61 protein-coding genes (2 of these 61 only partly in view) are annotated in these 54,947 nt (G+C 64.0%); 16 read left to right on the top strand and 45 right to left on the bottom strand.

Annotation, left to right across the window (positions count from 1 at the left end; translation table 11 throughout):
* The 5 genes from glnE to trhO form a co-directional block, all read left to right on the top strand.
* Positions 1–340 carry the final stretch of a bifunctional [glutamate--ammonia ligase]-adenylyl-L-tyrosine phosphorylase/[glutamate--ammonia-ligase] adenylyltransferase gene (glnE, locus tag A3Q7_RS0118430; protein ID WP_018413390.1) on the top strand. It extends 2,375 nt beyond the left edge of the window, so 340 of the gene's 2,715 nt are visible here — the last part of the coding sequence; its start codon lies off the left edge, out of view; it ends in the stop codon at positions 338–340.
* Between the two features lie 48 nt (positions 341–388).
* Positions 389–766 carry a hypothetical protein gene (locus A3Q7_RS0118425; RefSeq protein ID WP_018413389.1) on the top strand — a complete coding sequence of 126 codons (378 nt, stop codon included), beginning with the start codon at positions 389–391 and terminating at the stop codon, positions 764–766.
* Between the two features lie 492 nt (positions 767–1,258).
* Positions 1,259–2,638 (top strand): esterase-like activity of phytase family protein, encoded by a 1,380-nt coding sequence (locus tag A3Q7_RS20135; protein WP_157278237.1) that lies wholly within the window; start codon positions 1,259–1,261, stop codon positions 2,636–2,638.
* A gap of 183 nt (positions 2,639–2,821) precedes the next feature.
* A complete protein-coding gene (locus A3Q7_RS0118415; RefSeq protein ID WP_018413387.1) occupies positions 2,822–3,796 on the top strand; it encodes a sulfite exporter TauE/SafE family protein in 975 nt (324 codons plus the stop codon).
* Between the two features lie 77 nt (positions 3,797–3,873).
* A complete protein-coding gene (trhO, locus tag A3Q7_RS0118410) occupies positions 3,874–4,590 on the top strand; it encodes an oxygen-dependent tRNA uridine(34) hydroxylase TrhO (protein ID WP_018413386.1) in 717 nt (238 codons plus the stop codon).
* Between the two features lie 34 nt (positions 4,591–4,624).
* Here trhO and A3Q7_RS0118405 read toward each other — a convergent pair whose 3' ends face one another.
* The 8 genes from A3Q7_RS0118405 to A3Q7_RS0118370 all read right to left on the bottom strand — a co-directional run bounded on the left by A3Q7_RS0118405 (position 4,625) and on the right by A3Q7_RS0118370 (position 16,569).
* Positions 4,625–5,824, bottom strand: a complete 1,200-nt coding sequence (locus A3Q7_RS0118405) for an acetyl-CoA C-acyltransferase (RefSeq protein ID WP_018413385.1) — start codon at positions 5,822–5,824, stop codon at positions 4,625–4,627.
* Positions 5,825–5,846: 22 nt separating this feature from the next.
* Positions 5,847–8,228: a 3-hydroxyacyl-CoA dehydrogenase/enoyl-CoA hydratase family protein gene (locus tag A3Q7_RS0118400; RefSeq protein ID WP_018413384.1), complete on the bottom strand. Its 2,382-nt coding sequence runs from the start codon at positions 8,226–8,228 to the stop codon at positions 5,847–5,849.
* Between the two features lie 141 nt (positions 8,229–8,369).
* On the bottom strand, positions 8,370–9,659 hold the full coding sequence (locus tag A3Q7_RS0118395) for an OmpP1/FadL family transporter (protein ID WP_026225007.1): 1,290 nt from the start codon (positions 9,657–9,659) through the stop codon (positions 8,370–8,372).
* A gap of 73 nt (positions 9,660–9,732) precedes the next feature.
* Positions 9,733–10,125 (bottom strand): acyl-CoA thioesterase, encoded by a 393-nt coding sequence (locus A3Q7_RS0118390; protein WP_018413382.1) that lies wholly within the window; start codon positions 10,123–10,125, stop codon positions 9,733–9,735.
* The gene (locus A3Q7_RS0118385; RefSeq protein WP_018413381.1) at positions 10,122–12,077 is read right to left on the bottom strand and encodes a 3-hydroxyacyl-CoA dehydrogenase NAD-binding domain-containing protein; all 1,956 of its coding nucleotides are present in this window, start codon (positions 12,075–12,077) and stop codon (positions 10,122–10,124) included. Before A3Q7_RS0118385 ends, A3Q7_RS0118390 begins: the two co-directional genes overlap by 4 nt.
* Positions 12,074–13,357: an acetyl-CoA C-acetyltransferase gene (locus A3Q7_RS0118380; RefSeq protein WP_018413380.1), complete on the bottom strand. Its 1,284-nt coding sequence runs from the start codon at positions 13,355–13,357 to the stop codon at positions 12,074–12,076. Before A3Q7_RS0118380 ends, A3Q7_RS0118385 begins: the two co-directional genes overlap by 4 nt.
* A 9-nt stretch (positions 13,358–13,366) precedes the next feature.
* Entirely contained in the window at positions 13,367–15,847 is a 2,481-nt protein-coding gene (locus tag A3Q7_RS0118375; protein WP_018413379.1) for an acyl-CoA dehydrogenase, read from the bottom strand.
* 47 nt (positions 15,848–15,894) lie between these two features.
* A complete protein-coding gene (locus A3Q7_RS0118370) occupies positions 15,895–16,569 on the bottom strand; it encodes a TetR/AcrR family transcriptional regulator (RefSeq protein ID WP_018413378.1) in 675 nt (224 codons plus the stop codon).
* A gap of 276 nt (positions 16,570–16,845) precedes the next feature.
* Here A3Q7_RS0118370 and A3Q7_RS0118360 point away from each other — a divergent pair, with 276 nt between their 5' ends.
* Genes A3Q7_RS0118360 through A3Q7_RS0118345 form a run of 4 tightly spaced genes read left to right on the top strand, consistent with a single transcriptional unit; the run spans position 16,846 to position 23,163 of the window.
* Complete coding sequence (locus A3Q7_RS0118360) at positions 16,846–17,496, top strand: CerR family C-terminal domain-containing protein (RefSeq protein WP_018413376.1); 651 nt, start codon at positions 16,846–16,848, stop codon at positions 17,494–17,496.
* Positions 17,493–18,962, top strand: a complete 1,470-nt coding sequence (locus A3Q7_RS0118355) for an efflux transporter outer membrane subunit (protein ID WP_040571047.1) — start codon at positions 17,493–17,495, stop codon at positions 18,960–18,962. Before A3Q7_RS0118360 ends, A3Q7_RS0118355 begins: the two co-directional genes overlap by 4 nt.
* Positions 18,959–20,071: an efflux RND transporter periplasmic adaptor subunit gene (locus A3Q7_RS0118350; RefSeq protein ID WP_018413374.1), complete on the top strand. Its 1,113-nt coding sequence runs from the start codon at positions 18,959–18,961 to the stop codon at positions 20,069–20,071. The genes A3Q7_RS0118355 and A3Q7_RS0118350 overlap by 4 nt, the downstream gene beginning before the upstream one ends.
* On the top strand, positions 20,068–23,163 hold the full coding sequence (locus tag A3Q7_RS0118345; RefSeq protein ID WP_018413373.1) for an efflux RND transporter permease subunit: 3,096 nt from the start codon (positions 20,068–20,070) through the stop codon (positions 23,161–23,163). The genes A3Q7_RS0118350 and A3Q7_RS0118345 overlap by 4 nt, the downstream gene beginning before the upstream one ends.
* A 65-nt stretch (positions 23,164–23,228) precedes the next feature.
* Here A3Q7_RS0118345 and A3Q7_RS0118340 read toward each other — a convergent pair whose 3' ends face one another.
* Entirely contained in the window at positions 23,229–23,432 is a 204-nt protein-coding gene (locus A3Q7_RS0118340) for a heavy-metal-associated domain-containing protein (RefSeq protein WP_018413372.1), read from the bottom strand.
* A 125-nt stretch (positions 23,433–23,557) separates the two neighbouring features.
* Here A3Q7_RS0118340 and A3Q7_RS0118335 point away from each other — a divergent pair, with 125 nt between their 5' ends.
* Positions 23,558–24,805: an MgtC/SapB family protein gene (locus tag A3Q7_RS0118335; RefSeq protein WP_018413371.1), complete on the top strand. Its 1,248-nt coding sequence runs from the start codon at positions 23,558–23,560 to the stop codon at positions 24,803–24,805.
* 69 nt (positions 24,806–24,874) lie between these two features.
* The gene (locus A3Q7_RS0118330; protein WP_026225006.1) at positions 24,875–26,713 is read left to right on the top strand and encodes an ABCB family ABC transporter ATP-binding protein/permease; all 1,839 of its coding nucleotides are present in this window, start codon (positions 24,875–24,877) and stop codon (positions 26,711–26,713) included.
* Positions 26,714–26,801: 88 nt separating this feature from the next.
* On the opposite strand, the gene xdp1 is transcribed toward A3Q7_RS0118330, so the two are convergent.
* The 4 genes from xdp1 to A3Q7_RS0118310 all read right to left on the bottom strand — a co-directional run bounded on the left by xdp1 (position 26,802) and on the right by A3Q7_RS0118310 (position 32,217).
* Positions 26,802–27,581: an exosortase-dependent surface protein XDP1 gene (xdp1, locus tag A3Q7_RS0118325; protein ID WP_026225005.1), complete on the bottom strand. Its 780-nt coding sequence runs from the start codon at positions 27,579–27,581 to the stop codon at positions 26,802–26,804.
* 162 nt (positions 27,582–27,743) lie between these two features.
* Complete coding sequence (gene prsT, locus A3Q7_RS0118320; protein ID WP_018413368.1) at positions 27,744–30,542, bottom strand: XrtA/PEP-CTERM system TPR-repeat protein PrsT; 2,799 nt, start codon at positions 30,540–30,542, stop codon at positions 27,744–27,746.
* 114 nt (positions 30,543–30,656) lie between these two features.
* Positions 30,657–31,229, bottom strand: coding sequence for an alkaline phosphatase PhoX (locus tag A3Q7_RS0118315; RefSeq protein ID WP_018413367.1), 573 nt, complete (start codon positions 31,227–31,229; stop codon positions 30,657–30,659).
* 64 nt (positions 31,230–31,293) lie between these two features.
* Positions 31,294–32,217: a CysB family HTH-type transcriptional regulator gene (locus A3Q7_RS0118310; RefSeq protein WP_018413366.1), complete on the bottom strand. Its 924-nt coding sequence runs from the start codon at positions 32,215–32,217 to the stop codon at positions 31,294–31,296.
* A 160-nt stretch (positions 32,218–32,377) separates the two neighbouring features.
* Here A3Q7_RS0118310 and A3Q7_RS0118305 point away from each other — a divergent pair, with 160 nt between their 5' ends.
* From A3Q7_RS0118305 to cobA, 5 genes are read left to right on the top strand one after another with little or no spacing between them, the layout of a single operon-like run.
* Positions 32,378–33,163: a sulfite exporter TauE/SafE family protein gene (locus A3Q7_RS0118305; protein WP_018413365.1), complete on the top strand. Its 786-nt coding sequence runs from the start codon at positions 32,378–32,380 to the stop codon at positions 33,161–33,163.
* Between the two features lie 53 nt (positions 33,164–33,216).
* Positions 33,217–34,899, top strand: coding sequence for a nitrite/sulfite reductase (locus tag A3Q7_RS0118300; protein ID WP_018413364.1), 1,683 nt, complete (start codon positions 33,217–33,219; stop codon positions 34,897–34,899).
* Complete coding sequence (locus tag A3Q7_RS0118295) at positions 34,892–35,509, top strand: DUF934 domain-containing protein (protein WP_018413363.1); 618 nt, start codon at positions 34,892–34,894, stop codon at positions 35,507–35,509. Before A3Q7_RS0118300 ends, A3Q7_RS0118295 begins: the two co-directional genes overlap by 8 nt.
* Positions 35,506–36,231: a phosphoadenylyl-sulfate reductase gene (locus A3Q7_RS0118290; protein WP_018413362.1), complete on the top strand. Its 726-nt coding sequence runs from the start codon at positions 35,506–35,508 to the stop codon at positions 36,229–36,231. The genes A3Q7_RS0118295 and A3Q7_RS0118290 overlap by 4 nt, the downstream gene beginning before the upstream one ends.
* On the top strand, positions 36,218–37,036 hold the full coding sequence (gene cobA / locus A3Q7_RS0118285; RefSeq protein ID WP_026225003.1) for a uroporphyrinogen-III C-methyltransferase: 819 nt from the start codon (positions 36,218–36,220) through the stop codon (positions 37,034–37,036). Before A3Q7_RS0118290 ends, cobA begins: the two co-directional genes overlap by 14 nt.
* Before the next feature lie 163 nt (positions 37,037–37,199).
* Here the strand turns inward: cobA and rplQ are convergent, their stop codons facing one another.
* From rplQ to rpsG, 32 genes are all read right to left on the bottom strand, one after another.
* Positions 37,200–37,592: a 50S ribosomal protein L17 gene (gene rplQ, locus A3Q7_RS0118280; protein WP_018413360.1), complete on the bottom strand. Its 393-nt coding sequence runs from the start codon at positions 37,590–37,592 to the stop codon at positions 37,200–37,202.
* A gap of 84 nt (positions 37,593–37,676) precedes the next feature.
* Entirely contained in the window at positions 37,677–38,654 is a 978-nt protein-coding gene (locus A3Q7_RS0118275; RefSeq protein ID WP_026225002.1) for a DNA-directed RNA polymerase subunit alpha, read from the bottom strand.
* Positions 38,655–38,696: 42 nt separating this feature from the next.
* Positions 38,697–39,326: a 30S ribosomal protein S4 gene (rpsD, locus tag A3Q7_RS0118270; RefSeq protein WP_018413358.1), complete on the bottom strand. Its 630-nt coding sequence runs from the start codon at positions 39,324–39,326 to the stop codon at positions 38,697–38,699.
* Positions 39,327–39,339: 13 nt separating this feature from the next.
* A complete protein-coding gene (rpsK, locus tag A3Q7_RS0118265; RefSeq protein WP_008061749.1) occupies positions 39,340–39,729 on the bottom strand; it encodes a 30S ribosomal protein S11 in 390 nt (129 codons plus the stop codon).
* A gap of 17 nt (positions 39,730–39,746) precedes the next feature.
* The gene (gene rpsM, locus A3Q7_RS0118260) at positions 39,747–40,112 is read right to left on the bottom strand and encodes a 30S ribosomal protein S13 (protein ID WP_018413357.1); all 366 of its coding nucleotides are present in this window, start codon (positions 40,110–40,112) and stop codon (positions 39,747–39,749) included.
* Positions 40,113–40,166: 54 nt separating this feature from the next.
* Positions 40,167–40,280, bottom strand: coding sequence for a 50S ribosomal protein L36 (rpmJ, locus tag A3Q7_RS20625; protein WP_077231381.1), 114 nt, complete (start codon positions 40,278–40,280; stop codon positions 40,167–40,169).
* A 32-nt stretch (positions 40,281–40,312) separates the two neighbouring features.
* Positions 40,313–40,531: a translation initiation factor IF-1 gene (gene infA, locus A3Q7_RS0118255; RefSeq protein ID WP_018413356.1), complete on the bottom strand. Its 219-nt coding sequence runs from the start codon at positions 40,529–40,531 to the stop codon at positions 40,313–40,315.
* A 6-nt stretch (positions 40,532–40,537) separates the two neighbouring features.
* On the bottom strand, positions 40,538–41,863 hold the full coding sequence (gene secY / locus A3Q7_RS0118250) for a preprotein translocase subunit SecY (protein WP_026225001.1): 1,326 nt from the start codon (positions 41,861–41,863) through the stop codon (positions 40,538–40,540).
* A gap of 5 nt (positions 41,864–41,868) precedes the next feature.
* Positions 41,869–42,300, bottom strand: a complete 432-nt coding sequence (gene rplO, locus A3Q7_RS0118245; RefSeq protein WP_018413354.1) for a 50S ribosomal protein L15 — start codon at positions 42,298–42,300, stop codon at positions 41,869–41,871.
* Positions 42,301–42,486: a 50S ribosomal protein L30 gene (rpmD, locus tag A3Q7_RS0118240; protein ID WP_018413353.1), complete on the bottom strand. Its 186-nt coding sequence runs from the start codon at positions 42,484–42,486 to the stop codon at positions 42,301–42,303. It abuts the gene before it with no gap.
* An 8-nt stretch (positions 42,487–42,494) separates the two neighbouring features.
* Positions 42,495–43,019 (bottom strand): 30S ribosomal protein S5, encoded by a 525-nt coding sequence (gene rpsE, locus A3Q7_RS0118235; RefSeq protein ID WP_018413352.1) that lies wholly within the window; start codon positions 43,017–43,019, stop codon positions 42,495–42,497.
* 20 nt (positions 43,020–43,039) lie between these two features.
* Complete coding sequence (gene rplR / locus A3Q7_RS0118230; RefSeq protein ID WP_018413351.1) at positions 43,040–43,393, bottom strand: 50S ribosomal protein L18; 354 nt, start codon at positions 43,391–43,393, stop codon at positions 43,040–43,042.
* 11 nt (positions 43,394–43,404) lie between these two features.
* A complete protein-coding gene (rplF, locus tag A3Q7_RS0118225; protein ID WP_018413350.1) occupies positions 43,405–43,938 on the bottom strand; it encodes a 50S ribosomal protein L6 in 534 nt (177 codons plus the stop codon).
* 10 nt (positions 43,939–43,948) lie between these two features.
* Entirely contained in the window at positions 43,949–44,344 is a 396-nt protein-coding gene (gene rpsH / locus A3Q7_RS0118220) for a 30S ribosomal protein S8 (RefSeq protein WP_018413349.1), read from the bottom strand.
* 12 nt (positions 44,345–44,356) lie between these two features.
* Positions 44,357–44,662, bottom strand: coding sequence for a 30S ribosomal protein S14 (gene rpsN / locus A3Q7_RS0118215; protein ID WP_018413348.1), 306 nt, complete (start codon positions 44,660–44,662; stop codon positions 44,357–44,359).
* Between the two features lie 7 nt (positions 44,663–44,669).
* On the bottom strand, positions 44,670–45,209 hold the full coding sequence (gene rplE / locus A3Q7_RS0118210; protein WP_026225000.1) for a 50S ribosomal protein L5: 540 nt from the start codon (positions 45,207–45,209) through the stop codon (positions 44,670–44,672).
* A 9-nt stretch (positions 45,210–45,218) separates the two neighbouring features.
* Complete coding sequence (rplX, locus tag A3Q7_RS0118205; protein ID WP_018413346.1) at positions 45,219–45,536, bottom strand: 50S ribosomal protein L24; 318 nt, start codon at positions 45,534–45,536, stop codon at positions 45,219–45,221.
* Positions 45,537–45,554: 18 nt separating this feature from the next.
* A complete protein-coding gene (rplN, locus tag A3Q7_RS0118200) occupies positions 45,555–45,923 on the bottom strand; it encodes a 50S ribosomal protein L14 (RefSeq protein ID WP_018413345.1) in 369 nt (122 codons plus the stop codon).
* Positions 45,924–46,080: 157 nt separating this feature from the next.
* Positions 46,081–46,350: a 30S ribosomal protein S17 gene (gene rpsQ, locus A3Q7_RS0118195; RefSeq protein ID WP_018413344.1), complete on the bottom strand. Its 270-nt coding sequence runs from the start codon at positions 46,348–46,350 to the stop codon at positions 46,081–46,083.
* Positions 46,347–46,541, bottom strand: coding sequence for a 50S ribosomal protein L29 (rpmC, locus tag A3Q7_RS0118190; RefSeq protein ID WP_018413343.1), 195 nt, complete (start codon positions 46,539–46,541; stop codon positions 46,347–46,349). The genes rpsQ and rpmC overlap by 4 nt, the downstream gene beginning before the upstream one ends.
* 3 nt (positions 46,542–46,544) lie before the next feature.
* Complete coding sequence (gene rplP, locus A3Q7_RS0118185; protein ID WP_018413342.1) at positions 46,545–46,958, bottom strand: 50S ribosomal protein L16; 414 nt, start codon at positions 46,956–46,958, stop codon at positions 46,545–46,547.
* Positions 46,927–47,781: a 30S ribosomal protein S3 gene (gene rpsC, locus A3Q7_RS0118180; protein WP_018413341.1), complete on the bottom strand. Its 855-nt coding sequence runs from the start codon at positions 47,779–47,781 to the stop codon at positions 46,927–46,929. The genes rplP and rpsC overlap by 32 nt, the downstream gene beginning before the upstream one ends.
* A gap of 5 nt (positions 47,782–47,786) precedes the next feature.
* On the bottom strand, positions 47,787–48,116 hold the full coding sequence (gene rplV, locus A3Q7_RS0118175) for a 50S ribosomal protein L22 (RefSeq protein ID WP_018413340.1): 330 nt from the start codon (positions 48,114–48,116) through the stop codon (positions 47,787–47,789).
* 12 nt (positions 48,117–48,128) lie between these two features.
* Positions 48,129–48,404: a 30S ribosomal protein S19 gene (rpsS, locus tag A3Q7_RS0118170; RefSeq protein WP_018413339.1), complete on the bottom strand. Its 276-nt coding sequence runs from the start codon at positions 48,402–48,404 to the stop codon at positions 48,129–48,131.
* Between the two features lie 10 nt (positions 48,405–48,414).
* Positions 48,415–49,242, bottom strand: coding sequence for a 50S ribosomal protein L2 (gene rplB, locus A3Q7_RS0118165; RefSeq protein ID WP_018413338.1), 828 nt, complete (start codon positions 49,240–49,242; stop codon positions 48,415–48,417).
* Positions 49,242–49,568, bottom strand: a complete 327-nt coding sequence (rplW, locus tag A3Q7_RS0118160; protein WP_018413337.1) for a 50S ribosomal protein L23 — start codon at positions 49,566–49,568, stop codon at positions 49,242–49,244. The genes rplB and rplW overlap by 1 nt, the downstream gene beginning before the upstream one ends.
* Complete coding sequence (gene rplD / locus A3Q7_RS0118155) at positions 49,565–50,188, bottom strand: 50S ribosomal protein L4 (protein ID WP_040570713.1); 624 nt, start codon at positions 50,186–50,188, stop codon at positions 49,565–49,567. Before rplD ends, rplW begins: the two co-directional genes overlap by 4 nt.
* 10 nt (positions 50,189–50,198) lie before the next feature.
* Positions 50,199–50,840, bottom strand: a complete 642-nt coding sequence (rplC, locus tag A3Q7_RS0118150) for a 50S ribosomal protein L3 (protein ID WP_026224998.1) — start codon at positions 50,838–50,840, stop codon at positions 50,199–50,201.
* 109 nt (positions 50,841–50,949) lie between these two features.
* Positions 50,950–51,261: a 30S ribosomal protein S10 gene (rpsJ, locus tag A3Q7_RS0118145; RefSeq protein ID WP_018413334.1), complete on the bottom strand. Its 312-nt coding sequence runs from the start codon at positions 51,259–51,261 to the stop codon at positions 50,950–50,952.
* Between the two features lie 77 nt (positions 51,262–51,338).
* The gene (gene tuf, locus A3Q7_RS0118140) at positions 51,339–52,529 is read right to left on the bottom strand and encodes an elongation factor Tu (protein WP_018413333.1); all 1,191 of its coding nucleotides are present in this window, start codon (positions 52,527–52,529) and stop codon (positions 51,339–51,341) included.
* A 23-nt stretch (positions 52,530–52,552) separates the two neighbouring features.
* Complete coding sequence (gene fusA, locus A3Q7_RS0118135) at positions 52,553–54,646, bottom strand: elongation factor G (protein ID WP_018413332.1); 2,094 nt, start codon at positions 54,644–54,646, stop codon at positions 52,553–52,555.
* Between the two features lie 65 nt (positions 54,647–54,711).
* On the bottom strand, positions 54,712–54,947 hold the 3' portion of the coding sequence (gene rpsG / locus A3Q7_RS0118130) for a 30S ribosomal protein S7 (protein ID WP_018413331.1). 235 nt of this gene lie beyond the right edge of the window; the window shows 236 of its 471 coding nt (coding positions 236–471); the start codon falls outside the window, past its right edge — the gene reads right to left on this strand; the stop codon is at positions 54,712–54,714.

The raw sequence follows: 54,947 nt of genomic DNA, 5'->3' as shown, positions 1-54,947 counted from the left end.
CGCCAACAAGTCCGAACTGTTCGATCTGAAACATGATCGCGGGGGGTTGATAGACCTCGAATTCGCGGTGCAGTACCTGGTGCTGGCCCATGCCGCCGACCACCCTGAACTGACCGGAAACCTGGGCAATATCGCGCTGCTGCGCATTGCCGCCGAGGCCGGGCTGCTGCCGGCCGACAGCGCCCGCGCCGCTGGCGACGCCTATCGCGAACTGAGGCGCCTGCAGCACAGCCTGCGTCTGAACGACGCAACCCGGGCGCGCCTGCCGGCGGACCAGGTCTGCACCGAACGATCCGCCATCGAAACGGTATGGCACCAGGTGTTCGACGCGAACTCATGAGGCGCGGCGGAAGTCTCAGCGACAATACGCCTATCGGAGCATCCCACCATGCATGATCGCCTGCGTCACTGTCTGCTGCTGGCCGGCTTCACACTGATGCTTGGCGGCTGCGCGACGCTGCCACCGCTGCCGCCCGCGCCGACCACCGACGAAATCGTCCAGATGTCGAAGGACGGCATTCCGCCGGCCGAAATCATCCAGCGCATGGAAGAGAGCCGGGCCCTCTACCCGCTCAAGGCATCGGAACTTGCCAAGCTGCGCGAAGACGGCGTGTCCGACGAGGTGATCGACTACATGCAGCAGACGCTGATCGAAGCCGAGCGCGCGCGCGAAGCGATGCGCGAACGCGACCGCATGTGGATGTACGGCTATCCCTATTACCCCGGTTATCCATGGGGCTACTGGCGTCGCCCATTCCGCTATTGAGGCGGTCACGCGGGCACCGTGTGTCGCCCTGCCGTGCATGAGCGCAACGCAGTCCTGCCCATGACGGCGTTCCGTGCGCAACTGTGCAGCGCACGAAGCGCGCGCCTTCGCAGCCCCTCCTCGCAGCATCCATCCATGCACCACTGAGCGCGATCGCATCGGACGGAGGCCATCGCCCGAACCCGTCCTGGCGTGCCCTGCATGCGATACGCAATGACTTCCGCATGAGCCGGTGATCCGGTACCAGGCTTTCAGTTCATCACCATGCAATATCGCGGATCGATCGTCATATCCCGCAAGGAAGGTCAGCGCGCCCCTGCGCTGCGACCGGCCGGATCCGCATGAGTCAGTCCGGCAGGGCGTGGCGATGGCTCTCTGTTCGAGTCATGCGTGGCGCCGGCGAACGCATCCGCCACCCGGTCGTCGCGCTCGCCCCTGCCCGTGCACAACACCACCGATCGAGACACAAGCGCCTCGAAGGAGAAGAAAACCATGAAGCTCTACCACCTGATCGCATCCGCACTGGGTGCGCTGTCCGCCCCCGCCATGGCCGCACTGCCGGCGTCCCAGCTCACCGGCTGGGCGATGATTTCGCATGAATATCGCCATCCGGGCCCGGTATCCGGACAGTTCACCGGCAGCGGCAATGGCGTCACCCCGCCCTACGCGGGTCAGCCCATCCCCGGCTTCTCGGGCATGATCCCGTCGACCGTCGCCGGCAGCTATTACGGCCTGCCCGACAATGGCTACGGCTCGCAGGGCAACAGTGCCGACTTCGTCATCGGTTTCTATGAAGTCACCCCGAACTTCAAGATGACCGGCGATGGCACGACCACGCCGGGCAGCGTCGCGGTGAAGAGCTTCACGCCATTCAGCGACCCGAACGGGCTGCTCACGAAAGGCAACTACATCACGAATGGTCCTGTGTATACCCGCAGCACCTATTACGCGAACAATGCGATCGCGGTCGACCCGTCCATCAGCAACGGCAAGTGGCTGACCGGCGCCGATTTTGACGTCGAGTCCTTCACCCGGATGAATGACGGCAGCTTCTGGGTGGGCGAGGAATTCGGACCCTATCTGCTGCACTTCAATGCAAAGGGCGAACTGATGAGCGCGCCGATTGCACATCCGGTGCTGCGCGCGCCGCAGAATCCGGCGGGCGGTACCAATCTGCCTTCGTCGCGCGGCTTCGAAGCGATGACGCGCAACGGTGACGGCACCCGGCTCTACCTGACCACCGAAGCGTCGATCAATTCGGAAACCGACAAGCGGATGCTGGAAATCTACGAATTCGACACCGTGGCCGGCGAGTACACCGGCGTCAGCTACCGATACGCCAAGGACAGCTCGGACTTCATCACCGGCGCCACCGACAACGCCAGCAACATCTTCGTCACCGGCGACATGGCGCACGTGGCGGACGACAAGTACATCCTGATCGAACGCGACGACTTCCAGGGGCCGGCCAGCGGCACCAATCCGCCGCAGCAGAAGAAGATCTATCTGATCGATCTGAGTGAAACCGACGAAGACGGCGTGCTGCGCAAGACGCTGCTGGTCGATCTGCTGGACATCGCCGATCCGGCCGACATCGGCGGTCCGCTGGCCGAGGTGCTCGACGGACGCTTCAACTTCCCGCTGCAGTCGGTGGAATCGCTCACCGTGATCGACGAGCACACGATACTGGTCGGACTGGACAACAACTACCCGGGCGGCAATGGACGCATCCCTGGTGTGCCGGACGGTACCGAAATGATCACCATCCGTTTCGATCAGCCCATCGCCAGCATTCCGGAAGCGCAGACCTGGGCCATGTTCGTGGCGGGTCTGGGTGTGCTCGGCGCGGTCGCCCGCCGTCGCAAGGCCTGAATGGATTGAGCGCGCAGAGCGTCGTTCCAGGGGACGCGGGGCACGGCCCCCTTTCCCTGCCTGCCGCGTGCCTTTGCGCGCTCACCGGTAACACGACAATCAGGCATATCCATAGAACTAAACATCACTTTTTTGAATAAGCATTGATCCCTACACTGGCGCGCTCATCAAGGAGAGCACGCAGTGAAAATCCGCCATATCGACACCCGGCCGACCGAGGTCGGCAAAGCCCACGAAGCGCTGGGCCTGCCCCCGGTCGAGCAGGTGATCGAGAAAGTCCGCGCCCATCCGCTGGCCACGCTGGCCACCTGGTTCATGGTGTTCACGCTGGTGGGCCTGCCGCTGTTCCTGCTCGCGCGCGGCCTGCCACTGTCCGACCCGCAGGCGGCACTGAGCACCGTGATCGAGGTGCTCACCTCATCCGAATTCCTGCAGGCGGCCGCGGTCGGCTTCATCGCGCAGAGCATAGACGGCGCGCTGGGCATGGCTTACGGCATTTCCGCCACCACCTTCCTGCTCGGCACCGGCGCCTCGCCGGCCGTGGCCAGCGCAAGCGTGCATATCGCCGAAATCTTCACCACCGGGCTGTCCGGGCTGTCCCATCTGAGACTGGGCAATGTGGACCGGCGCCTGATGCTGCGGTTGCTGATTCCCGGCGTGATCGGCGGCGTGCTCGGCGCGCTGGTGGTGACGCAATTCGATGGCGCGGCGCTCAAGCCGTGGATATCCGGCTATCTGCTCATCATGGGTCTGTATGTGCTGGCCAAGGCCTGGCGCCATCGCCGCAAGCCAGCCGGCGAACCGCGTCATGTCGCCAAGCTGGCATTGTTCGGCGGCTTCGTCGACGCGGCCGGCGGTGGCGGCTGGGGCCCGGTGGTCACCACCAGCCTGGTTGGCGCCGGTCAGGACCCGCGACGCACCATAGGTTCGGTCAATTTCGCCGAGTTCTTCATCGCCATCGCCAGCGCCGGTGCCTTCGTGGTGTTCATCGACAGCGCACCCTGGGCCACCGTTGCCGGCCTGGTCGCCGGCGGCATGTTCGCCGCCCCGCTGGCCGCGCTGCTGTGCCGCACCCTGCCTGCCCGCGCCCTGCTCGTGCTGGTCGGCCTGCTGATCAGCGCGCTGAGCACGCACAATCTGATCAAGGCGCTTGCTTGAGGGCCGATGCGCGACGCACCCCGACGATCGCGCCTTGCCGCTTGAATCTGCCCGGCCAGGGCCGGGATAATCGCGCGATGAACGCTTACGCCAACACCGCCGCCTATCGCTTCGTGCAGCTTGCCGACCGCGAGGCCCTGCGCCCCCACATCCAGCAGCTTGCGCAATCGCGCGGCTTGCTGGGCACCGTGCTGCTCGCGAGCGAGGGCATCAACAGCTTTCTTGCCGGCGAAGAAGCCGCACTGAAGGATTTTTTCGACGCGTTGGGCGAGGACGCGCGCTTTGCCGCCATGGACGTGAAGTGGAGCTGGTCCGGCACGCTGCCCTTCCGTCGGCTGCGCGTGCGGCTGAAAAAGGAAATCGTGACCGTGGGCGAACCGGATTTCGATCCGCGCGCCGAGCCGGCGCCCTATCTGCCGCCGGCCGAACTGAAGCGCTGGTATGACGAGGGCCGGCGTTTCGTCATCATCGACACCCGCAATCGCTGGGAGGTCGAGCGCGGCAGTTTCGATGGCGCGCTGGATCCGGGCGTGGACAGTTTCGGCCAGTTCCCCGCCGCGCTGGAACAGTACGGCGACCTGAAGGACACGCCCATCGTCACCTTCTGCACCGGCGGCATACGCTGCGAGAAAGCCGCGCCCATCATGAAGCGGGCCGGCTTCAAGCAGGTGTGGCAACTGGAAGGCGGCATCCTGCGCTATTTCGAGGAAATCGGCGGCGCCCACTGGCATGGCGACTGCGTGGTGTTCGACGACCGCGGCGCGCTGAAACCCGATCTCAGCCCGGCGGGCTGACACGCGCGCCCGCCGGGCGCCGGTTCACCCGCGCTCACACCTTCTCGAACAGGCCGGCCGCCCCCATGCCGGTACCGATGCACATGCTCACCATGCCGCAGCGCGCCTCGCCGCGCTGCATCGCGGCGATCAGCGTGGCGACGCGGATGGCGCCGGTGGCCCCGAGCGGGTGACCGAGCGCGATCGCGCCGCCCAGCGGATTGACGCGCGCGGGATCCAGATCCAGCGTACGCATCACGGCAAGCGCCTGCGCCGCGAAGGCTTCGTTCAGTTCCAGCCAGTCGATGTCGGCCTGGCGCAGGCCGGCCTGTGACAGCGCGCGGGGGATGGCTTCGACCGGGCCTATGCCCATGATTTCCGGCGCCACACCCGCCACCGAGAAACCGCGGAAGCGGGCGAGCGGCGTGGCGCCGGTGCGCTTGAGCGCGGTCTCCGACATGAGCAGCACGGCCGCCGCACCATCGGACATCTGTGAACTGTTGCCCGCGGTCACCGACCCCCGGGCGGCGAACACCGGCCGCAGCCGGGCCAGCGCCTCCAGACTGCTGTCGGCGCGCGGCCCCTCATCGGCATCGATCACGCGTTCGCTGAGGGCGACCGTGTTGCCGCCGGCCGGATCCGGTCGATGGCTGCGCACCGTGACGGGCAGGACTTCGTCGCGGAAACGTCCGGCTTCGCGCGCGGCCAGCGCGCGACGGTGGGATTCCAGCGCGAAGGCATCCTGGTCCTCGCGCGACACGCCGTACTGCGTCGCCACCTTTTCCGCGGTGATGCCCATACCATAGGCAATGGCCAGCGGACCACCGGGTTCGAAGGCGCGCGGATTCACGCTCACCTTGTTGCCCATCATGGTGGGCATGACCGACATCGATTCGGTACCGGCACCGATGGCCACATCGCACTGTCCGGTCATGATGCGCGCCGCCGCATCCGCCACCGCATTGAGGCCGCTGGCGCAGAAGCGGTTGATCGTGATGCCGGGCACCGACACCGGCAGGCCGGCCAGCAGCAGGCCGATGCGCGCGACATTCATGCCCTGTTCCGCCTCCGGCATGGCGCAGCCGACGATCACATCGCCGATGTCGGCCGCATCGAAAGCGGGAACGGCATCGAGCACGCCGCGCAGCACATGGGCCAGCATATCGTCCGGCCGCACGGTGCTCAGCGCCCCGCCCTTGCGCCCCACCGGCGTACGGCGCGCGGCGACCACATAGACATCCTGAATCTGCTTCATGTCAGCTCTCCTGACGCAGCGCTCAGTTGCGCAGCGGCTTGCCGGTATCCATCATGTGGGCGATGCGGGCCTGGGTGTCGCGCGTCTTCAGCAGATCGACGAACAGCGCGCGCTCGACATCGAGCAGCCACTGTTCGCTGACGCGAGTACCGGCATCGATCTCACCCCCGCACAGTGCGACCGCGGCCGCATGCGCGACGCGGTAGTCATGCGCGGAAATCTGTCCGCCCTCGCGCATGTTCACCAGCATCATGTCCAGCGTGGCGATGCCGCTGCGCCCGGCGACCGGGATATCGACCGCCGGCAGGGGCGGACGCCAGGCCGACTCGGCCATGGCGATCGCATTGCGCCGCGCGACGTGCAACACTTCGTCGGCATGCATCACCACCAGGTCGTCCGGCTTGAGCAGCCCCAGTTGCTGCGCATGGCGCGCGCTCCTCGACACCTGGGCCATGGCGACGGTCTGGAACACCGACTGCAGGAAATTCATCGGATCGCGCGTCGCGCTCGCCTCGGCGGCGCGCGCGCTGCGGATCGCGAATTCCTTGCAGCCGCCGCCGGCCGGTATCAGGCCGACGCCGGCCTCGACCAAGCCGATATAGCTTTCAAGTGCCGCCACCACACGCGGCGAATGCATGACGAATTCGCAGCCGCCGCCCAGCGCCAGGCCGCGCACCGCCGCAATCACCGGCACCTGCGCATACTTGATGGCCAGCGACGCCTTCTGGAAATCCGCCACCACGCGTTCCAGCGCGACGAAATCGCCGGCCTCCAGCACCGGGCGTATCTGCTTCAGATTGGCGCCCACCGAAAACGGACCGTCCGGCTGCCAGATCACCAGTCCGTCGAAATCGCGCTCGGCGCGGGCGATGCCTTCGAGCAGGCCTTCCAGCACGCGCGGACCGACTGCCGACATGCGGCTCTTGAACGACAGCACCGGTACCCGCTCGCCATCGGCATCGTCCAGCGTCCACAGCCTGACCTCCTCGCCTTCCCACACGGTATGGGTGGCGCGTGCCGATTCGCCCGGCAGGCGCTGCGGAAACAACTGTCGCGGCGTCGGCGGACGGGCCTCGATCGCGGCAGCCGATGCCGACCACGAGCCACCGGCTTCATGCACACCATGGCGTTCGGTCACCCAGGCCGGCAGGGGTGCAGCCGACATCGTGTGACCTTCGGCGATATCCTCGCGCAGCCATTCCGCCACCTGCTGCCAGCCGGCACCCTGCCAGGTCTCGAACGGCCCGGCGCTCCAGCCGAAGCCCCAGCGCATCGCGCAATCGATGTCACGCGCGTTGTGCGCGATGTCGCCCAGATGCACGGCGACGTAATGGAATATGTCGCGGAAGATGGACCACAGGAACTGCGCCTGCGGATGGGTGCTGGCACGCAACGCCGCCAGTTTCATCGCCGGATCGCGCTCGGCAAGGAGGGCCTGCACCTCGTCCGCGACGCCCCGGTCGGCGTCGCGGTAATCCTGCAGGTCGACATCCAGCACCTTGATCTGACGACCGTCCTTGCGATAGATGCCGGCGCGCGTCTTCTGCCCCAGCGCGCCGCGCTCGACCAGTGCGGTGAGCCAGGCGGGCAGCACATAGTGCCGGTGCCAGGGGTCGGCGGCGAGCTGGCCGGTCATGGTGTTCACCACATGCGCCAGCGTATCCAGTCCGACCACATCGGCGGTCCGGTAGGTCGCCGACTTCGGGCGGCCGATGAGCGGGCCGGTCAGCGCATCGACTTCGTCGAAACCCAGCCCCAGCCGCGTCGTGTGATGCATGGCGGCGAGCATGGAAAACACGCCGACGCGATTGGCGACGAAATTGGGGGTATCAAGTGCGCGCACCACATTCTTGCCCAGTGTCGTGGTCAGGAAATCTTCCAGCCGGTCCAGCAGTGCCGCATCGGTACCCAGGGCCGGAATCAGTTCCACCAGCGCCATATAGCGCGGCGGATTGAAGAAGTGCACGCCGCAGAAACGGTGCCGCATGCCTTCCGGGCAGGCGGCGGCCAGCGCATTGATGGACAGCCCCGAGGTATTGGTGGCAAAGATGGCGTCGTCACGAAGATGGGGCGCGACCCGCGCATAGAGCGCCTGCTTCCAGTCCATGCGCTCGGCGATCGCCTCGATCACCAGATCGCATTCCGCCAGCCGCGCCAGGTCGCGATCGTAGTGGGCGATTTCGATCTGGCTGGCGAGGTCGGTGCTGGCCAGCGGCGCAGGCTCCAGCTTCCTGAGGCCGGCGAGTGCACGCCTGACCGTAGCGTCCGGATCGGGGCCGGCAGCGGGCAGATCGTACAGGACGACGCGCACCTGGGCATTCGCGCAGTGCGCCGCGATCTGAGCGCCCATCACGCCGGCGCCGAGCACCGCGACGCGCCGTATGCGGAACTTCGAGGAGGTCACGATACAGACTCCCGGAAAGCGGACCGCCCGGATGCAGGCCGGCCCGGGGATCGGCGATCAGGGTCCGGATGCGAACGCCCGATCGCCGCGGCTCATCGCCGCTTCACTGGACGGGGGTGGCAACACCCGTCCCCGTCTCACTCAGAAGCGGCTCGAGTACTGCACGCCGAGAATGTCGACCGAGTTCTCGTACTCGCCGATCAGGAAGCCCTTGGCCGTGCCCCCGTTGGCACGGATGCTTGCGTCCTTCACGAAGAGGTGTGCGTAGCCCACATCGACGGCGGATGTCGCATTCGGCTTCCACTGGACACCGAGCGACAGCCAGACGCGGTCTTCGTCCGGCACGCGCGGCAGACGCGTGGTGTCGCGCACCGGGGTCTGGTCCCAGGCAAGACCGAACTTGAATGCCAGCGTGTCGGTGTAGGCATAGGTACCGCCAAAAGCCACGCGCCAGGTGTCGCGCCACTTGAGCTCCTCGGTGGTGACGTTTACGCCGTCAACCCTGTTGACCGCCAGTTCCTGCAACGTCGACCAGCCGGTCCAGCTCACATCGCCAAGCATGGTCCAGCGCTCGGATATCTTTTGCACGATGCTGAAAGTAGCCGTGTCGGGCAACTCGACATCAGCGGTCACGTCACCCCCTCGCAAGGTGTTCAGCGTTGCAGCCGCTGAACCGGTAAAGCGTGCGGTGCCTTTGAGCTTGTAATCGACCTTCGAGCGATAGGCGACGCCGAGGCGGGTGTTCGGAGAGAGCTGGAACATGGCGCCGACATTCCATCCCCATGCGGTGTCGTCACCTTTGATGCGCCCGAGTGCCGAAGTGCCGGCACCCGCAAGCGCCGCCGTGTTCACTGCGTTCGTCAGATCGGCATCAATTCGTTGGAAATTCACTCCGAACCCGATCGAGAACACGTCATTCACCTTGAAAGCGAGCGACGGGTTGATGTTGACGGTCTTGATTTCCGATTTGATGGCGTGGAAGCGGCCGGCCCAATCGTCGTCATAGTGAGTCTTCAGGCCGAAAGGTGCACCTATGCCCACACCGGCGAACACGCGGTCGGTCAACTGCCAGGTCATGTATCCCGCAGGAATGCCCGCCCAGTCACCCGCGTCGCCGCCGTTGCCACCCACCACGCTCTGACCTCCGGCCGCGGTCGAACCCTGATTCGAAAATTCGGCCGATGGCCGCACCAGATCGAGCGAGAACGCCACGTGGCGCCCCGGCAATAGCGTCATGCCGGCCGGGTTGAAGAATACGGTGCTCGCGTCCTCGGCCACCGCCGCGGTACCCGAATAGGCATTGCCGAGGCCACTCGCATTGCCTTCGAGAAGCTGGAAGGCCGCGCCATGACTGGCGCCCGATCCGAGCGCCGCGATGGACAGCGCGATGGCTTTCACGGCACCCGACCGGTGCCGAACGATATGGGTCATGACTCCTCCTCGTGTGTTGTGGCTGCTGTGTCCTCGGTGACCCCGACGGGTCGGCCGATCTGGTGAATCGATGTCATTGCGCGGCAATCGCCTTCTTGCTGCCATCCTCGGCGACCGCGACATAGGTGAGCTGCGCCTCGGCGACCTTCAGCACGCGCGTGTTTTCGTAGCCGGTTTCGGCATAGACCTCGACATCGACGGTGATCGAGGTATTGCCGACGCGGGCGACGCGCGAATAGAAGGACACCAGATATTGCGTGGAAATCGGTTGCAGGAATACGAAGGTATTGACCGCCACGGTGACCACGCGGCAGCGGGTACGGCGCATGGCGGCGATCGAGCCGGCGACATCCACCTGCGCCATCACCCAGCCGCCGAAAATGTCGCCGGCGGCATTCAGGTCGCGCGGCATGGGCAACATGCGCAGTGCGGGCTGTTCATCGGGAAGCTGCATTTCGGAATTCATGATCGGAGCCTGTCGTGTTGCAATGCCAGGTCCGCATCATAGTGCAGAGGTCCGCCGGTATGCGGTGCGAAACCGGCGCCGAAGATGAGACCGGCATCGGCCAGATCGGCGTCGGCCACCACACCCTGCTCGACGCAGCGTCGCGTGACCTGCAACAGAGGCTGAATCAGGCGCTCGACCAGCCCTGCCGGAATGGCGGTCGAGGTCATCCGCTGCGGGCGTCCGTCCTTCCACGCATAAAAACCCTGCCCGCTCTTGCGGCCCAGTTGCCCGGCATCGACCCGGGCGCGCAGGCAGAGCGGCGGTTCGGCGCCACCGGTCAGACGATGACCGGCCGCCATGGCAATGTCGAGACCCACGGTGTCGGCCAGTTCGATCGGACCCATCGCCATGCCGAAATCCAGCGCGGCGGCATCGACCGCTTCAGGCGCAACACCTTCGTCCACGCAACGCATCGCTTCCAGCATATAGGGCCCGAGCACCGCATTGACCAGAAAGCCCGGGGCATCGCGCACCGGCAGCGGCAGCTTGTCCAGCGCGCCGACGAAGGCGGCGGCGCGACGCACCGCCTGTTCGCTGCTGCGCGCGCCCTGCACCACCTCGACCAGCGGCATGCGCGCGACCGGATTGAAGAAATGGATGCCCACCAGGCGCTCGGGCGCGTCCAGCGCCGACGCCAGTTCATCCAGACCGAGGCTGGACGTGTTGCTCGCGATCAGCGCGTGCGGACGGGCGCGTGCCTCGATGTCGCGCAGCAGCGCATGCTTGGCGTCGAGGTTTTCCCAGATCGCCTCGATCACCAGATCGGCGCCGGCCACCCCGGCGCCGTCGGGATCGGGCACGAGCCGGTCGAGCGCCGCGCGGCGTGCCGCGGCATCGCGGCGGAACTTGCGGGCAAAGGCCCGCGCCGCGCGCTGCATGGCGGGCGCGATGCGCTCCAGCCCCTGGTCCTGCAGCGTCACATGAAAGCCCTGCTGGGCACACCAGGTCGCGATATCCCCTCCCATGACGCCGGCGCCGACCACGTGCACGCGGCGGATATCGGGCAGGGCATCGTCCCGCCGGCCGAAGCCGCGCAGCCGCTCGCGCAGGTGATAGACGCGCTGCAGGTTGCGCGAGGTCGGGTGCGCGACCAGCGCGGGTATCGACGACGGATGCTCGGGCGGCAGCGCCAGCGCATTGCCGCCGAAATCGCGCCATATGTCGACGATGGCATAGGGTGCCGGATAGTGCTTGCGCGCCGCCTTCTTCGCGACGCCGGCCAGCGCCTTGTTCGCCACCATGCTGCGCAGCGGTCCGCCCAGCAGTCTCTGCAGCCAGGGCAGAGGACGGCGTGCCTTGCCCGACAGCACGCGGGCACGCGCGTGTTCGCGCATCAGGCGCGCGGGCGCAAGTTCGTCCACCAGGCCCAGCGATTTCGCGCGCCGCGCATCCAGCATGCGGCCGGTGAGCATCATGTCGAGTGCCGCGGGCGCACCGATGCGGGCCGGCAGGCGCAACATGCCACCCCATCCGGGCACGATGCCGAGCATGACCTCGGGCAGCGCGAAGCGCGTGCCCGGTTCGTCCACCGCCACCACATGGCGGCAGGCGAGCACGAGTTCGGTGCCGCCGCCGACGCAGAAGCCACGCACCAGTGCGCAGGTGGGATAGGGCACGGCGGCCAGCCGGTTGAACAGATCCCAGCCGCGCGCCACCAGGTCGTGCGCCTCCCGGGCGTCCTTCACCCGGCCCAGTTCACCGATGTCCGCGCCGGCGATGAAGCCGCCGGACTTGCCGGACTGGATGACCAGGCCACGAGGCGGCGCGCCATCCAGCGTATCGAGCACACCGGACAGTTCTTCCATGGCGTCGCGCGCCAGCGTGTTCACGCTTTCGTCCGCGCGGTCGAACGTCAGCCAGGCCACCCCGTCGGATTCGCGCTCAAGGCGCCAGTGGCGGAATGCGCTCATGCCGTCTCCACCAGCATCGCACCGCCCTGGCCGCCGCCGATGCAGATGGCGGCCATGCCGCGCCCCCCGCCGCGCCGCTTGAGCACCTGCAACAGATGCAGCACGATGCGCGCGCCGCTGGCGCCGACCGGGTGCCCGATCGCGATCGCGCCGCCATCGACATTGAGCCGGCGCTCGTCAAGCGCACCGAGCGCATGCGACAGACCGAGCTGGCTGCGGCAGTAGTCCTCGCTCTTCCACGCCTCGATGCAGGCGATGACCTGGGTCGCGAACGCTTCATTGATTTCCCAGGCATCGAGGTCATTCAGGCCCAGACCATGGCGCGTCAGAATGGGCGTGGCCGCGTGCACCGGCCCCAGCCCCATCTGCGCCGGATCGAGCGCCGCCCACTCGCTGTCGACGATGCGTCCGAGCGGCTGCAGACGGTACTTGTCGACCGCACGCGCCGAAGCGAGCAGCAGCCAGCACGCGCCATCGGTCACCTGCGAACTGTTGCCGGCGGTCACCCGGCCCTGCGCTCGATCGAACACCGGCCGCAGCCGGGCCAGCGCGGGCACCGACGAATCACGGCGCACACCGTCGTCGGCACCATACACACGACCTTCGCGGTCGGTCAGCGGCGCGATTTCGGAAAGGCCACCTTCGTCCTGCGCACGCGCCGTGCGCTGATGCGAGCGCATGGCGTAGAAATCCATCTGCGTGCGGCCGATGGCGAAACGCGTGGCGAGGTTTTCCGCGGTCTGTCCCATGTTGAGACCGATCACCGGATCGGTCAGTCCCTTGATCAGCCCGATCACCGGTACCAGCATCGACGGGCGGAAGCGTGCGACGAGCGCCGCGCGCTGTCCCAACGTTTTCGCCGCATACCACTGCGACAGCCAGCGCACCATGGCATCGGAGAACAGCAGGTGGGCGCGCGACAGCGCATCGACGCCGCCGGCCAGCACCAGGTCGGCGCGCCCGCGCTGGATGTTGGCCACGGCGGAATCGAGTGCCTGCATGCCGCTGGCGCAGTTGCGCATGACGGTCCAGCCCGGCACGCGGTCACCGCAGCCCATGCGCAGGGCGGCGATGCGGCCGATGTTCGCTTCGTCGGCGGACGGCGCGGCGCAACCGAGGATGACCTCGTCCAGCTCATCCGGGCGGAAGGGCTGGCGCGCGAGCAGCGCATTGCCGGCCGCCACCGCGAGATCGGCTGCGGCAAAGGGACCGGGCGCGTTGCGTGACTTGAGGAATGGGGAACGAGCCCCGTCGACCACGTAGACTTCAGGCAAAGACATCGAAAATCCTCATGCTGCCAGTGCGTCGACATGACGCGCTTCGGCGGGTAGCGCGGGCTGGGCGTCGGCGCCGAAATCCTGCGGGAAGTCATCCACCTTCACGACGCGCTCACGCAGCAGGTCCCGCCGCTCCGCAAGCGCGTATTCGTCGGGACTGATGACGCCCGCATCGAGCGCAGCGCGCAATGCAGCCGCGCCGCGGACGCTGATGACACCCTGCTTGTGCGCCGCGCGCATCTTGGCATCCACCACCTCCGCCGCAACGCAGGCCACCAGGGCGTGCTCGAGCGCACCTATCGCATCGTGTTCGTCCTGCGGCAGATACATGTCCGCGGTCAGCCGGTCCCGCGTTTCCGAGGGTTCGATCAGCAGCGCGGCCACTTCGCCGCCGAGCTGGTCGGACGGCACGACATAGGGTCGGCCGAGCGGGAAAATGATCCGTCTCAACAGCATGGCGATGAAACGGTTCGGGAAGTTCGAGATGACACCTTCGAACGCGGTCTGGGCCTTGAACATGGCGTCCCAGATCGCCCAGTGCATCAGCGGTGCGTCGTCCGAGCGGCAACCGTCGGCCTCGTAGCGTTTCAGCGTCGCCGAACACAGATAGAGCATGGACAGGATGTCACCCAGCCGGGCCGACAGCTTTTCCTTGCGTTTCAGGTCGCCGCCCATGGTGAGCATGGCCACATCGGACAGAAAGGCGAATGCGGTGGAGAATCGCGTGAGCTGCTGGTAGTAGCGGCGCGTCTCCGCCGGCACGCCGGCCGGCACGCTCAGCCAGTGCGATCCGGTCAGCCCGGTCACCAGGGTACGCGCGGCATTGCTGCAGGTGAAGCCGATATGCGAGAACAGCGCGTCGTCGAACTCGGGCAGCGCCGCCGCGCGGTCCGGGTGCTGCGCAGCCTGCATTTCGCGCAATACATACGGGTGACAGCGAATCGCGCCCTGCCCGAAAATGATGAGGCTGCGCGTCAGGATGTTCGCACCTTCCACCGTGATGCCTATCGGCAACTGCTGGTAGGCTCGGCCGAGGAAGTTCGACGGCCCCAGGCAGATGCCCTTCCCGCCCAGGATGTCCATGCCGTCGTTCACCACCCGGCGCGCGCGTTCGGTGATGTGGTACTTCACGATGGCGGACACCACCGACGGCTTCTCGCCCTGGTCGATGGCGGCCGCGGTCATGCGACGCGCGGCATCCATCATGTACAGATTGCCGCCCATGCGCGCCAGCGGCTCCTGTATGCCCTCGAAGCGGCCGATCGCGGTCTTGAACTGGCTGCGTACGCGCGCATAGCCGCCCACCGTGCGCACCGCCAGCTTGGACATGCCTGTGTTCGACGCCGGCAGCGAAATCGAACGCCCGGCCGCCAGACACTCCATCAGCATGCGCCAGCCCTGCCCGGCCATCGCCGGACCGCCTATGATCCAGTCCAGCGGCATGAACACGTCGCGCCCCCAGTTCGGACCGTTCTGGAATACCGCGTTCAGCGGGTAGTGGCGGCGGCCTATCTGCACACCCGGGTAGTCGGTCGGGATCAGCGCGCAGGTGATGCCGATGTCGTCGACGTCTCCCAGCAGGTGATCCGGGTCGTGCAGGCGGAAGGCCAGCCCCAACAGCGTGGCGACCGGTCCGAGCGTGATGTAGCGCTTGTCCCAGGTCACGCGCATGCCCAGCACCTCCCGGCCCTGCCACATGCCGCGGCAGACGACGCCGTAATCGGGGATGGCCGCGGCGTCGGACCCCGCCTGTGGACTGGTCAGCGCGAAGCACGGAATTTCATCGCCACGCGCGAGGCGTGGCAGATAGTGGTCCTTCTGTTCCTCGGTACCGTAGTGCAGCAGCAGTTCGGCGGGACCGAGCGAATTCGGCACCATGACGGTGACCGCCGACGCGGAACAGCGGGTCGACAGCTTGGTCACGATCTGCGAGTGTGCCCATGCCGAAAAACCCTTGCCGCCGTACTTCTTCGGAATGATGAGGCCGAGGAAACCCTTGTCCTTGATGTACTGCCAGGCTTCGGGCGGCAGATCCATCAGCTCGTGGGAAATCTTCCAGTCGTCGGACAGCCGGCACAGCTCGTTCACCTCGTTGTCCAGGAAGGACTGTTCCTCGTCGCTCAGCGCCGGCTCCGGAAACGCGCGCAGGCGTGACCAGTCCGGGCTGCCGCGGAACAGTTCGCCTTCCCACCACACGGTGCCGGCTTCCAGCGCAGTGCGCTCGGTGTCCGACATCGGCGGCAGGATGCGCCGATACAGGGACAGCAGCGGGCCGGATACCAGCGCGCGGCGAAGCGGCGGCAGGTTGAGCAACAGTGCCACCGCGCCACCGATGATCAGCAGGGCGGCGTCGACCGCCATCGGCCACGCGAAACGCGCACTCGCGGCGGCGCACCACCCGGCCAGCGCCAGCGTCACCAGCCAGAGCGGGGCGCGCAGGTAGGCAAGGGCCAACAGGCCGACAGGCAGCAACAACAACAGCATCCAGCTCATTTCCGCTCTCCTCGTCCTTGCGGCGCGTGCATCGCCCGCATCACCGCTCAACCTGTCATGCCGATATCCGGCAGCGGCGCCCTCAGCCCGCCCAGCAGGAAACTCATCAGGCGCGGCGTCAGATCGCGCATCGCCTGTGCTTCGTCCACTTCGACGCCGGTCAGTGCCTGCAGCGTATCGATGCCCGATACCGCATAGGAGGTGGCGCCGAACATGAAATGCAGCCGCCACACGATTTCCTGCAGCGGTACGGCCGGCAGCGCCCGGCTGAACGCGTCCCGGTAGCGGGCCACGACCGGCCCGTATTCCTGCGCGAGACATCTGCGCACGGCCGGCAGCGGCTCGGTGAAGGTGCGTCCCAGCAGGCGCATGAACTCGCGCCCCTGTTCGCTTGCGCTGGCCATGCGCAGGGAACCGCCGAAGAAACACTCGACGATGACATGCGCCTTGAGCGGCGCCCCGGCGGCGCGGCGCTCGGCCTCGTCGAGATCGGCCATGCGTTGTGCGTTGAGCGGCACCAGATGGCGACGCAGCACCGCCTGTACCAGCGCATCTTTCGAGCCGAAGTGATAGTTCACCGCCGCCAGATTCACGCCGGCTGTCGTGGTGATCATGCGCATGGAGGTCGCCTCGAAACCGTGCGCGGCAAACAGCGACTGCGCGGCATCCATGATGCGCAATTGCGTGTCACTGACCGAATCACTGCTGCGTCGCATATCCATGCAGGCAACCGGATGAAGATCGGAAGGATGCGACCGGTGCATGCACCGGGGTTCAAACGTTCGTTTGATTACGTGACGAAAAGATAGGCAGCCAATGCCAGGCTGTCAATCTTGCAGCGCGACATGACCGAGCCGTCGCGACTGAGCGCACGCGGCACTTCTGCCCAGCCTGCACCGCCCGCGCGGTGCAGGCAACAGATTCATTCCCGCCCTGCTTGACATTCAATCGATTGATTGATTTACTCATTCACCTCAATCAATCGATTGATTCCAGCCATGAACACCTCCCTTCCCGCGCACGCGGATTCGCGGCGCAAGCTGTTGCTGGCCGCACTCAGGCTGTTCGCCGCCAAGGGCTACGAAGGCGCGACGACGCGCGAAATCTGCGACGCGGCCGGCGCCAACCTGTCGGCCATCCGCTATTACTTCGGCGACAAGGGCGGCCTGTACCGCGCCGCGTTCTGCGAGCCGCTGGGGGAAGAGCCCGATCCGGCCCTGCTCCGGGGTCTGCTCGAGTTACCGCTGCCGCAGGCGTTTTCGATGTTCTTCCGCGAATTCCTGCAGCCGCTCGAGCGAGGAGAGGAAGTGCGGCTGGTGATGAAGCTGCATTTCCGGGAAATGATCGAACCGACCGGCATCTGGCAGCAGGAGATCGATACCGAAATCCGCCCGCAACACGAACTGATGGTCGCCATGCTGGTGAAGACTCTGGACCTGACCGCGCCGGATGCCGATGTACAGCGACTGGCGATCGCCATCGTTGCGATGGCCGTGCACTTCTATGTGGGCTTCGATGTGATAGACGTGCTCGCCCCCGAGGTCCTTTCCTCGCCCGATGCGATCGAAACGCTGTCGCAGCGGCTGACCGGCTATGCGCTGTCCATGGTCGAGGGCGAGCGGCAAAGACGCGAGGCGGCGTGCTCATGAACCACCTTGCGCTGATCGCGACACTGACCGCCTGCGTGCTCGCCGGCTGCGCCGGAGACCGCGGCCTGTTCGCCACCGTCGGACCGGACTACACACCGGCCACGCCCCGCACCGCAGGAAAGTGGCAGGCATCGCTCGACGGCAGCGTTGAGCTGCCGCACGCCGGCAGGATCGATGCGCTCACGCGATGGTGGGACGGCTTCGACGATCCGCTGCTGTCCGATCTGCTGCGCTCGGCGCAGGCGGTCAGCGCCGATCTGGCGAGCGCGCAATCGCGCATCGCGCAGTCGCGCGCCTCGGCGGTGGCCGCAGGCGCGCGCGGACTGCCCATGTTCGACATCGAGGCCGCGATCAGTCGCTCGTCCTTCACTTTCGGCGGCCCGGCCACCCTGCGTACGCAACAGCAGATCGGTCTGCAGACGAGCTGGGAGATCGACCTGTTCGGCGGCCTTGCCCGCGAACGCGAAGCGGCGCGTGCCCAGTTCATGGCGCGCACGGCCTCGTGGCACGACGCGCGGGTGTCGGTGGCCGCGGAAACGGCGGATGCCTACCTGTCTGTGCGCGATTGCGAACGGCGGCAGCAGGTGGCCGATGCCGACCAGGCCTCGCGCCGTGCCAGTCTGGATGCCACCGAACGTCTGGTCGATGCCGGCTTCCAGCCGCCTTCCGAGCGCGCCCTCGCCCGCGCCAGCCTGGCCGAAGCCGCAAGTCAGGCTGCGGCCGTGCGTGCCGACTGCAGCCGTGCGATCAAGCGCCTGGTGGAACTGAGCGGCATGGACGAAGCCGTTCTGCGCGAGCGCCTGGCAGAGGGTGCGGCCCGCCTGCCGCGACCGCCGGCATTGCCGCTCGACAGCGTTCCCGCGCGCGCCTTGCGCCAGCGTCCCGACGTGTCAGCGGCAGAGCGCGAACTGGCCGAGGCGAGCGCGCGCATCGGTGTGGCCGAAGCGGCCCGTTATCCCGCATTGAGCGTTACCGGCAACATCACGCCGACGCGGGTGGCAATCAACGGCGGCTCGGCCGTATCCACGCAGACCTGGTCCATCGGCCCCACCCTCACGCTCCCTTTGTTCGACGCCGGGCGCCGCGCCGCAGACGTCGAGGCCGCGCGCGCCGAGTACACCGCGCGCGCCAGTGCCTTCGATGCCGCCGTGCGACGCGCCGTGCGCGAAGTCGAGGAAGCGCTGGTCCGGCTGGACGCGGTGGCGCAGCGCGTGCCGGAGGCCATGCGAGCGCTCGACGGCTACGGCGAACGGCTGACCGCGGTCGAGTCGCAACGCGCAGCCGGGCTGGCCAGCCTGAATGACGAAGAAATCGCACGCCGGGCCGAACTGTCCGCGCGCAGCCAACTGATCGAACTGGAACGCGAACGGGTCGCGGCGCTGATCGCGCTTTATCGCGCCAGCGGCGGCGACTGGACCGGCCCGCAGGACATCCCCAAGACATCCGATGCAGGAGACTCCCGATGACACGCCCGTGCCGTGACCTGCGCCAGCTGGCGCTGCCGGTCGCCATTACCCTCGCCATCATGCTGAGCGCATGCGGCGCCCGGCAGGACGACAAGGCACAAGCGACCGCCAAGCCGGCACTCACCGCTGCTCTGATCAGTCCGGCCATCATCACCCTGAGCGAGGGCATCACCGCCAATGGCGGCGTGGCAGCGTGGCAGGAAGCGCTGATCGGCAGCGAAGTGAGCGGCCTGAAACTGGTGGACGTCGCAGCCGATGTCGGCGACCGCGTCAGGAAGGGACAACTGCTCGCACGTTTCGACGACGAAACCGTGCGCGCCGACCTGGCCCAGGCGCGCGCCGCGCAGGACGAGGCCCAGGCCGCACTGGACGAGGCCGCGCAGAATGCCGCCCGCGCGCGGCGGCTGCAGGGCAGCGACGCGCTGAGCGCGCAGCAGCAGATGCAGTACCAGATTGCGGAACAGACCGCGCAGGCGCGGCTGGCTTCCGCGCGCGCCCAGGTCGAGCAGCAGACCTTGCGCCTTGCGCGCACCCGCGTCACGGCGCCTGACGACGGCATCGTTTCCGCGCGCAACGCGACGCTGGGCGCGACCGGCAGCAACGGGGAAGCACTGTTCCGCCTGGTCCGCCAGGGCCGGCTGGAATGGCGGGCCGAGGTGACCGCGGACGAAATGACCCGCCTCCGGCCTGGCCTTCCGGTGCGCCTGCAGGCGCCCGGTCTGCCCGAAATGGAAGGTCGTGTCCGCGTACTTGCGCCAACGGTGGATGCCAGTACGCGCAACGCGCTGGTGTATGTCGACCTGCCCGCCGCCTTCGAACGCGGACTGCGACCCGGCGTGTTCGCACGCGGGCACATCGGCACCGGACAACGCACCACGCTGGCGGTACCGCTGCAGGCGCTCAGCCTGCGTGACGGCCACCGCTATGCCTTCAAGGTGATGGCGCAGGATGGCGGACTGGCCACGGTCAGCCAGGTCAGACTGGAGACCGGCGACATGCAGGGCGATCTGATCGAGGTACGCGACGGTCTGGGCATGCAGGACCGCATCGTCGCCGGCGGGGCGACCTTTCTTGCCGACGGCGACCGGATCAAGGTGGTCCAGCCATGAACTTTTCCGCCTGGAGCATACGCAATCCGCTGCCGGCCATCGTGCTGTTCGTGCTGCTGACACTCGGCGGCCTGCTCAGCTTCAGTTCGATGAAGGTACAGAACTTCCCGGACCTCGATCTGCCGACGATACAGGTGAGCGCCTCGCTGCCCGGCGCCGCGCCGGGACAGCTCGAAAACGACGTGGCACGCAAGATCGAGAACTCGATCGCGACGCTGCAGGGTCTCAAGCACATCACCACGCGCATCCAGGACGGACTGGTGTCGATGACCGTGGAATTCCAGCTCGAGAAGCCGGTGCAGGAGGCACTGGACGAGGTGCGCTCGGCGGTGCAGCGCGTGCGCTCGGATCTGCCCGACGATCTGCGCGATCCGGTGGTGACCAAGCTGGATCTGGCCGCGTCACCCGTGCTCGCCTTCACCGTGTCGTCATCGCGCATGGACGAGGAAGCGCTGTCGTGGTTCGTCGACGACGTGGTCACCCGCCGCCTGCTCACCGTGCGCGGCGTCGGCGCGGTGACACGCGTCGGCGGCGCCAAGCGCGAAATACGCGTCGAACTCGACCCGCTGCGCCTGCAGTCGCTTGGCGCCAGCCCGGCCGACATATCGCGCCAACTGCGGCAGATGCAGATCGAAGCGACCGGCGGACGCGCCGAACTGGGATCGGGCGAGCAGCCTCTGCGTACGCTGGCCACCGCGGCGACCGCCGATGAACTGCGCGGCTACCAGATCGTGCTGAGCGACGGCCGCCGCATCCGGCTGGAACAGGTGGCGGACATCCGTGACACGGAGGCCGAGCGGCGTTCGATCGCGCTGCTCGACGGCAAGCAGGTGGTGGGATTCGAAGTGACGCGCAGTCGCGGCGCCAGCGAAATCGAGGTCGGCGACGGGGTGCAGGCGGCGATTGCCGCACTGCGCGCGGAGCACCCGGACATGACCTTCACCGAGGCCTTCAACTTCGTCAAGCCGGTGCAGGAGGAATTCGACAGTTCGATGACGATGCTGTACGAGGGGGCGCTGCTGTCGGTACTCGTGGTGTGGGCCTTCCTGCGCGACGCGCGCGCCACCTTCGTGTCGGCCGTCGCATTGCCGCTGTCGGTCATTCCCGCCTTCATCGGCATGCACTGGTTCGGCTTCTCCATCAATGTGGTGACCCTGCTCGCGCTGTCGCTGGTGATCGGCATCCTGGTCGACGACGCCATCGTCGAGGTCGAGAACATCGTGCGCCATCTGCGCATGGGCAAGACACCGCTGGAAGCGGCGCGCGAAGCGGCGGACGAGATCGGACTGGCGGTGATCGCCACCACTTTCACGCTGATCGCAGTATTCCTGCCGACCGCCTTCATGAGCGGCATCGCCGGGCGCTTCTTCAAGCAGTTCGGCTGGACCGCCGCGCTGGCCGTGTTCGCGTCGCTGGTGGTTGCGCGGCTGCTTACACCCATGATGGCGGCCTACCTGCTCAGGCCGGCTGCGCACGGCCACGCTCCCGACGGCTGGGTGATGCGCAATTACCTGCGCTTCGCCCGGAAATGCATCGAGCACCGCGGCCTGACGGTGCTGGCGGCCGCTGCCTTCTTCATCGGATCGCTGGCGCTGATCCCGCTTCTGCCCAAGGGCTTCCTGCCTCCGGACGACAATCCGCAGACCCAGGTTTTCGTCGAGCTGCCGCCCGGCGCCACGCTGGAACAGACGCTGGACGTGGCCGAGCGCGCACGTCAGCGACTGGTCGGCATCGAGTATGTGCAACGCGTCTACACCACGATAGGCAGCGGCTCGGCCGGCAGTGACCCCCTGTCGTCACAAGGCGAACCGGAGGTGCGCAAGGCCACGCTGACCGTGCTGCTGGCCGACCGTGACGTGCGCAGCGTGCGCAAGCAGGTGACCGAAAACCAGATACGCGCCGCCATCGCTGACCTGCCCGGGGTACGCACCAAGGTCGGCCTGGGCGCTTCGGGCGAAAAGTATGTGCTGGCGCTCAGCGGCGAGGATCCGGCCGCGCTGGCCGAAGCGGCCCGGTCCGTGGAGAAGGATCTGCGCACCATCCCCGGCATTGGCAGCATATCGTCGAGCGCCGCGCTGTTGCGCCCGGAAATCGCGGTGCGCCCGGATACCGCGCGCGCCGCGGACCTCGGCGTCAGCTCCGCCGCCATCGGTGAAACGCTGCGCGTGGCCACCGTCGGCGATTACGACCAGTTCCTGCCCAAGCTCAATCTGCCGCAGCGGCAGGTGCCGATCACCGTGAAGCTGGACGAGACCGCACGCAAGGATCTGAGCGTGCTGGCGCGGCTGCCGGTACCCGGCAACCGGCCCGACGCCGGCCCGGTACTGCTGGGCCAGGTCGCCACGCTCGAACTGTCCAGCGGTCCGGCGGTGATCGACCGCTATGACCGGCTGCGCAACGTGAATTTCGAGATCGAACTGTCGGGCCAGCCGCTGGGCGAAGTCAGCGCGGCGGTGCAGGCTCTGCCCAGCCTGAATGCGCTGCCGCCCGGCATACGGCAGGTGGTGGTAGGCGATGCGGAAACCATGAACGAGCTGTTCACAAGTTTCGGGCTGGCGATGTTCACCGGCGTGCTGTGCATCTACCTGGTGCTCATCCTGCTGTTCAAGGACCTGCTGCAGCCGGTCACCATCCTCGCCGCACTGCCGCTGTCGATAGGGGGCGCCTTCATTGCGCTGCTCATGACCGGCAAGAGCTTCTCCATGCCGTCGCTGATCGGACTCATCATGCTCATGGGCGTGGCGACCAAGAATTCCATCCTGCTGGTCGAGTACGCCATCGTCGCGCGTCGCGATCACGGTCTGTCGCGCATCGATGCGCTGCTCGATGCCTGCCACAAGCGCGCGCGGCCGATCGTGATGACCACCATCGCCATGGGTGCCGGCATGCTGCCGATCGCGGTGGGCTTCGGCAACGCCGACCTGTCCTTCCGCAGCCCGATGGCCATTGCCGTGATCGGTGGTCTGCTCACCTCCACCTTCCTGAGCCTGCTGGTGATTCCGGTGGTGTTCACCTATATCGACGATCTCGAACATCTGCTGCGTCGCTTGCGCGGCCATGGCGCACGCAGCGACCGGCAGACGGTGTCCTGAGCCCCACCCCGACGCCTGCTTGACGCGGCGCCGGCCGACCGCGGATGTCCCGCGGGACGCTCCGCTCAACGCAGGCTGTAACCTTCGTCCTCGAGTGCCTGGCGGATATCCGCCTCGCTCACCAAGGGGCTGTGCTCTATGCTGACGGTGCCGGTCGCCAGCGCGACATCGACCAGACCGATGCCGGGCAGCTCGTGCACAGTGTTGGTGATGTCATGGATATCATCCTCGCCGGACAGGCCATCGACGACAATCACGGTGGTATGCATAGACGCCTTTCGAGAAATCCATCGCCGCACCTGCAGCGCGGCACCTGCGGACACGATCGCCATTCTGATCCAATACGGGTCACCGGACATCACCGGTATCCCGCATCCCGCTTTCCGGAATCCAGATGGACGCACAGGACCCGCATCTGATCGGACTCGCCGCCGCGCTGGGCATAGGCATGCTGATAGGCATGGAGCGCGAGCGGCGCAAGGGAGAGGGCCCGGGCCGCGCGGCAGCGGGGCTGCGCTCGTTTTCGCTGGCCGCTCTTTTGGGTGCACTTGCCATGCTGCTCGGCGGCGGACTGCTGCTGGCAGTGCTGGCGGCGGCGATGGCACTGTTCGGCGTTGCGTCCTACCGGCGCACGCAGAACACGGATCCCGGGCTGACCACCGAAATCGCCCTGCTCATCACATTCCTGCTCGGGGCACTGGCGATGCGGCAGACGGCGCTCGCGACCGGTCTCGGGGTCATCGTGGCGATCGCACTGGCCGCGCGCAGCCAGGTCCATCGCTTCGTCGTGAACACGCTATCGGCGCAGGAAGTGCATGACGGCCTGCTGCTTGCCGCGGCTGCGCTGGTCGTGCTGCCGCTGACTCCCGACCGGACGATAGACCCCTTCGATGCGATCAACCCCAGACTGCTATGGACACTGGCGGTGGTGATGATGGCGCTCACGGCCAGCGGCCACATCGCCCGGCGCCTGGTCGGGCCGACGCGCGGCCTGGCGTTTGCCGGCCTGGTGTCGGGCTTCGTATCGAGCACCGCCACCATCGCGGCCATGGGCGAACAGGCGCGCCGTGACGCGACACTGCGACCGGGCGCGGTAGCAGGTGCCGTAATGTCATTGGTCGCCACCGTGCTCCAGCTCGCGGTACTGCTGGCCGTGCTGAGCACCGAGGTGCTGCTGGAGATGGCCGCCCCGCTGCTGGCCGCCGGCATCGTATCCGCTGCCTATGGCCTGATCGTCGCACACCACAGCCTGCGCGTTGCAGGCTGCGGCACGGCCCCGCCCGCCGGGCGCGCTTTCAATCCATGGCAGGCATTGCTGTTCGCGCTCACGATGGGCGGAATCCTGTTTCTCAGTGCCGTCATGACCCATGCGTTCGGAACTGTGGGCCTGGGCATCACCGCCGCCCTCGCTGGCTTTGCCGACGCGCATTCCGCCGCCGCCGGCGTAGCCAATCTGCAGACCAGTGGCCACATCGATGCCCGTCATGCCGCACTGCCGATACTGATAGGCTTCTCGACCAATGCGCTCAGCAAGACCGTCGTGGCGCTCAGCGTCGGCGACCGGCCTTACGCCGCCCGCGTCGTTCCCGGGGTGGCATTGTCGGTACTTGCAGCGTGGCTTGCATGGTGGCTGTTTCACTGAGCCCTCTGCATGCCGGCAGCAATGCCGAATGCATCCTCCTCCAACCGCTGTCGAACCGAAAAAGAACCGATGAGACGAAGCTCCGCCCTGCCCGCTCCTGCCAGTCGGGAACCCGGCGTGCCGCGCCGCGACCTGGAAACGCTGCGCAACCTGATTCCCTATCTGTGGGCCTATCGTGGCCGGGTGCTGATCGCGCTGTCCTGTCTGGTGCTCGCCAAGGCATCGAATGTCGCGGTACCACTGATATTCAAGCAGATCATCGACGCGCTCACCCCCGCTGCCGCAGTCGGCCGCGATCTGCTGCAGTCGGCACCGCTGCTGGTGCCACTCGGCCTGCTGGGCGCCTACGGCGCGCTGCGTTTCTCCACCTCCATGCTGACCGAACTGCGCGAAATCGTGTTTTCGCGCGTGACACAACAGGCGGTGCGGCGGATTTCGCTGCAGGTGTTCCGCCACCTTCACGGACTGTCGCTGCGCTTCCACCTGGAACGCCAGACCGGGGGGCTGACGCGCGACATCGAACGCGGCACGCGCGCGATCGGCTCGCTCATCAGCTACACCCTGTATTCCATCCTGCCCACGCTGGTGGAAATCTCGCTGGTGCTGGGCATTCTCGCCACGCGCTACGAAGCGAGCTTCGCGCTCATTACCTTTGTCACGCTCGCGCTCTACATCAGCTTCACGGTCACCGTCACCAACTGGCGCACGCGGATAAGGCGCGAGGCGAACGAACTGGATTCGGCGGCCAACACGCGCGCCATCGACAGTCTGCTCAATTACGAAACGGTGAAGTACTTCAACAACGAGGACTTCGAAGCACGCCGTTACGACGAACAGCTGCAGCGCTGGCAGCGTGCGCAGGAACGCAGCCAGGTATCACTGTCCTGGCTCAACATCGGTCAGGCGGCCATCATTGCGACCGGCGTCACCCTCATGATGTGGCGCGCTGCACTCGGTGTAGCAGAAGGGCGCATGACACTGGGCGACATCGTGCTGGTAAACGCCTTCATGATCCAGCTCTACATCCCGCTCAACTTCCTCGGTGTCATCTATCGCGAACTGCGCCAGTCGCTGACCGACATCGAGCGCATGTTTTCGCTGCTCGATACGCATCGCGAAGTGGCTGATGCACAGGACGCACGCATCCTGGCGACGGGACCGTGCGAGGTGCGCTTCCAGCAGGTGAGCTTCGGCTACGAGCCGGCGCGGCAAATCCTGTACGACGTCGATTTCACGATACCGGCGGGAGGCCGGGTCGCGGTGGTGGGGCATTCCGGCTCCGGCAAATCGACACTGGCGCGACTGCTTTTCCGCTTCTATGACATCGCCCCGGGCAACGGGCGCATCCTGATCAACGGCATGGACATCCGCGAACTCAGTCAGGACAGCGTGCGGGCATCCATCGGCATCGTTCCGCAGGACACCGTGCTGTTCAATGACAGCATTCACTACAACATCCAGTACGGTCGTGTCGACGCCGGCGCGGAAGAGGTCGAAGCGGCCAGCCGTGCCGCGCAGCTGCACGACTTCGTGCAGTCACTGCCCGAGGGCTATGCAACGCGGGTGGGCGAACGCGGACTGAAACTGTCCGGCGGCGAGAAGCAGCGCGTCGCCATCGCGCGCGCGCTGCTGAAGAATCCGCCCATCATGATCTTTGACGAAGCGACGTCGGCACTGGACAGCAAGACGGAACAGGCGATACAGAACCAGCTCGAACAGGTGGCGCGCGGTCATACCACACTCATCATCGCCCATCGCCTGTCGACCATCATGGATGCCGACCTGATACTGGTGATGGAATCCGGGCGGATCGTCGAGCGCGGGCGACACGCCGAACTGCTCGCGCAGGACGGACTGTATGCGCAGATGTGGGCACTGCAGGCGCAGGAGGCCGAATCGCTCGCCTAGCGGCAGGCGCGACCGTGGGAATCGCGCCCGATGGACGAAAAAAAGCCGCGCATCGCGCGGCCCTTTTTCATGTCACTTGCGTCCGGGTTCAGGCGGCCTTGCGGCGACGAACCGCAACCATGGCGGCAAATGCGCCGCCAATCAGCGCGAGCGACGCGGGTTCCGGCACCCCGGTAGAGGGCGGCGGAGGCGGCGGCGTGCGGTTGGTCGTGGTGATTGCCGAGAGCTTCACGTAGTCGGCCAGACCCGACAATGACGAGCCGGTCAGCCCGGCGGCACCGATCAGCCAGTAACGTGACGCCACGTCTGTCGAATTGACCGAGGTCGTCGAGGTACCGATGTTCGTGTACTCGCCGATCATCGACCAGCCGTTGCTCTCCAGACTTGCGAACGATGTCGAGGGACCGCTGCTGAACAGAGCAGCGGGATCGTATCCGGAAACCCCGCCCGTGTAGGCAAGGATGGCGACGTCGGAATCATTGCTCCACCAGCCCAGATTGATGGAGTCGAGCGAAATCTGGTTGCCGGCACCGAAGTCGAACAGAATCGCCTCGAACTTGCCGCTGTTGTCCATCGCGTGATCGGGGCTGGATGTCGTCTCGCCCTGCGCGCGCACTCGCAGGTCGCCACCGGACTGTTCGAGATAGGCCGCCTGTATGTCGCTGGAGGTAGACGAACTGGCCGATGCCCATGCCGAGACAGTAACCGACGGTACAACCTCACCGCTGGACGAAGCGACTCCGCTGTAGGTGGTCGTGCCACCGAGCGAGGTATTGGTGCTGCCGGTGAAGGTGTAGGACGCGGCGCCTGCGGGCAGCGCCAGCGCAGCAAGCGCGATCGCCACAGGAAAAGACCTGTTGAAGCTCATTTGGGTGTCCTCTCGTTATTGCCTGCCGACCTCAACCACGCCGGCTACGAACTTTACTAGCAAAACCTGAGCCAATGCCAATTTTATTTTTAATAAACAATGCATTGACGCTAATACACAATCAGAAAACCGCTGTTTTGTAAAGAAATCCGACAGCGCGATTCAACGGGCGGACAATGATTTCTGCAGGGCAAGCGCGTCCGCTCTTCCCGCGAAATCCCTCTTGCTCGCCAGCGCTTCCGCGAGTTCGCTTCGAGCCTCCGCAACCCGGCCGCTCTTTGAAAGAGCCACCGCAAGATGAAACCGGATTTCCGGATTAGACAGATCCCGAAGGCGCGCCTCCCGCAGGATTTTCAATCCTTGATCGATCTGCGCGGCCTGGACGAGCAGCCAGCCGTAAGTATCGAGAACCACCGGGTCGTTCGGCGCCTTCTTCCACGCGCGCTCGGCGGTCGCCAGCGCGGCCGGATCGCCGAGGTCGGCCTGAATGTTGGCCAGGTTGTTCAGGACCACCGGATCGTCGGCATGCGCGGCCGTCGCGAGCAGTGTTTCGCGTGCCGCCTGCTTGCGGCCGGCAGCTGCCTGCGCTTCCGCCAGCAGCAACTGGACCGCGACATCGTCCGGACGCTTGCGACCCGCCGCTTCGAGGCGAGAAAGCGCCTTCGCCGCTTCGCCGGTCTTGCGCTGGACGATGTAAAGTCTGCGCAGCGTTTCGAAATCGTGTTCAAGGTCAAGCGCCTTTGCGTAATAGCCCGCAGCGCCCTGACTCTGGCCACGGGCCAACGCCAGATCCCCCGCCAGTCGCTGTACGCTCCAGACGTTTCCCTTGGACTGGAGCAAAGGCTTCAGACGCGCTTCCGCCTTGTCCAGCCGCCCTGCGGCTATGTCGACCTCCATCGCCAGCAACTGCGCAGGAAGATGGTCCGCCGAGCCCTGCAACGCTTTCTGAGCGGAATACTCCGCCCCGTCCAGATTGCCGGCCTCAAGCTGCAACCGCCCGATCGCTGCCTGCGACGATGCGCTGAACCCCGCGCCGCGCGTCGCGCTCGCCAGAGTGCCCCGCGCCGCGGAATTCTCGCCGCGCGCAAGCTGGACTCGCGCCAGCGCCAACTGAAATGGAATGGAATCGGGATTGTTGGCCGAGGCATTCTTCGCGACGGTCAGTGCCTCGTCATTACGGCGCGCCGCCAGGTGCAGGGAAACCAGTTCCATGACGGCCTGCTCGTTACCTTCGCTTTTCGCGAGCAGTCGTTCCAGCGTGGCAACCGCCTGGGCGGACTGCCCTTGAACCGACTGCAGGCGTGCCAGTTCGAAAAGTGCCGCCACGTCGTCGGGATTTGCCTTCAACAGGGCATCCAGCCTTTGCCGGGCCGAGTCGTACTTGCGTTCGGCGACGTCGAGCTTGACCAGATTGAGACGGGCAACCCGGAACGAAGGATCCTTGTCCAGCACCTTCTGGTAATCGGCCCGCGCCCCCTTCGCATCGCCGGCGGCGGCACGAGCCACCGCTCTCAAATGCAATGCGCTCAGATTGTCAGGCGAGCGCTTGAGCACCGTCTCCATCAGATCCACCGCGCGTTGCGGACGCCCCGACCTCAGCGCATCCAGCGCGAGGACCGTACTTGCACGGAAGTCTCCGGGCGACTTCTTCAACGCGGTTTCGAGTTCGGCCACACCCAGGCTTCGTTGCCCTGCTCCCAGCATGCTCAGGCCGAGGGCCGTGCGCGTTCCGGCGGTATCGCGCAACCGCGCCGCCTGTTCGTACAGCTCTGTCGCGCGCTGATGCCGACCCAGCGCCGCCTGCGCACTGGCGTTCAGCATGATGACGTCGACATCGCGGGGGCTGTCGCGCAGCGCTGGCTCAAGAAGGGTCAGCGCACGGGCGGGATTCCGCTCGGCGAGATAGATCGCAGCGAGCGGCTTGCGTACCGCGCCGTTGGCGGGGAAAAACCGCATGTAGAGTTCGAAATACTCCTTGGCCTTGGAGACGGCCCCAAGCTCGTAATGAGCGAGCCCCGCGATCAACGCAAGATGGGCACGGCTGGTGAGTGCGCCCCGGGGGGCGGGGTCGATCAGATTGACCACCTCGGCAAGCAGCTTGCGCGCCCCCGGCACATCACCCTTCTGAATCGCAAGGACGGCCCGCAGATACGCGCCACGCGGCTCGCGCGGATCGGCCTCCGCCAGTTGCTTGAGCACCACCGCGGCCTCATCGGTGCGAAGAAGATCCATCAGCACCGAGGCCTTGCCGAGCAGGGCCTCGCCGTTCTTGGGTTCGGCGCCGACGGCGCGCGAATAGAAGTCGAGCGAGCGATCCAGATCGCCACGCGCGTAGGCGACAGATGCCCGAGCCGTCCACGCCTCGCTCGAATCCGGCCGCATGGATGTCGCCGTTTCGGCCAACCGTGCCGCCGCTTCACCTTGCCCCGCCTGAAGCTCGACATTCGCCTGCAACGCGACCACGGCGACCGACTCCGGGGCCACCGAACGTGCCTGGGCCAGCGATTCCCGCGCCTGGGCAAACAGGTTGAGTTCTGTCTGCGCGCGCGCGCGGAGCATGAGCACCTCGAGTCGCACAGCGGGCGGCAGGTCATCCGGCGTCACCTGCGAAAGAAGCTCCTTTTGACGGCCGGAATCAAGCAGCAACTGAGCCAGCGGCTCAGCGATCTCTGCCGGCGCGACGCCCAGTCTCTGCGCTTCGCGCAGGGCGACCTCGGCCGACGCGTAGTCGCCCTTTCGCAGACTGGCGCGGCCCATGAGGAGGTGAGCGGCGAGAAAACCTGGATCTGCCTTGAGCGCGTTCTTGAGCTGGATGATGGCGCCAGCGTCGTCCTTCTTCTCGAAGCGGACGAGTGCGTCCTCGTAATAGCGGCCGGCGTCTGCCGCCGCCTGCACCGGCGTACAGCTCAGCGTGAAGGCCAGCGCGAGTGCGCCCAGCCAGAGTGGTGTCGGACGGAACATCGGCGATCCGGCAGGATGAGGAAGGCTGAAGTATAGGACGCCCGCCCGCTCGCCATCCCACGACCCGATCACACCTGGGTACCGGCGACGGGGCACTCCCGTCGGTCGCCGGTCTCAGGCGGCGGCCAGCGCGCCTCCCGGAGCCGCCTCGGTGCCGGCCGCATATGCGCACACAGGCAGTTCGAGCGCCGGCCCCTGCCACACGAAGCTCAGGCTACCGACATCCGCCAGTGCCTCGCGCCACACCCGCGCCTCACCCGGCTGGTCGCACAGCAGCAGGCTGCCACCTGACGGACGGGCGCGCACCGAGAACAGACCGGCAATTGTGGACGCACCGACGCGACGCGCCCGTTCGTGCGGCCGGGACAATTCGCGCCCGGACGCTGGAATCGCCTCCCAGGGATGCAGCGCCGGCCAGCTTGGCGTCAGCGGAATCCATCGCCCGTGACCGTCGTCGCCGAAGCAGGCTGCGTAGAGCGTACCGTTTCCGGGGCGCGCCGAGACCAGCGCCGGACCGACGAACTTGTAGACGTGTTCCGGCTGGGCGGCCTCGGTGAGATAGACGGCCACCCGTCCGTCCTTGGTGCGGAGCACCTCGCTCGCCAGATAGACGAAACCCGCCAGTTCGGCGCGGCCGGCATCGCGGTCGAAGCACAGAGGATGGAGCGCGTTGGACAGGGTTTTCATGGGCGCGACAGTGGAAAAATTTCCGACACTGTGGCCCCAAGACGTTACGCGCCCGTGACGTGCGTCAGGTTCTGCCGAGAGACCTGTCGACCACTTCACGGCTCAGGCGCGGTGCGAAGGATTCGATGAAGCGGTAGGTGTATCCACGCAGCCAGCCATTGCGGTGAAGACCGATGCGAGTCGTGCTGGATTCGAAAAGATGGTCGCAGTTCACGGCGCGCAGCGCGCGGTCCTGTTCGGGATCGAACGCCATCTGCGCGACGATGCCCACGCCCAGGCCGAGCGCCACATAGGTCTTGATGATGTCGGCGTCGATCGCGCTCAGTACGACGCGCGGCGTCAGACCGCGACTGGCAAAGGTCTGGTTGACCTTGGAACCGCCGGTGAAGCTGAAATCGTAGGTGATGAGCGGCCAGTCGGCGATGGCCTCCAGCGTGAGCGGCTTCACGTCCAGCAGCGGATGGCCGGGCGGCGCGATCAGGCAGCGGTTCCATTGATAGCAGGGCAGGCTCACCAGTTCATCGTATCCGTCGATGGCTTCGGTCGCGATTGCAAGATCGGCCGCGCCGGACAGCACATGCTCGCAGCACTGTGTGGGATTGCCCTGATGAAGTTCGATCTGCACGCCGGGATGCTGGCGCACGAACTCGGACAGCACCTGCGGCAGCACGTAGCGCGCCTGGGTGTGGGTCGTGGCAATCGACAGACGCCCCTGCTCACCCTTCACATACTCTTCACCGACCTGACGCAAGGCGCCGATATCGCGCAACATTCGACGCGCGATCGCGATCACGTCCTGCCCCGGACGGGTGACGGCGACCAGCCGCTTGCCCTGGCGCACGAACACATCGACGCCCAGTTCCTGCTCCAGCAGACTGATCTGGCGAGACACGCCGGATTGCGAAGTGTGCAGCGCACGAGCCGCTTCCGATACGTTCAGCTTGCGTGCCGCCACTTCCGCGACGTATCGAAGCTGCTGCAGATTCATGTCTTTTCCCCTCGCCGGAACCGGCACGCGCAGCGCGGCGGCCCCTGCCCGGGAGACGCCGCGTTCATAGCACCATCGATCATTACGATCTTACTCCAAAGCATTTCCAATTAGATTGACAACGCGGTAAGTTCGGATCATTCAAGATCGAGGTCCTGCAATGGATTGGGGTTATTCGGTCGCCGGCTTCTTCGTCGGCACCATAGTGGGGCTGACAGGCGTGGGCGGCGGCTCGCTGATGACACCGCTGCTCGTGCTGCTGTTCGGCATCCATCCGTCGGTGGCGGTCGGTACCGATCTGTTGTACGCGGCACTGACCAAGGCCGGCGGCGCCGTGGTACATGGCCGCAACCGCACCGTGGACTGGCGTATCGTCGGCCTGCTGGGATGCGGCAGCGTACCGGCCGCCGCACTGACCCTTGCCTGGTTATCCACGCATTCCGGCTCGGCGTATGGCGGGCAATCCCTGATCAGCGGTACGCTCGGTGTGGCGCTGGTATTGACTGCCTGCGCCCTGCTGTTCCGCTCGCGATTGCAGCGGTTGGCCGAGAAACCGGCCATCGCGGCGTGGAGGGAACGGCATATATCCGCGCTGACGATAGGAACTGGAGCCGTCCTCGGCGTGCTGGTGACCATTTCGTCCGTCGGTGCGGGCGCTCTGGGGACCGCGGCCCTGGTGTTCATGTACCCGCGTCTGTCGGCTGTCCGCATTGTGGGCAGCGACATCGCACACGCGGTGCCACTGACTCTGGTGGCGGGCATGGGGCACTGGTGGCTGGGCAATGTCGACTGGACGCTGCTCGGCGCCCTGCTCGTCGGTTCCTTGCCCGGCATTGCTCTGGGCAGTCAGATAGCAGCCCGCGTACCGGAACGATTCCTGCGTTCGCTGCTGGCCAGCATGCTGTTCGGCATTGGCGGGAAACTGAGCCTGAACCTTCTGGGCTGAAAAGAAGGCAACGGGAGCTCCGGCAAGGACCGGGCCCCTCGACGGGACAAGCCATGTATCGCTACGACGATTACGACCGCGCACTGGTGCGGGAACGCGTCGCCCAGTATCGCGACCAGTTGCAGCGCAATCTGGCCGGCGAACTGTCCGACGACGACTTCCGGCCTCTGCGTCTGCAGAACGGCCTCTACATACAACGCCATGCGCCCATGCTGCGCATCGCCATCCCCTACGGCATGCTGTCCAGCATCCAGTTGCGCAAGCTCGCCGACATCGCTCGCCGCTATGACCGCGGCTATGCGCATTTCACGACACGCCAGAATCTTCAGCTGAACTGGCCGAAACTGGAAGACACTGCGGACATCCTGGCCGAGCTGGCCACCGTCGAAATGCACGCGATCCAGACCTCGGGCAACTGCATACGCAACATCACGACCGATCCTTTTGCCGGCGTCGCCCCGGACGAAGTCGTTGACCCGCGACCGTATTGTGAAATGCTGCGGCAGTGGTCCACCTTCCACCCGGAATTCGCCTTCCTGCCACGCAAGTTCAAGATCGCTATCAGCGGATCACTGGAGGATCGTGCGGTCACCTACGCGCACGACGTGGGGCTTCAGCTCTACCGGGACGCGTCAGGCGAGGTGCTGGCGCGTGTCATCGTCGGCGGCGGCATGGGTCGCACGCCCATTCTGGGCAGCGTCATCCATGAAGCATTGCCATGGCGCCACCTGCCGACCTATCTGGACGCGGTGCTGCGCGTCTACAACCGCCACGGCCGCCGCGACAACGCCTACAAGGCGCGGATCAAGATTCTGGTCAAGGCCATCGGCGCCGATGAGTTTGCGCGGCAGGTCGAGGCCGAGTGGCAGCTCGAGCGCGACGGCATCGCGACGGTGACAGACGAGGAACTGGCCATTGCCCGTTCCGCATTCTCGGATCCCGCTGCGCCGCCGCGCCCGGAAAACGACACGGAATTCGAAGCGAAGCTCGCGGAGGACAAGGGCTTCGCTCGCTGGGTGTCACGCTGCGTGCGGGGCCACAAGCGGGCGGGCTATCGTGCGGTGACCCTGTCCCTGAAACCACATGGCGTGGCGCCCGGCGACATTACATCGCAACAGATGGATGCCGTGGCGGACCTGGCCGACCGTTACAGCTTCGGTGAATTGCGGGTAACCCACGAGCAGAATCTCGTGCTGGCTGACGTCGCGCTGGCCGACCTGCATGCGCTGTGGATTGAAGCTCGCAAGCACAATCTGGCGACGCCCAATATCGGCCTGCTGACCGACATGATCTGCTGTCCGGGGGGAGATTTCTGTTCACTCGCGAACGCCAAATCCATCCCGATCGCCCAGGCAATACAGGCCGAATTCGATGATCTCGATTATCTGCACGACATCGGCGAACTTGAGCTCAACATTTCGGGCTGCATGAATTCGTGCGGTCATCATCACGTCGGACATATCGGCATTCTCGGCGTCGACAAGGCCGGATCGGAGTGGTATCAGGTATCGATCGGAGGAGCCCAGGGCAATACGACTGCACTGGGCGACGTGATCGGCCCCTCGTTTGCTGCGTCCGAGGTTCCCGGAGTCATCCGTACGCTGATCGAAACCTATGTCGAGGCACGAACGCCCGAAGAGCGCTTCCTCGACACCGTGCGCAGGCTTGGCATCGCACCGTTCAAGTCGCGCGTCTATGGCGAATCCGCCAGGAAGGCCGAGGTGACACATGGCTGATCTGATTCGCGGTGAATCGCTGGTCAGGGACGAATGGACCTGGATCAAGCTGCCTGAGGCGGCCGAACCTGTGCGCAAGGCGGCCGGGAAGGTGGTGATGTTCAAGCTGACCGGCGAGCCGGCCGCATCCGACGCCGTGATCGACGCCTGCGAAGTGCCGGCCACTGGAAAGGTGCTCATTCCTCTTTCGGTCTGGTTGCGACGTCGCGAAGACTTCGCCTCGCGGGTGGCTGTCGGCGAGATAGGGGTGTGGCTCGATAGTCACGAAGAACCCGCCGACCTGGCGGACAGCCTGGACGGCGAGGTGAACCGTCTGCCTCTCATCGGCGTGAACTTTCCCAAGTTCATCGATGGCCGGGGCTATTCAGCCGGATTCATCCTGCGCAATCGATACGGCTATCGCAATGAACTGCGCGCACTGGGCGACGTGCTGCGCGACCAGATGTTCTTCTTCCGGCGGACCGGCTTCGATGCCTATCTTTTGCGTGCCGACCAGAAACCGGAGCGCTGCATTGCCGCATTGCGGGACTTCTCGACGCCGTACCAGACCTCAACGGATGGCAACCTGCCGGTGTTCCGCCGGCGCATTGGCCAGGCGAATCCGGCATGAGCAACCCGTTCATCCATCCCAATGTGACGGATGCGATGCTGCAATCCGTTGCACGCAAGACGGACGCTGTCGTGAACGTGCTGCGAGCCGCGGCGTCGGAGTTCCAGCCGATCGCCTTTGCAAGCAGCATGGGGCCCGAAGACATGGTGCTGACCGATCTGATCCAGCGCCACGGCATCGATATCGACATCTTCACGCTTGATACCGGTCGCCTTCCGGCGGAGACCTATGAGTTGATGGCGCGCGCCGACAAGCATTACGGAATGCGCCCGGTCACATTCTTTCCTCGGCACGAAGCGGTCGAGGAGTATGTCCGCAAGCACGGCGTCAATGGCTTCTACGACTCGGTGGAACTGCGCAAGGCATGCTGCGCGATGCGCAAGGTCGAGCCTTTGAAACGAGCCCTTGCCGGCAAGAAGGCCTGGATCACCGGCATGCGCGCCCAGCAGTCGGCCACCCGGGCGGAGTTGCCGGTGCGCCAGTTCGACGAAAGCCACGACATCGAAAAATTCAATCCACTCAGCGACTGGACGGAAAGGGATGTGTGGGTCTACATCCAGAGCAATCAGGTGCCCTACAACGCTCTGCACGAGCAGTTCTATCCCAGCATAGGCTGCCAGCCCTGTACGCGGGCCATATCGCCGGGCGAGGATATTCGCGCGGGACGCTGGTGGTGGGAGAACCCCGAGAGCAAGGAGTGCGGACTGCATGTCAAGGCCTGAGGATGATCGCCAGCACGGCAAGGTATGGCTCGTGGGTGCCGGGCCCGGCGCGGCGGATCTGCTGACGCTGCGCGCGGCGCGCGTGCTGGCGCAAGCCGATGTCGTGCTGCACGACGCGCTGATCGGCAACGAAATACTTGCCTTGGCACCACAGGCGAAGTTAATCGCGGTTGGCAAGCGCTGCGGTCGGCACTCGACAGCACAGCGCTTCATCAATCAAATGCTGGTGAATGCGGCGCTGACCCATCGCAGCGTCGTCCGCCTGAAGGGTGGCGACCCCATGCTGTTCGGCCGCGCGCAGGAAGAAATGGACGCATTGAGCGCGGCAGGCATAGAGTTTGAGGTGGTACCCGGCGTCACCGCGGCCAGTGCCGCCAGCGCGCAACTGAAGGTGTCGCTGACGCGCCGCGGAATCGCGCGCAGCGTCGTGCTGCTGACACCGCGCGCCGGTGACGGAGAGATTCCATCCCAGGCACTGCGCGCCCACGCGGAAAGCCCGACACTTGCGCTGTACATGGCATCTCACGACTCCACCCGCATCGGTGCGGAACTTGTCTCCTGCGGGCGAACACCGGACACTCCGGTGGCCATCGTGCAGAGTGCGAGCCTCCCGGATAGCAGGGTTGCACTGACCACTCTGGGCGATCTAGCCGTCCGGCCCGCTGACGACATCCTGGCCTTGCCGGGTGCGCCGGCCGGCAGCGGCCCTATATTGCTGATGCTGGGCGAGGTATTTCGCGAAAAGCTCGATGCCGAGATCGCCGCATCGGAACTTGCTGCCACCCTGAACAGCAACGTGGCCTGAATCAGGAACGAAGGACGATATCGACGAAGTTCGGGGTGGCAGTCAGAGACGGTCCCTGCCCGACAAGGCAACAGGTCTGCCGTGCCACAGCTTGTCCCGACCTACCCCTGAAAAAGAAAACCCCGGTCACCCGGGGCTCCTGTATTCACCTGCTCGGCCGCACTTACTCCGCGACTTCAACCGCCTCGGCACTTTCATCCGGACGATCCATCAGCTGGACATAGGCCATCGGCGCATTGTCACCGACACGGAAACCCATCTTCAGGATGCTGAGATAGCCGCCGTTGCGACTTGCGTAGCGCGGGCCGAGCACATCGAAAATCTTGACGACCACTTCACGATCGCGCAAGCGCGAAAACGCCAGGCGACGGTTGGACAGATTGGGCGTCTTGCCAAGATTGATCAGCGGTTCAACCACGCGGCGCAATTCCTTGGCCTTGGGCAACGTGGTCTTGATCGCTTCGTGGCGCAGCAGTGACACGGCCATGTTGCGGAACATCGCTTCGCGATGCGAACTGGTGCGATTCAGCTTTCTGAGACCGTTACGATGACGCATGATGACTCCGTAAAATTATGCGGCCACCGCGGGTCAGGCAGGTGGCCGGTTTATCGTGTATCCGGCGAGGTCGCCGGTACGGTATTACGCCCGATCGAGGCCAGCAGGCGGCCAGTTCTCGAGCTTCATGCCCAGCGTGAGACCACGCGAGGCAAGCACTTCCTTGATCTCGTTGAGCGACTTGCGACCCAGATTCGGGGTCTTCAGCAATTCGTTCTCGGTGCGCTGGATCAGATCGCCGATGTAATAGATATTCTCGGCCTTCAGACAGTTGGCGGAACGCACCGTCAGTTCCAGATCGTCTACCGGACGCAGCAGGATGGGATCGATCTGAGCGGGCTTGCGCTGTTCGACAGCGGGAGCCGTACCTTCGAGCTCGGCGAATATCGAAAGCTGATCAACCAGCACACGGGCAGCATAACGAACCGCTTCCTCCGGTTCGACCGCGCCATTGGTTTCGACGTCCATCACCAGTCGGTCAAGATCGGTACGCTGTTCGACACGCGCCGATTCGACCGAGTAGCTCACGCGACGGATCGGGCTGAAGCTGGCATCCAGAACGATATGGCCAATCGCCTTGTTCTCCGAACCACCCTGACGGACGGTACCCGGAACGTAGCCACGACCCTGCTCGATCTTGAACTGCAGCTCGAGCTTGCCGCCCGGGGCAACGTGAGCGATAACGTGCTCGGGATTGACGATTTCCACGTCGTGGGTGACTTCAATGTCGCCCGCCGTCACCACACCCTCGCCATTCTTCGACAGGCGGAGATAGGCTTCGGTGCGGTTGTGCAGCTTCAGCACGACGCCTTTCAGGTTCAGCAGGACGTCGACGACATCCTCGCGCACACCGTCAAGGGTCGAGTACTCGTGCAGCACACCTTCGATCTGAACTTCGGTCGGCGCATAGCCGGGCATCGACGAAAGCAGGATACGGCGGAGCGCGTTGCCCAGCGTGTGCCCGAACCCGCGCTCGAACGGCTCCATGACGACACGTGCATGGGCCGGAGACAGATTTTGTACGTCAATGATTCGCGGTTTCAAGAGAGCATTGCTTTGCATCTGCAGTCCTCAGTGACGTCAGCAGGCTGATCGCGAGCGCGATCAGCGGGAATACAGTTCGACAACCAGACTTTCGTTGATCGTCGAAGGCAGGTCCGTGCGAGCCGGCATGGCCTTGAAAACACCTCGTGCTGCCTTGGCGTCAACATCCAGCCACTCCGGGAAACCACGGGAGGCCTGCGCTTCCAGGGCGCCCTTTGAGCGCAGATGCCCTTTGGCGCGCTCGGTGAGTTCCACGACATCGCCCGGACGTACTTCGTACGACGGGATATTCACTCGCTTGCCATTGACCAGGATGCCGTTGTGGCGGACCACCTGACGCGATTCGGCACGCGACGCGCCAAAGCCCATGCGATAGGCAACGGTGTCCAGGCGGCTTTCCAGCAGCTGCAGCATATTCTCACCGGTCTGGCCCTTGCGACGCTCGGCTTCACCATAGACGCGGCGGAACTGACGCTCGAGCACACCGTAGATGCGACGGATCTTTTGCTTCTCACGCAGTTGCTGACCGAAACCCGACAGACGCTGGCCGGACTTCTGTCCATGCTGACCGGGCGCATAAGAACGACGTTCGATCGCGCACTTGTCGGTAAAACACTTCTCACCCTTCAGGAAGAGCTTTTCGCCTTCGCGACGGCACTGGCGGCACTTCGCGTCGAGATTACGAGCCATTCTCTATTTCCTCTCAGATACGCCGACGCTTGGGCGGGCGGCAACCGTTGTGCGGGATCGGCGTGATGTCCGTGATCGACGAAATCTTGATACCGAGCGCATTCAGCGCACGGACTGCCGATTCCCGACCCGGGCCGGGACCTTTGATACGCACTTCCAGATTCTTCACGCCGCACTCGACCGCAACCTTCCCGGCTGCCTCGGCAGCGACCTGTGCCGCGAACGGGGTGCTCTTGCGCGAACCCTTGAAACCCGCGCCACCGGACGTCGCCCAGGACAATGCGTTGCCCTGGCGGTCGGTGATCGTGATGATCGTGTTGTTGAAGGACGCGTGAATGTGCGCGATCCCTTCGGCGACATTCTTCTTGACCTTCTTCCGGACTTTTGCAGCACTCTTGACCATGGTGGTGTCCTATTGGCTTATTTCTTGGCGCCGGCGATCGACTTGCGCGGACCCTTGCGGGTGCGGGCATTCGTGCGGGTGCGCTGGCCGCGCAGCGGAAGACCACGACGATGACGCACACCGCGGTAGCAGCCCAGGTCCATCAGGCGCTTGATGTTCATCGTCACTTCACGGCGCAAGTCACCTTCGATCGTGAACTTGCCGACCTCTTCCCGCAGCCGATCCATTTCGGCCTCCGAGAGGTCCTTGATCTTCGTCGTGCGAGCAATGCCTGACGCGTCGCAGATCTTTTGTGAGCGGGAACGACCAATACCGTAAATCGCGGTCAGCGCGATCTCGGTGTGTTGGTGGTTAGGAATGTTAACGCCGGCAATACGGGCCATGCAGTCACCCCGAAAAGCGAAACCTTAAATGTTATCAAAGACCACTCAACAACGTCAACCTTGACGTTGCTTGTGACGCGGGTCAGCGCAAATGATGCGAACAACGCCGTGACGACGGATCACTTTGCACTTGCGGCAGACGGGCTTAACAGAAGCTTGGACTTTCATCCTGATTCTCCAACTGGAACCAAACGCCGGAACTACTTGGCGCGAAACACGATGCGACCTTTGGTGAGGTCATAAGGCGTGAGCTGCACCGTAACCTTGTCACCCGGGAGAATGCGGATATAGTGCATCCGCATCTTCCCGGATATGTGCCCGAGAACCACATGTCCGTTTTCGAGCTTCACGCGAAACGTTGCGTTGGGCAGGGTTTCAACCACCTCACCCTGCATTTCAATGACGTCTTCCTTGGACATATCTACTCAGCGCGTCGGAAATCCGGCCCCGCCGCGGAAATTGGCCTTCTTGAGCAGGCTTTCGTACTGGTGGGACATCACATAGGCCTGAACCTGCGCCATGAAATCCATCGTAACCACGACGATGATCAGCAAGGACGTGCCACCGAAATAGAAGGGCACATTCCACTTCAGGATCAGGAACTCCGGCAGCAGGCAGACCAGCGTGATATATACCGCACCGACAAGCGTCAGTCTGGAGAGGATCTTGTCGATGAACGTGGCCGTCTGTTCGCCTGGACGGATGCCCGGAACGAATGCGCCCTGCTTCTTGAGGTTGTCCGCCGTCTCCTGCGCATTGAACACGAGCGCCGTGTAGAAGAAGCAGAAGAAAACAATCGCGGCGGCATACAGCAGCACGTACACCGGCTGCCCCGGAGCGAGCGTCGCCGCAAGGTCCTTAAGCCAGCGCGTGCTGTCCGTCGTAGCGAACCACCCCGCAAGAGTTGCCGGGAACAGGATGATCGAAGACGCGAAGATCGGCGGAATCACGCCAGCCATGTTCAGCTTCAGGGGAAGGTGCGAACTCTGTCCGCCATACACCTTGTTGCCGACCTGGCGCTTGGCATAATTGACCAGAATCTTTCGTTGTCCTCGTTCCACGAACACAACCACCGCAGTCACCGCAACCACAAGCGCAACAATGAACAGCGCCGTAAGCTCGTGCATCGCTCCCGTGCGGACCAGTTCGAGCAGCCCCCCGATCGAACCGGGCAAACCAGCCGCGATGCCCGCGAAAATGATGATCGAAATACCGTTCCCTATTCCGCGTTCGGTGATCTGTTCCCCCAACCACATCAGGAACATCGTACCGGTGATCAGCGTCGAGATCGTCACGAAACGGAACATCATTCCGGGGTCCAGAACCAGGCCCTGCTGCGACTCCAGCGCAACCGAAATGCCGAACGCCTGAAACAGCGCGAGCGCAAGCGTCCCGTATCGGGTGTACTGCGTGATCTTGCGCCGCCCCGCCTCGCCTTCCTTCTTCAGCGCCTCCAGTGACGGAACCGCCACGGTGAGCAACTGCATGATGATGGAAGCCGATATGTACGGCATGATGCCAAGCGCAAAGATCGTGAAGCGCGAGAGTGCCCCCCCTGAAAACAGGTTGAACACGCCCAGAATGCCCCCTTGCTGCCCCTGGAACAGTTCGGCCAGACGCGCAGGATCAATGCCCGGGACGGGTATGTGCGCACCGATACGATAGACCAGCAGAGCACCCGCAAGAAACCACAGGCGACGCCACAGATCACCGAACTTTGCGTTACGACCAGATTGGGCGGCGGTAGCCAACTGTCTCAGTCTCCGACCTGACCGCCAGCAGCTTCGATCGCCGCCCGCGCGCCCTTGGTCGCACCGATGCCCTTGAGCACGACGCGCTTTGAGATTTCCCCGGACAGCACAACCTTGGCCGACAAGGCGTCGCGAGAAACCAGACCGAACTGCTTCAGGACGAGAAGATCCACTTCCTCGACTGGCAGCCTGGAAAGCGACGAAAGATTGACTTCCTCGTTGCGCAAGCGGGTGAGAGAGGTAAAACCGCGCTTGGGCAGTCGACGCTGCAGCGGCATCTGGCCGCCTTCGAAACCCTTGATCCAGCCGCCGGAACGAGACTTCTGTCCCTTGTGGCCGCGGCCGCACGTCTTGCCCAGACCGCTACCCATGCCGCGACCGACACGCCGGCGGGCGTGCTTGGAACCCTCGCCGGGCTTGATGTCATTCAGTTCCATTTAACCCTCGACCTTCAGCAGGTAGGACACCTTGGTGACCATGCCGCGCACTGCGGGCGTGTCCTCAAGGACCACGGTGTGATGCAGCCGACGCAGCCCCAGGCCGCGAACAGTCGCGCGATGATCCTGCTTGCGACCGATCAGGCTCTTGATCAGCGTGACCTTCAGAGTTTTTTCAGCAGCCATGACGCACCTCAGCCGAGAATTTCAGCGACGGACTTGCCGCGCTTGGCAGCAATCTCCGACGGCGTACTCATGCGCAACAGTCCATCCAGCGTCGCACGCACGAGGTTGTAGGGGTTGGAGGAACCCAGCGACTTCGCCACCACATCGGTGACACCCATCACCTCGAATACCGCCCGCATCGGACCGCCGGCGATGATGCCTGTACCGGCCGCAGCAGGCTGTATCAGCACAGTGGATGCGCCATGATGCCCGATGACCGGATGGTGGAAACTGCCTTCCTTCAGGCTTACCCGAACCATCTTGCGGCGCGCTTCTTCCATCGCTTTCTGGACCGCGACAGGCACTTCGCGCGCCTTGCCCTTGCCCATGCCGATCCCGCCATCGCCATCACCAACCACGGTAAGGGCGGCGAAACCCAGAATACGACCACCCTTCACAACCTTCGTGACACGGTTGATCGACACCATCTTTTCACGCAGGCCGTCGTCGCGTTCTTCCTGGGCCTGGTTTTGCTTGCGTTGCGGTTTAGCCATCGCTTGAGTCGCCTGATCAGTTAGAACTTGAGACCGCCTTCGCGGGCGGCCTCAGCGAGCGCCTTGATACGGCCGTGATACTTGAAGCCGCCGCGGTCGAATGCAACCTGCTCGATACCCTGGGCGCGGGCACGCTCGGCGATCAACTTGCCGACGAGCGTAGCCGCCTTCACATTGCCACCGCTGCTCACTTCCTTGCGCACCGACTCCTCGACCGTCGACGCAGCCGCCAGCACGCGCGTGCCGCACCCGGAGTACACCTGGGCGTAAATGTGGCTGTTGCTTCGATGAACCGACAGACGGACAGCCTTCAGCTGGGCGATGCGCGCACGGGTCTGGCGGGAACGGCGCAGACGGGAGATGTTCTTGTCCATGTTCGTCACCCTTACTTCTTCTTGGTCTCTTTGATAACAACCACTTCGTCCGAGTAGCGCACGCCCTTGCCCTTGTATGGCTCGGGCTGGCGGTACGCACGGATCTCCGCGGCGACCTGACCGACCAGCTGCTTGTCCACACCCTTGATGCGGATTTCGGTTTGCGCTGGAGTCTCGACCTTGATGCCGGCCGGCATCGAGTGCACAACCGGATGCGAGAAACCAAGCGAAAGATTCAACTTGTCGCCTTGTGCCTGAGCTTTGTAACCGACGCCGACAAGCATGAGCTTGCGCTCAAAACCTTGCGTGACACCAGTCACCATATTGGCGACCAGTGCGCGCATCGTGCCGGAAAGCGCCTTGGTGTTCTCGGCGCCCTCGATCTGCGCAAACCGGACCTCTCCGCCATCGACCGTCACGGCAACGGCAGGATGCATGGCGCGAGTGATCTGACCGAGCGGGCCTTTCACCGACAGCTCGCCATTCTTCAGCGCGACCTCGACTCCCTTCGGGAGCACGACTGGATTCTTTGCGATACGTGACATGTTCTATTCCTCAGGCCACGATGCACAGCACTTCGCCGCCAACCTTCTCGGCGCGCGCCTTGCGATCAGTCATCACGCCACGCGGCGTCGACACGATCGCGACACCAAGGCCATTCATGACACGCGGGAGTTCATCGGTACCGCGATAGACGCGCAGGCCAGGGCGACTGACACGCTCGATACGCTCGATGACCGGGCGTCCGGAGTAGTACTTCAAAGAAAGCTCGAGTTCGGCCTTGCCATCCGCCGAGCGCACGTTGAAACCATCGATATAACCTTCGGACTGCAGCACACCGGCAATCGCCACCTTCAGCTTCGAAGAGGGCATGACAACAGAGTTCTTCTGCGCCATCTGTGCATTGCGGATGCGGGTCAGCATGTCCGCAATCGGATCACTCATGCTCATCTTGTACCCCTGTTACCAACTTGCCTTGACCATGCCGGGCACTTCACCCCGGAAGGCCGCCTCGCGCAACTTGTTGCGGCACAGACCGAACTTGCGGAACACACCGCGCGGACGCCCCGTCTGCTCACAACGATTGCGCAGACGAGTAGGATTCGCGTTGCGCGGCAGCGACTGGATCTTCAGTCGGGCGGCCATGCGCTCCTCCTCGCTGACCGACTGATCGGCGATCACGGCTTCCAGCGCAGCACGCCTCGCAGCGAACTTGGCCACGAGCTTCTCGCGCTTTGCTTCACGGTTCTTCAACGCCAACTTGGCCATGGCAACCTCAATTCTTGAACGGGAACTTGAACGCGGCGAGCAGAGCCTTTGCCTCCTCGTCCGTCTTCGCAGTCGTCGTGATGCTGATATTCATCCCGCGAACCTTGTCGACCTTGTCGTACTCGATTTCGGGGAAGATGATCTGTTCCTTGATGCCGATATTGTAGTTACCGCGACCATCAAACCCCTTGCCCGACACCCCGCGAAAATCGCGGACTCGCGGCATTGCGACCGTGATCAGGCGATCAAGGAATTCGAACATGCGCGGCCCGCGCAGGGTCACCATGCAACCGATGGGATAGCCCTCGCGGATCTTGAACCCGGCAATAGCCTTGCGGGCCTTGGTGACCACCGGCTTCTGACCGGCAATCTTTGTCATATCACCGACCGCGTGCTCAAGCACCTTCTTGTCGCCGACTGCTTCACCGACACCCATATTCAGAGTGATCTTGGTGATTCGCGGCACTTCCATCACGGACTTGTAACCGAAGCGAGTCGTCAGATCGCCCACCACGGTCGCTTTGTAGAATTCTTGCAAGCGCGCCATCGTCATTCCTTAAGCCTTGACCAACTCGCCATTCGACTTGAAGAAGCGCACGCGAGTGCCATCCTCAAGCGTCTTGACCCCCACCCGGTCACCCTTGCTGGTAGCCGGGTTGAACAGGGCGATATTCGAGATGTCGATCGGCATTTCCTTTTCGACGATGCCACCCTGCTGACCCTTCATCGGGTTCGGGCGCTGATGCTTCTTGGCACGATTGACGCCCTCGACAACAACCGAACGCTCATCAACGCGACGCAGCACAGTCCCGCGACGACCGCGATCCTTGCCAGTCAACACAATCACTTCATCGCCCTTGCGAATCTTTTCCATCTGACTCTCCAGCCGGCCTCAGAGCACTTCAGGCGCCAGCGACACGATCTTCATGAAACGCTCACCACGCAGCTCGCGCGTGACCGGGCCGAAAATGCGGGTGCCGATGGGCTCGAGCTTGTTGTTCAACAGCACAGCGGCGTTGCCATCGAACTTCACGAGCGAACCATCGGGACGACGCACACCCTTGGCGGTACGCACCACCACCGCGTTGTAGACTTCGCCCTTCTTCACGCGACCACGAGGAGCAGCATCCTTGATGCTGACCTTGATCACGTCACCGATACCGGCGTAGCGACGCTTGGAACCCCCAAGCACCTTGATACACATGACAGCGCGCGCACCGGTGTTATCGGCGACGTTCAGCATGGATTGCATCTGGATCATTTCTTATCTCCAACTTATCCCGCTCAAAAGCGGTCAGTCTTGGACCCGTCAGGGTGTGGACGAGCCCAGCGAAACCTTTAGGCTCGGTGAAGCAAAGCATGCAACAATAGCACGCAGGGAGGGACTGATCAAGCCCCCCCCCTTCTACAACCCAACGTCAGATCACACGCGCCTGCTCGACGACCTGGGTGACCTTCCACGCCTTGGTACGGCTGATCGGACGGCACTCTTCGATCTCGACCAGATCGCCTTCATGCGCTTCGAGGCCCTCCACATGTGCGTGATACTTCTTTGAACGCATGATCACCTTGCCGTACAGCGGGTGCTTCACTCGGCGCTCGACCAGCACGGTCACCGTCTTGTCCATCTTGTCGCTGACCACGCGGCCGACCAGCGTGCGATGGACCTTTTGATTGGTCTCACTCATTTCGCACTCGCTTTCTGTTGCAGCACGGTACGGATGCGCGCGATGTCGCGTCGAACCGACTTGAGCTGGCTCGTATTGGTCAGCTGTTGGGTGGCCTTCTGCATGCGCATCGAAAACTGCGCCTTCATCAGATCCAGCAGCTCCTTGTTCAACTCGGCGGCGTCCTTTGTCCGCAGATCCTTGGCTTTCATCGCTTACCCCAGCTGTCGCACGACAAAGGTGGTCTCGAGCGGAAGCTTGGCCGCCGCCAGGCGAAACGCCTCGCGCGCCAGCGCCTCGTCGACGCCGTCCATCTCGTAAAGCACCTTGCCCGGCTGAATTTCAGCAACCCAGTACTCCGGGTTGCCCTTACCGTTACCCATACGCACTTCCGCCGGCTTTTCCGAAATCGGCTTGTCCGGGAAAATGCGAATCCAGATACGGCCGCCGCGCTTGATGTGACGCGTCATGGCGCGACGAGCGGACTCGATCTGACGTGCCGTCAGACGCCCACGCGACGTTGCCTTGAGACCGTACTCGCCAAAGGAAACCTTGGTGCCGCGGGTGGCGAGGCCCTTGTTGCGGCCCTTCTGCTCCTTACGATACTTCCTTCTCGCCGGCTGCAGCATTGTTAGCTCCTGACTTTCTGACTCGTTTCTGAGTGGACTTCACATCGGCATCACCTGCCGGTGCGCCGCCTTCGGGCTTGCCATCGCGGGCCGGACGGCGACCAGCCGGACGGTTGTCACCCTCCGGACGGCGGGCATCGCGGCGCGGGCGACGTGCATTGTCGGCTTCTTCGGTTACGACAGGCGCTTCGCCGCGGGCGAGCATTTCACCCTTGAACACCCACACCTTGATACCGATGACACCGTATGTGGTCTTGGCTTCCGAGGTGCCGTAATCGATGTCCGCGCGCAGGGTATGCAGCGGCACACGACCTTCGCGATACCACTCGCGACGGGCAATTTCGATGCCGTTCAGACGTCCGGACGACATGATCTTTATGCCCTGTGCGCCCAGACGCATCGCGTTCTGCATCGCGCGCTTCATCGCCCGCCGGAACATGATGCGCTTCTCGAGCTGCTGGGCGATGGAGTCAGCGATGAGCTGAGCATCAATCTCCGGCTTGCGGATTTCCTCGATATTCACATGCACCGGCACGCCCATCATCTTGCCCAGCTGAGCCTTGATGATCTCGATCTCTTCGCCCTTCTTGCCGATCACCACGCCTGGTCGGGCCGAGAACACCGTAATACGCGCGTTTTTCGCGGGGCGCTCGATCACGACACGCCCCACAGAAGCGTGCGCCAGCTTCTTCTTCAGGAACGCACGGACTTCGAGGTCCTGATTGAGCATGCGAGGAAAGTCCTTGCTGGTCGCAAACCAGCGCGACGCCCAATTATGCGTGACCGCCAGACGGAAGCCGGTCGGATGAATCTTCTGTCCCATAACCTTCAGTCTCCAACCGTGACGAACACGTGGCAGGTCGGCTTGATGATGCGATTGCCGCGACCCTTGGCCCGGGCGGTGAAGCGCTTCAGCACCACACCCTTTTCCACGTAAATGGTCTTTACCTTGAGGGCGTCGATATCGGCACCGTCATTGTGTTCGGCGTTCGCGATCGCGGACTCGACCACCTTCTTGATGATCTTCGCGCCCTTCTTCGGGCTGAAAGTCAGAATGTTGAGAGCCTGACTGACCGACTTGCCGCGGATCAGATCAGCGACGAGCCGACCTTTCTGCGCCGAAAGACGCACACCGCGGAGATTTGCACGGGTTTCCATTGTCATCGCTCCTTACTTCTTGGCCTTCTTGCCCGCGGTATGACCCTTGAACGTACGGGTCAGCGCGAACTCGCCCAGCTTGTGACCGACCATGTTTTCCGAGACATAGACCGGAATGTGCTGACGGCCGTTATGCACCGCGATGGTCAGACCGATGAAATCCGGCAGAACGGTCGAACGACGCGACCAGGTCTTGATCGGACGCTTGTCGTTGGACGCGCGAGCAGCATCCACCTTGGCCATCAGGTGGGCGTCGACGAACGGGCCTTTCTTGATTGAACGTGCCATTGCCTACCTCTTAACGCTTGTAGCGGCGCTGCACGATCATATTGCTCGTGCGCTTGTTGCTGCGGGTGCGATAGCCCTTGGTCGGCTGGCCCCACGGACTGACCGGCACACGACCTTCGCCGGTACGACCCTCACCACCACCGTGCGGGTGATCGATCGGGTTCATCGCGGTACCACGCACCGTCGGACGCACGCCGCGCCAACGGGTGGCGCCAGCCTTGCCGAGCTTGCGCAGATTGTTCTCTTCGTTGCCGACTTCACCGATGGTCGCGCGGCACTCGACATGCACACGACGGATTTCGCCGGAACGCAGACGAAGCTGCGCGTAGCTACCTTCCCGGGCGAGCAACTGGACCGACGCCCCTGCCGCACGCGCAATCTGCGCACCCTTGCCCGGCTGCATCTCGATGCAATGGATGGTCGAACCGACCGGAATATTGCGCAGCGGGAGCGTATTACCCGCTTTGATGGGCGCCTCCGAACCACTCACGACCTGAGCACCCACCACCAACCCCTTCGGGGCGATGATGTAGCGGCGCTCTCCATCGGCATAACACAACAGCGCAATGTGAGCCGTGCGATTGGGGTCGTACTCGATCCGCTCCACCTTCGCCACGATGCCGTCCTTGTTGCGACGGAAATCGATCACGCGATATTGCTGACGATGGCCACCGCCCTTATGGCGTGTGGTAATCCGGCCATGATTGTTGCGGCCCGAGGTCTTGCTTTGGTTTTCGGTCAGCGAATCAACCGGTCGACCTTTATAGAGCGTCGGGGTGACAACCTTGACGACCGCACGGCGGCCCGCCGATGTCGGCTTGACTTTGACGAGAGCCATCAGACAGCCCCTCCTTCAGCGAACTCGATGTCCTGACCAGGCTTGATGCGGACAAAGGCTTTCTTCCAGTCGCTACGCCGGCCAAACGTACGACCGAAACGCTTGACCTTGCCCTTGACATTCAGGACCTGGACCGACAGAACCTCAATCTTGTTGTCCGGCTTGCTGAACAGCAACTCGACAGCCGCCTTGATCTCAGGCTTCGTCGCGTCGGAAGCCACCTTGAATACAACCTGGTTGTTGCGGTCGGCGATGAAGGTTGCCTTCTCGGAAATCTGCGGCGCGAGCAGAACCTGCATCAGCCTTTCCTGCGAAAAGTTGCTCATGCCCACATCTCCTCGAATTTACTCATCGCGCTACGGGTGACCAGCACCTTGCCGAAGCGGATGAGCGACACCGGATCCGTCTCGTGCGCCTCGAGCACCAGCACGTTGTGCAGATTGCGTGACGACAGGAAGAGGTTCTCGTCGAGCTCGTCAGTAATCACGAGAACAGACTCAAGACCCATCCCCTTGAGTTTGCTCGACAGCAGCTTTGTCTTGGGCGCCTCGACATTGAAGCTCTCCACCACGGCAATGCGATCCTCGCGCGCGAGCTGCGACAGGATGGTCGCAATGCCGGCGCGATACATCTTGCGATTGACCTTTTGCGAGAAGTTCTCTTCCGGCAGATTCGGGAAGATGCGACCGCCACCACGCCACAACGGGCTGGATGACATACCGGCGCGCGCACGGCCGGTACCCTTCTGACGCCACGGCTTGCGCGTGGTGTGCTTGACGAGAGTACGGTCCTTCTGCGCACGCGTTCCCTGGCGCGCATTGGCCTGATAAGCCACCACCAGCTGGTGCACCAGCGCCTCATTGTACTCACGCGCGAACAGCGCATCCGGCGCCTGCACTGTGGATGCCTGCTGCCCCGCGTCGTTCAAAACTTTCAATTCAGCCATCGCGCTCTCCTCAGCCCTTGACCGCCGGCAGGACGATCACGTCCCCGCCCTTGGAACCCGGAATTGCGCCCTTGATGAGCAGCAGCTGACGGGCCTCGTCGATACGCACGACCTCGAGCCCCTGCTGCGTGCGCCTGGCATCACCAAGATGCCCCGCCATGCGCTTGCCCGGAAACACGCGACCCGGATCCTGGGCCATACCGATGGAACCCGGAGAGTTGTGCGAAATCGAGTTGCCGTGCGACGCACGGTTGGACGAGAAGTTGTGCCGCTTGATGGCACCAGCGAAGCCCTTGCCGATGGACGTACCCGTCACATCGACCTTTTGCCCCACCTGGAAAACCGTCGCCGGGCTGATGACATCACCCGCCTTGAACTGCGACAGCTGATCGGCGCTGACACGAAACTCGCGCAGAACTTCACCCGCCTCGACTCCCGCCTTCGCGTAGTGACCGGCCGCCGCCTTATTGACGCGCGAAGCACGCCGCTTGCCGAAAGCGACCTGCACCGAGGTATAACCATCGGTGTCGGCCGTCTTGATCTGGGTAACGCGATTGTTCGACACATCCACGACCGTCACCGGAACGGTTTGCCCGTCATCGGTGAAAATGCGCGTCATGCCGACCTTGCGACCCACAAGGCCTAGACTCATGTTTTTCTCCTCATCCCGGTTGCGATTGACCAGGATCCGTTTCAACAGCCACCGGACATCCGGTGACACTTACCCGACAAAAAGAACGCCGGAAAAGATCAACCCGCCCCTACTGGAGCTTGATTTCGACATCCACGCCTGCCGGCAGATCGAGCTTCATCAACGCATCGACCGTCTTGTCGGTCGGATCGATGATATCCATCAACCTGACATGGGTACGGATTTCAAACTGGTCTCGGGAACTCTTGTTCACGTGCGGCGAACGCAGCACGTTGAAACGCTCTATGCGGGTCGGCAACGGCACGGGACCACGAACGACCGCACCGGTACGCTTGGCGGTATCCACGATCTCGAGAGCCGACTGGTCGATCAGACGATAGTCGAATGCCTTGAGACGGATACGTATTTTCTGGCTTTGCATCGTTTTTTCCCAAAGAGCGAAAGAGCAAAGCCGGACGGCACATCACCGCCCGGCACAAAAGCTGTCGAGTGTACTACTTACTCGACGATCTTTGCAACCACGCCGGCGCCGACGGTACGACCACCTTCGCGGATCGCAAAGCGCAGCCCTTCTTCCATCGCGATCGGCGCAATCAGCTTCACCGTGATCGACACGTTATCCCCCGGCATCACCATCTCGGTGCCCGCCGGCAGCTCGATCGAACCCGTCACGTCCGTCGTACGGAAGTAGAACTGCGGACGATAGCCGTTGAAGAACGGCGTATGACGACCACCTTCCTCCTTCGACAGCACGTAAATCTCCGCCGTGAAGTGCGTGTGCGGCTTGATCGAACCCGGCTTGGCCAGCACCTGCCCACGCTCGACTTCTTCACGCTTCGTGCCGCGCAGCAGCACGCCAACGTTATCTCCCGCCTGACCCTGATCCAGCAGCTTGCGGAACATTTCAACGCCCGTGCACGTCGTCTTCACCGTCGGCTTGATGCCCACGATTTCGATTTCCTCACCGACCTTCACAATCCCGCGCTCAACACGACCCGTCACCACCGTGCCGCGACCCGAAATCGAGAACACGTCTTCGATCGGCATCAGGAACGCACCATCCACCGCACGCTCCGGCGTCGGAATGTAGCTGTCCAGCGCTTCGGCCAGCTTCATGATCGCGCCTTCACCCAGATCGCTCTTGTCCCCTTCCAGCGCCTTCAGCGCCGAACCCTTCACGATCGGGATGTCATCACCCGGAAAGTCGTACTTCGACAGCAGCTCGCGCACTTCCATCTCAACCAGCTCGAGCAGCTCCGCGTCGTCGACCATGTCGCACTTGTTCAGGAACACAACAATGTACGGAACACCCACCTGGCGCGCCAGCAGGATGTGCTCGCGCGTCTGCGGCATCGGACCGTCAGCCGCCGACACGACCAGAATCGCGCCATCCATCTGCGCCGCTCCCGTGATCATGTTCTTCACGTAGTCCGCGTGTCCCGGGCAATCAACGTGCGCGTAGTGACGCGTCGCCGTTTCGTACTCAACGTGCGCCGTATTGATCGTGATACCCCGCGCCTTCTCTTCCGGCGCCGCATCAATCTGGTCGTACGCCTTCGCCTCTCCGCCGAACTTCGACGACAGAATCGTCGTGATCGCCGCCGTCAGCGTCGTCTTGCCATGGTCAACGTGACCAATCGTGCCCACGTTCACGTGCGGCTTGGTGCGCTCAAACTTTCCCTTTGCCATGTCTAGCCTCTACTGATTACCGATTACTTCTTGTTGATGATGGCGTCAGCGACGTTCTTGGGCGCTTCCGCGTAATGCTTGAATTCCATCGAATAGGTCGCACGCCCCTGACTGAGGGAGCGCAGCGTCGTCGAATAGCCGAACATCGACGCCAGCGGAACCTCCGCCTTGATCGCCTTGATGCCGCCGGGCAGATCTTCCATGCCCTGAACGATGCCGCGACGACCGGACAGGTCACCCATGACATTGCCCATGTAGTCTTCCGGCGTCTCCACCTCGACGGCCATCATGGGTTCGAGCAAGACCGGATTGGCCTTCCGCATCGCATCCTTGAACGCCATCGAGGCTGCCATCTTGAACGCGTTTTCGTTCGAGTCGACGTCGTGGTAGGAGCCGTCGAACAGCGTGACCTTCACATCGACAACCGGGAACCCCGCGAGAACGCCGTTCGGCAAGGTTTCCTGCAGACCGCGATCGACCGCCGGGATGAATTCGCGCGGCACCGTACCGCCCTTGATCGCATCGACGAACTCGTAACCCTTGCCCGGTTCGTTCGGCTCGAGCTTGATCCAGACATGGCCGTATTGACCGCGACCGCCGGACTGCTTGACGAACTTGCCTTCCTGCTCAACTGCCTTGCGCACCGCTTCACGATAGGCGACCTGCGGGGCACCGACGTTCGCCTCGACACCGAACTCTCGCTTCATGCGATCCACGATGATCTCGAGGTGCAGTTCGCCCATACCGGAGATCACCGTCTGACCGGACTCTTCATCGGTGCGCACGCGGAACGACGGATCTTCCTGCGCCAGACGACCGAGCGCCAGACCCATCTTTTCCTGATCGCCCTTGGTCTTCGGCTCGACGGCAACGTGAATCACCGGCTCCGGGAATTCCATACGCTCCAGCGTGACTTCCGCATCCGGATCGCACAGCGTTTCACCGGTCGTGACCGACTGCAGACCAATCGCTGCGGCGATGTCGCCAGCACGCACCTCTTCGATTTCCTGACGGTCGTTTGCATGCATCTGCACAAGACGCCCGATGCGCTCTTTCTTGCCCTTCACCGGGTTGTACACAGTGTCACCTGACTTCAGCACACCCGAGTACACGCGAATGAAAGTGAGCTGACCGACATACTTGTCGGACATGAGCTTGAACGCGAGAGCGGAAAACTTCTCTTCGTCGGCCGCCTTGCGCTCGACAGCCTCCTCGTTCTCACCCAAACCCTTCACCGGCGGAATATCAACCGGCGACGGCAGGAACTCGACGACAGCATCCAGCATGCGCTGCACGCCCTTGTTCTTGAATGCAGTGCCGCACAACATGGGCTGTATCTCGCCAGCGATGGTGCGCGTACGCAGGCCCTGGATGATCTCGGCCTCGGACAGCTCACCGCTTTCGAGATACTTGTTCATCATCTCTTCGCCGGACTCGGCGGCAGCCTCAACCATCTTTTCGCGCCATTCATTGGCGGTAGCCTGCAACTCGGAAGGAATATCCTCATAGGCGAACTTGATGCCTTGAGACGCATCGTCCCAGATGATGGCCTTCATCTTGATCAGATCGACCACACCCTTGAAGTTCTCTTCCGCACCAATGGGGATGACCACGGGAACCGGATTCGCACTCAGGCGTGTCTTCAGCTGCTCGTAGACCTTGAAGAAATTCGCACCGGTGCGATCCATCTTGTTTACGAAGGCAAGACGGGGCACACCGTACTTGTTGGCCTGACGCCAGACGGTTTCCGACTGCGGCTGCACACCACCCACCGCGCAATAAACCATGCACGCGCCATCGAGCACACGCATCGAGCGCTCGACTTCGATCGTGAAATCGACGTGACCCGGAGTATCGATGATGTTGATGCGATGCTCCGGGAAATTGCTGCCCATGCCCTTCCAGAAAGTGGTCACGGCAGCGGAGGTGATGGTGATGCCACGCTCCTGCTCCTGCTCCATCCAGTCTGTCGTGGCCGCGCCATCATGCACTTCGCCCAGCTTGTGATTGACGCCGGTGTAGTAAAGAATCCGCTCGGTCGTCGTCGTCTTGCCGGCGTCGATGTGAGCCGAAATGCCGATGTTCCGGTAGCGCTCGATCGGTGTCTTGCGTGCCACGATACAGTCCTTTGAAACAAGAGGCCGCCACAAGTGGCGGCCAGTCAATTAAGCGAAAATTCGGATCAGAAGCGGAAGTGCGAGAACGCCTTGTTGGCATCCGCCATGCGATGCACTTCGTCGCGCTTCTTCATGGCAGCACCCCGACCCTCGGCGGCCTCCATCAACTCCGCCGCCAGACGCAGCCCCATCGACTTCTCCGAACGCTTGCGCGCAGCTTCGCGCAGCCAGCGCATCGACAACGCCATGCGACGAGCCGGACGAACCTCAACCGGCACCTGGTAGTTCGCACCACCGACGC

This window comes from Methyloversatilis thermotolerans (assembly GCF_000372885.1).
GTDB classification, from domain to species: Bacteria; Pseudomonadota; Gammaproteobacteria; order Burkholderiales; family Rhodocyclaceae; genus Methyloversatilis; species Methyloversatilis thermotolerans.
The sequence above is the reverse complement of the archived record's forward strand: the minus strand, read 5'-3'. Positions and strand labels throughout refer to the sequence as shown.

What these genes read in the sequence shown, in the direction of transcription:
- A3Q7_RS0118425 (WP_018413389.1), top strand. Translation starts at nt 389, where the DNA reads ATGCATGATCGCCTGCGTCACTGTCTGCTGCTGGCCGGCTTCACACTG.
- A3Q7_RS20135 (WP_157278237.1), top strand. Translation starts at nt 1,259, where the DNA reads ATGAAGCTCTACCACCTGATCGCATCCGCACTGGGTGCGCTGTCCGCC.
- trhO (WP_018413386.1), top strand. Translation starts at nt 3,874, where the DNA reads ATGAACGCTTACGCCAACACCGCCGCCTATCGCTTCGTGCAGCTTGCC.
- A3Q7_RS0118405 (WP_018413385.1), bottom strand. Translation starts at nt 5,824, where the DNA reads ATGAAGCAGATTCAGGATGTCTATGTGGTCGCCGCGCGCCGTACGCCG.
- A3Q7_RS0118395 (WP_026225007.1), bottom strand. Translation starts at nt 9,659, where the DNA reads ATGACCCATATCGTTCGGCACCGGTCGGGTGCCGTGAAAGCCATCGCG.
- A3Q7_RS0118390 (WP_018413382.1), bottom strand. Translation starts at nt 10,125, where the DNA reads ATGAATTCCGAAATGCAGCTTCCCGATGAACAGCCCGCACTGCGCATG.
- A3Q7_RS0118385 (WP_018413381.1), bottom strand. Translation starts at nt 12,077, where the DNA reads ATGAGCGCATTCCGCCACTGGCGCCTTGAGCGCGAATCCGACGGGGTG.
- A3Q7_RS0118380 (WP_018413380.1), bottom strand. Translation starts at nt 13,357, where the DNA reads ATGTCTTTGCCTGAAGTCTACGTGGTCGACGGGGCTCGTTCCCCATTC.
- A3Q7_RS0118375 (WP_018413379.1), bottom strand. Translation starts at nt 15,847, where the DNA reads ATGAGCTGGATGCTGTTGTTGTTGCTGCCTGTCGGCCTGTTGGCCCTT.
- A3Q7_RS0118370 (WP_018413378.1), bottom strand. Translation starts at nt 16,569, where the DNA reads ATGGATATGCGACGCAGCAGTGATTCGGTCAGTGACACGCAATTGCGC.
- A3Q7_RS0118360 (WP_018413376.1), top strand. Translation starts at nt 16,846, where the DNA reads ATGAACACCTCCCTTCCCGCGCACGCGGATTCGCGGCGCAAGCTGTTG.
- A3Q7_RS0118355 (WP_040571047.1), top strand. Translation starts at nt 17,493, where the DNA reads ATGAACCACCTTGCGCTGATCGCGACACTGACCGCCTGCGTGCTCGCC.
- A3Q7_RS0118350 (WP_018413374.1), top strand. Translation starts at nt 18,959, where the DNA reads ATGACACGCCCGTGCCGTGACCTGCGCCAGCTGGCGCTGCCGGTCGCC.
- A3Q7_RS0118345 (WP_018413373.1), top strand. Translation starts at nt 20,068, where the DNA reads ATGAACTTTTCCGCCTGGAGCATACGCAATCCGCTGCCGGCCATCGTG.
- A3Q7_RS0118340 (WP_018413372.1), bottom strand. Translation starts at nt 23,432, where the DNA reads ATGCATACCACCGTGATTGTCGTCGATGGCCTGTCCGGCGAGGATGAT.
- A3Q7_RS0118335 (WP_018413371.1), top strand. Translation starts at nt 23,558, where the DNA reads ATGGACGCACAGGACCCGCATCTGATCGGACTCGCCGCCGCGCTGGGC.
- A3Q7_RS0118330 (WP_026225006.1), top strand. Translation starts at nt 24,875, where the DNA reads ATGAGACGAAGCTCCGCCCTGCCCGCTCCTGCCAGTCGGGAACCCGGC.
- xdp1 (WP_026225005.1), bottom strand. Translation starts at nt 27,581, where the DNA reads ATGAGCTTCAACAGGTCTTTTCCTGTGGCGATCGCGCTTGCTGCGCTG.
- prsT (WP_018413368.1), bottom strand. Translation starts at nt 30,542, where the DNA reads ATGTTCCGTCCGACACCACTCTGGCTGGGCGCACTCGCGCTGGCCTTC.
- A3Q7_RS0118315 (WP_018413367.1), bottom strand. Translation starts at nt 31,229, where the DNA reads ATGAAAACCCTGTCCAACGCGCTCCATCCTCTGTGCTTCGACCGCGAT.
- A3Q7_RS0118310 (WP_018413366.1), bottom strand. Translation starts at nt 32,217, where the DNA reads ATGAATCTGCAGCAGCTTCGATACGTCGCGGAAGTGGCGGCACGCAAG.
- A3Q7_RS0118305 (WP_018413365.1), top strand. Translation starts at nt 32,378, where the DNA reads ATGGATTGGGGTTATTCGGTCGCCGGCTTCTTCGTCGGCACCATAGTG.
- A3Q7_RS0118300 (WP_018413364.1), top strand. Translation starts at nt 33,217, where the DNA reads ATGTATCGCTACGACGATTACGACCGCGCACTGGTGCGGGAACGCGTC.
- A3Q7_RS0118295 (WP_018413363.1), top strand. Translation starts at nt 34,892, where the DNA reads ATGGCTGATCTGATTCGCGGTGAATCGCTGGTCAGGGACGAATGGACC.
- A3Q7_RS0118290 (WP_018413362.1), top strand. Translation starts at nt 35,506, where the DNA reads ATGAGCAACCCGTTCATCCATCCCAATGTGACGGATGCGATGCTGCAA.
- cobA (WP_026225003.1), top strand. Translation starts at nt 36,218, where the DNA reads ATGTCAAGGCCTGAGGATGATCGCCAGCACGGCAAGGTATGGCTCGTG.
- rplQ (WP_018413360.1), bottom strand. Translation starts at nt 37,592, where the DNA reads ATGCGTCATCGTAACGGTCTCAGAAAGCTGAATCGCACCAGTTCGCAT.
- A3Q7_RS0118275 (WP_026225002.1), bottom strand. Translation starts at nt 38,654, where the DNA reads ATGCAAAGCAATGCTCTCTTGAAACCGCGAATCATTGACGTACAAAAT.
- rpsD (WP_018413358.1), bottom strand. Translation starts at nt 39,326, where the DNA reads ATGGCTCGTAATCTCGACGCGAAGTGCCGCCAGTGCCGTCGCGAAGGC.
- rpsK (WP_008061749.1), bottom strand. Translation starts at nt 39,729, where the DNA reads ATGGTCAAGAGTGCTGCAAAAGTCCGGAAGAAGGTCAAGAAGAATGTC.
- rpsM (WP_018413357.1), bottom strand. Translation starts at nt 40,112, where the DNA reads ATGGCCCGTATTGCCGGCGTTAACATTCCTAACCACCAACACACCGAG.
- rpmJ (WP_077231381.1), bottom strand. Translation starts at nt 40,280, where the DNA reads ATGAAAGTCCAAGCTTCTGTTAAGCCCGTCTGCCGCAAGTGCAAAGTG.
- infA (WP_018413356.1), bottom strand. Translation starts at nt 40,531, where the DNA reads ATGTCCAAGGAAGACGTCATTGAAATGCAGGGTGAGGTGGTTGAAACC.
- rplO (WP_018413354.1), bottom strand. Translation starts at nt 42,300, where the DNA reads ATGGAACTGAATGACATCAAGCCCGGCGAGGGTTCCAAGCACGCCCGC.
- rpmD (WP_018413353.1), bottom strand. Translation starts at nt 42,486, where the DNA reads ATGGCTGCTGAAAAAACTCTGAAGGTCACGCTGATCAAGAGCCTGATC.
- rpsE (WP_018413352.1), bottom strand. Translation starts at nt 43,019, where the DNA reads ATGGCTAAACCGCAACGCAAGCAAAACCAGGCCCAGGAAGAACGCGAC.
- rplR (WP_018413351.1), bottom strand. Translation starts at nt 43,393, where the DNA reads ATGGACAAGAACATCTCCCGTCTGCGCCGTTCCCGCCAGACCCGTGCG.
- rplF (WP_018413350.1), bottom strand. Translation starts at nt 43,938, where the DNA reads ATGTCACGTATCGCAAAGAATCCAGTCGTGCTCCCGAAGGGAGTCGAG.
- rpsH (WP_018413349.1), bottom strand. Translation starts at nt 44,344, where the DNA reads ATGAGCATGAGTGATCCGATTGCGGACATGCTGACCCGCATCCGCAAT.
- rpsN (WP_018413348.1), bottom strand. Translation starts at nt 44,662, where the DNA reads ATGGCCAAGTTGGCGTTGAAGAACCGTGAAGCAAAGCGCGAGAAGCTC.
- rplE (WP_026225000.1), bottom strand. Translation starts at nt 45,209, where the DNA reads ATGGCGCGCTTGCAAGAATTCTACAAAGCGACCGTGGTGGGCGATCTG.
- rplX (WP_018413346.1), bottom strand. Translation starts at nt 45,536, where the DNA reads ATGGAAAAGATTCGCAAGGGCGATGAAGTGATTGTGTTGACTGGCAAG.
- rplN (WP_018413345.1), bottom strand. Translation starts at nt 45,923, where the DNA reads ATGATCCAGATGCAATCCATGCTGAACGTCGCCGATAACACCGGTGCG.
- rpsQ (WP_018413344.1), bottom strand. Translation starts at nt 46,350, where the DNA reads ATGAGTGAGACCAATCAAAAGGTCCATCGCACGCTGGTCGGCCGCGTG.
- rpmC (WP_018413343.1), bottom strand. Translation starts at nt 46,541, where the DNA reads ATGAAAGCCAAGGATCTGCGGACAAAGGACGCCGCCGAGTTGAACAAG.
- rplP (WP_018413342.1), bottom strand. Translation starts at nt 46,958, where the DNA reads ATGCTGCAGCCGGCGAGAAGGAAGTATCGTAAGGAGCAGAAGGGCCGC.
- rpsC (WP_018413341.1), bottom strand. Translation starts at nt 47,781, where the DNA reads ATGGGACAGAAGATTCATCCGACCGGCTTCCGTCTGGCGGTCACGCAT.
- rplV (WP_018413340.1), bottom strand. Translation starts at nt 48,116, where the DNA reads ATGGAAACCCGTGCAAATCTCCGCGGTGTGCGTCTTTCGGCGCAGAAA.
- rpsS (WP_018413339.1), bottom strand. Translation starts at nt 48,404, where the DNA reads ATGGCACGTTCAATCAAGAAAGGCCCGTTCGTCGACGCCCACCTGATG.
- rplB (WP_018413338.1), bottom strand. Translation starts at nt 49,242, where the DNA reads ATGGCTCTCGTCAAAGTCAAGCCGACATCGGCGGGCCGCCGTGCGGTC.
- rplW (WP_018413337.1), bottom strand. Translation starts at nt 49,568, where the DNA reads ATGAGCAACTTTTCGCAGGAAAGGCTGATGCAGGTTCTGCTCGCGCCG.
- rplD (WP_040570713.1), bottom strand. Translation starts at nt 50,188, where the DNA reads ATGGCTGAATTGAAAGTTTTGAACGACGCGGGGCAGCAGGCATCCACA.
- rplC (WP_026224998.1), bottom strand. Translation starts at nt 50,840, where the DNA reads ATGAGTCTAGGCCTTGTGGGTCGCAAGGTCGGCATGACGCGCATTTTC.
- rpsJ (WP_018413334.1), bottom strand. Translation starts at nt 51,261, where the DNA reads ATGCAAAGCCAGAAAATACGTATCCGTCTCAAGGCATTCGACTATCGT.
- tuf (WP_018413333.1), bottom strand. Translation starts at nt 52,529, where the DNA reads ATGGCAAAGGGAAAGTTTGAGCGCACCAAGCCGCACGTGAACGTGGGC.